The sequence below is a fragment of the Mycobacterium sp. E2733 genome, assembly GCF_001667585.1.
Classification (GTDB): Bacteria; Actinomycetota; Actinomycetes; order Mycobacteriales; family Mycobacteriaceae; genus Mycobacterium.
Window position 1 is genome coordinate 1 of record NZ_LZJZ01000135.1, and the last position, 56,730, is coordinate 56,730.

The 56,730-nt window shown below is 65.6% G+C and carries 52 protein-coding genes and 3 pseudogenes (1 of these 55 only partly in view); 24 read left to right on the forward strand and 31 right to left on the reverse strand.

Annotation, left to right across the window (positions count from 1 at the left end):
* The 8 genes and pseudogenes from A5678_RS24500 to A5678_RS24535 all read right to left on the reverse strand — a co-directional run.
* Positions 1–193 (reverse strand): annotated as a pseudogene (locus A5678_RS24500) (mammalian cell entry protein); the annotation flags it as partial.
* Positions 190–1,230 (reverse strand): virulence factor Mce family protein, encoded by a 1,041-nt coding sequence (locus A5678_RS24505; RefSeq protein WP_068048224.1) that lies wholly within the window; start codon positions 1,228–1,230, stop codon positions 190–192. The gene A5678_RS24505 and the pseudogene A5678_RS24500, both read right to left, overlap by 4 nt.
* Positions 1,227–2,534, reverse strand: a complete 1,308-nt coding sequence (locus tag A5678_RS24510) for an MCE family protein (protein WP_068048229.1) — start codon at positions 2,532–2,534, stop codon at positions 1,227–1,229. The genes A5678_RS24505 and A5678_RS24510 overlap by 4 nt, the downstream gene beginning before the upstream one ends.
* Positions 2,535–2,539: 5 nt before the next feature.
* The gene (locus A5678_RS24515) at positions 2,540–3,409 is read right to left on the reverse strand and encodes an ABC transporter permease (protein WP_068048232.1); all 870 of its coding nucleotides are present in this window, start codon (positions 3,407–3,409) and stop codon (positions 2,540–2,542) included.
* Between the two features lies 1 nt (position 3,410).
* Complete coding sequence (locus tag A5678_RS24520) at positions 3,411–4,205, reverse strand: ABC transporter permease (protein WP_068048235.1); 795 nt, start codon at positions 4,203–4,205, stop codon at positions 3,411–3,413.
* Positions 4,206–4,884: 679 nt separating this feature from the next.
* Positions 4,885–5,553 (reverse strand): TetR/AcrR family transcriptional regulator, encoded by a 669-nt coding sequence (locus tag A5678_RS24525; RefSeq protein ID WP_068048238.1) that lies wholly within the window; start codon positions 5,551–5,553, stop codon positions 4,885–4,887.
* Positions 5,554–5,746: 193 nt separating this feature from the next.
* Positions 5,747–6,052 (reverse strand): hypothetical protein, encoded by a 306-nt coding sequence (locus A5678_RS24530; protein WP_068048241.1) that lies wholly within the window; start codon positions 6,050–6,052, stop codon positions 5,747–5,749.
* A gap of 192 nt (positions 6,053–6,244) precedes the next feature.
* The gene (locus A5678_RS24535) at positions 6,245–7,579 is read right to left on the reverse strand and encodes an acyltransferase (protein WP_068048244.1); all 1,335 of its coding nucleotides are present in this window, start codon (positions 7,577–7,579) and stop codon (positions 6,245–6,247) included.
* An 83-nt stretch (positions 7,580–7,662) separates the two neighbouring features.
* Here A5678_RS24535 and A5678_RS24540 point away from each other — a divergent pair, with 83 nt between their 5' ends.
* Positions 7,663–8,634 (forward strand): aldo/keto reductase, encoded by a 972-nt coding sequence (locus tag A5678_RS24540; RefSeq protein ID WP_068048247.1) that lies wholly within the window; start codon positions 7,663–7,665, stop codon positions 8,632–8,634.
* A 58-nt stretch (positions 8,635–8,692) separates the two neighbouring features.
* On the opposite strand, the gene A5678_RS24545 is transcribed toward A5678_RS24540, so the two are convergent.
* From A5678_RS24545 to A5678_RS24555, 3 genes are all read right to left on the reverse strand, one after another.
* Positions 8,693–9,802, reverse strand: coding sequence for an NAD(P)-dependent oxidoreductase (locus A5678_RS24545; RefSeq protein WP_068048250.1), 1,110 nt, complete (start codon positions 9,800–9,802; stop codon positions 8,693–8,695).
* A 7-nt stretch (positions 9,803–9,809) separates the two neighbouring features.
* Positions 9,810–10,340, reverse strand: a complete 531-nt coding sequence (locus A5678_RS24550) for a nuclear transport factor 2 family protein (RefSeq protein ID WP_068048252.1) — start codon at positions 10,338–10,340, stop codon at positions 9,810–9,812.
* A 62-nt stretch (positions 10,341–10,402) separates the two neighbouring features.
* On the reverse strand, positions 10,403–11,209 hold the full coding sequence (locus tag A5678_RS24555; protein ID WP_068048255.1) for an acyl-CoA thioesterase II: 807 nt from the start codon (positions 11,207–11,209) through the stop codon (positions 10,403–10,405).
* Between the two features lie 84 nt (positions 11,210–11,293).
* Here A5678_RS24555 and A5678_RS24560 point away from each other — a divergent pair, with 84 nt between their 5' ends.
* The 4 genes from A5678_RS24560 (at position 11,294) to A5678_RS24575 (ending at position 14,711) form a co-directional block, all read left to right on the forward strand.
* Positions 11,294–11,671: a DUF1801 domain-containing protein gene (locus A5678_RS24560; protein WP_068048258.1), complete on the forward strand. Its 378-nt coding sequence runs from the start codon at positions 11,294–11,296 to the stop codon at positions 11,669–11,671.
* A gap of 80 nt (positions 11,672–11,751) precedes the next feature.
* Positions 11,752–12,981 (forward strand): acyl-CoA dehydrogenase family protein, encoded by a 1,230-nt coding sequence (locus A5678_RS24565; protein ID WP_068048490.1) that lies wholly within the window; start codon positions 11,752–11,754, stop codon positions 12,979–12,981.
* A 12-nt stretch (positions 12,982–12,993) separates the two neighbouring features.
* Entirely contained in the window at positions 12,994–13,860 is an 867-nt protein-coding gene (locus A5678_RS24570) for a hypothetical protein (protein ID WP_068048261.1), read from the forward strand.
* A 68-nt stretch (positions 13,861–13,928) separates the two neighbouring features.
* Positions 13,929–14,711 carry an SDR family oxidoreductase gene (locus A5678_RS24575; protein ID WP_068048264.1) on the forward strand — a complete coding sequence of 261 codons (783 nt, stop codon included), beginning with the start codon at positions 13,929–13,931 and terminating at the stop codon, positions 14,709–14,711.
* Here the strand turns inward: A5678_RS24575 and A5678_RS24580 are convergent.
* From A5678_RS24580 to A5678_RS24595, 4 genes are all read right to left on the reverse strand, one after another.
* On the reverse strand, positions 14,704–17,619 hold the full coding sequence (locus tag A5678_RS24580) for an RND family transporter (RefSeq protein WP_068048267.1): 2,916 nt from the start codon (positions 17,617–17,619) through the stop codon (positions 14,704–14,706). The genes A5678_RS24575 and A5678_RS24580 overlap by 8 nt on opposite strands.
* A complete protein-coding gene (locus tag A5678_RS24585) occupies positions 17,616–18,032 on the reverse strand; it encodes an MmpS family transport accessory protein (RefSeq protein WP_068048493.1) in 417 nt (138 codons plus the stop codon). Before A5678_RS24585 ends, A5678_RS24580 begins: the two co-directional genes overlap by 4 nt.
* A 310-nt stretch (positions 18,033–18,342) precedes the next feature.
* On the reverse strand, positions 18,343–18,951 hold the full coding sequence (locus A5678_RS24590; protein ID WP_068048271.1) for a TetR/AcrR family transcriptional regulator: 609 nt from the start codon (positions 18,949–18,951) through the stop codon (positions 18,343–18,345).
* A gap of 193 nt (positions 18,952–19,144) precedes the next feature.
* Complete coding sequence (locus A5678_RS24595; RefSeq protein WP_068048274.1) at positions 19,145–20,074, reverse strand: alpha/beta hydrolase; 930 nt, start codon at positions 20,072–20,074, stop codon at positions 19,145–19,147.
* Between the two features lie 163 nt (positions 20,075–20,237).
* Here A5678_RS24595 and A5678_RS24600 point away from each other — a divergent pair, with 163 nt between their 5' ends.
* The gene (locus A5678_RS24600) at positions 20,238–21,581 is read left to right on the forward strand and encodes an aldehyde dehydrogenase (RefSeq protein ID WP_068048502.1); all 1,344 of its coding nucleotides are present in this window, start codon (positions 20,238–20,240) and stop codon (positions 21,579–21,581) included.
* Positions 21,582–22,401: 820 nt separating this feature from the next.
* Here the strand turns inward: A5678_RS24600 and A5678_RS24605 are convergent.
* Complete coding sequence (locus A5678_RS24605; RefSeq protein ID WP_068048276.1) at positions 22,402–22,647, reverse strand: hypothetical protein; 246 nt, start codon at positions 22,645–22,647, stop codon at positions 22,402–22,404.
* Between the two features lie 301 nt (positions 22,648–22,948).
* Between A5678_RS24605 and A5678_RS26810 the strand changes: the two genes are divergently transcribed.
* Positions 22,949–23,293, forward strand: coding sequence for a hypothetical protein (locus A5678_RS26810; RefSeq protein WP_231983756.1), 345 nt, complete (start codon positions 22,949–22,951; stop codon positions 23,291–23,293).
* Positions 23,294–23,316: 23 nt separating this feature from the next.
* Positions 23,317–23,473 (forward strand): annotated as a pseudogene (locus tag A5678_RS28110) (alpha/beta hydrolase); the annotation flags it as partial.
* A 153-nt stretch (positions 23,474–23,626) separates the two neighbouring features.
* Here the strand turns inward: A5678_RS28110 and A5678_RS24615 are convergent.
* Together A5678_RS24615 and A5678_RS28370 are read right to left on the reverse strand one after the other, a co-directional pair.
* Positions 23,627–25,861, reverse strand: coding sequence for a bifunctional diguanylate cyclase/phosphodiesterase (locus A5678_RS24615; protein WP_231983757.1), 2,235 nt, complete (start codon positions 25,859–25,861; stop codon positions 23,627–23,629).
* A gap of 455 nt (positions 25,862–26,316) precedes the next feature.
* Positions 26,317–26,496, reverse strand: a complete 180-nt coding sequence (locus A5678_RS28370; protein WP_368664904.1) for a hypothetical protein — start codon at positions 26,494–26,496, stop codon at positions 26,317–26,319.
* Between A5678_RS28370 and A5678_RS28115 the strand changes: the two genes are divergently transcribed.
* Positions 26,444–26,776 (forward strand): hypothetical protein, encoded by a 333-nt coding sequence (locus A5678_RS28115; protein WP_231983758.1) that lies wholly within the window; start codon positions 26,444–26,446, stop codon positions 26,774–26,776. The genes A5678_RS28370 and A5678_RS28115 overlap by 53 nt on opposite strands.
* 527 nt (positions 26,777–27,303) lie before the next feature.
* On the opposite strand, the pseudogene A5678_RS28120 reads toward A5678_RS28115, so the two are convergent.
* Positions 27,304–27,882 (reverse strand): annotated as a pseudogene (locus A5678_RS28120) (PPE family protein); the annotation flags it as partial.
* Positions 27,883–28,023: 141 nt separating this feature from the next.
* Between A5678_RS28120 and A5678_RS24630 the strand changes: the two are divergent.
* Positions 28,024–28,659 (forward strand): TetR family transcriptional regulator, encoded by a 636-nt coding sequence (locus tag A5678_RS24630; protein WP_068048289.1) that lies wholly within the window; start codon positions 28,024–28,026, stop codon positions 28,657–28,659.
* 38 nt (positions 28,660–28,697) lie between these two features.
* On the opposite strand, the gene A5678_RS24635 is transcribed toward A5678_RS24630, so the two are convergent.
* The gene (locus A5678_RS24635) at positions 28,698–29,783 is read right to left on the reverse strand and encodes a methyltransferase (RefSeq protein WP_068048292.1); all 1,086 of its coding nucleotides are present in this window, start codon (positions 29,781–29,783) and stop codon (positions 28,698–28,700) included.
* Between the two features lie 517 nt (positions 29,784–30,300).
* Between A5678_RS24635 and A5678_RS28125 the strand changes: the two genes are divergently transcribed.
* Positions 30,301–30,600 (forward strand): hypothetical protein, encoded by a 300-nt coding sequence (locus A5678_RS28125; protein ID WP_082945733.1) that lies wholly within the window; start codon positions 30,301–30,303, stop codon positions 30,598–30,600.
* Between the two features lie 218 nt (positions 30,601–30,818).
* On the opposite strand, the gene A5678_RS24645 is transcribed toward A5678_RS28125, so the two are convergent.
* Positions 30,819–31,199 (reverse strand): DUF4267 domain-containing protein, encoded by a 381-nt coding sequence (locus tag A5678_RS24645; RefSeq protein ID WP_068048506.1) that lies wholly within the window; start codon positions 31,197–31,199, stop codon positions 30,819–30,821.
* A gap of 76 nt (positions 31,200–31,275) precedes the next feature.
* Positions 31,276–31,752, reverse strand: a complete 477-nt coding sequence (locus A5678_RS24650; protein ID WP_068048297.1) for a DUF1772 domain-containing protein — start codon at positions 31,750–31,752, stop codon at positions 31,276–31,278.
* Positions 31,753–32,968: 1,216 nt separating this feature from the next.
* Here A5678_RS24650 and A5678_RS24655 point away from each other — a divergent pair.
* The gene (locus A5678_RS24655) at positions 32,969–33,673 is read left to right on the forward strand and encodes a DUF899 family protein (protein ID WP_068048509.1); all 705 of its coding nucleotides are present in this window, start codon (positions 32,969–32,971) and stop codon (positions 33,671–33,673) included.
* On the forward strand, positions 33,670–34,146 hold the full coding sequence (locus tag A5678_RS24660) for an ATPase (RefSeq protein WP_068048300.1): 477 nt from the start codon (positions 33,670–33,672) through the stop codon (positions 34,144–34,146). Before A5678_RS24655 ends, A5678_RS24660 begins: the two co-directional genes overlap by 4 nt.
* A gap of 37 nt (positions 34,147–34,183) precedes the next feature.
* Here the strand turns inward: A5678_RS24660 and A5678_RS24665 are convergent, their stop codons facing one another.
* Complete coding sequence (locus A5678_RS24665) at positions 34,184–36,577, reverse strand: bifunctional diguanylate cyclase/phosphodiesterase (protein ID WP_082945734.1); 2,394 nt, start codon at positions 36,575–36,577, stop codon at positions 34,184–34,186.
* Between the two features lie 280 nt (positions 36,578–36,857).
* Here A5678_RS24665 and A5678_RS24670 point away from each other — a divergent pair, with 280 nt between their 5' ends.
* On the forward strand, positions 36,858–37,169 hold the full coding sequence (locus tag A5678_RS24670) for a DUF732 domain-containing protein (protein ID WP_082945736.1): 312 nt from the start codon (positions 36,858–36,860) through the stop codon (positions 37,167–37,169).
* 49 nt (positions 37,170–37,218) lie between these two features.
* A complete protein-coding gene (locus A5678_RS24675) occupies positions 37,219–37,779 on the forward strand; it encodes an FKBP-type peptidyl-prolyl cis-trans isomerase (RefSeq protein ID WP_231983759.1) in 561 nt (186 codons plus the stop codon).
* A 24-nt stretch (positions 37,780–37,803) separates the two neighbouring features.
* Here the strand turns inward: A5678_RS24675 and A5678_RS24680 are convergent, their stop codons facing one another.
* Positions 37,804–38,268, reverse strand: coding sequence for a limonene-1,2-epoxide hydrolase family protein (locus tag A5678_RS24680; RefSeq protein ID WP_231983760.1), 465 nt, complete (start codon positions 38,266–38,268; stop codon positions 37,804–37,806).
* Positions 38,269–38,557: 289 nt separating this feature from the next.
* On the opposite strand from A5678_RS24680, the gene A5678_RS24685 reads away from it, so the two are divergent.
* Complete coding sequence (locus tag A5678_RS24685) at positions 38,558–39,205, forward strand: heme oxygenase (biliverdin-producing) (protein ID WP_068048311.1); 648 nt, start codon at positions 38,558–38,560, stop codon at positions 39,203–39,205.
* Positions 39,206–39,557: 352 nt separating this feature from the next.
* Here the strand turns inward: A5678_RS24685 and A5678_RS24690 are convergent, their stop codons facing one another.
* Positions 39,558–40,991, reverse strand: coding sequence for an FAD-binding oxidoreductase (locus tag A5678_RS24690; RefSeq protein ID WP_068048314.1), 1,434 nt, complete (start codon positions 40,989–40,991; stop codon positions 39,558–39,560).
* 243 nt (positions 40,992–41,234) lie between these two features.
* On the opposite strand from A5678_RS24690, the gene A5678_RS24695 reads away from it, so the two are divergent.
* Positions 41,235–41,918, forward strand: a complete 684-nt coding sequence (locus A5678_RS24695; protein ID WP_068048316.1) for a GAP family protein — start codon at positions 41,235–41,237, stop codon at positions 41,916–41,918.
* Between the two features lie 52 nt (positions 41,919–41,970).
* On the forward strand, positions 41,971–42,744 hold the full coding sequence (locus A5678_RS24700) for a class I SAM-dependent methyltransferase (protein WP_068048318.1): 774 nt from the start codon (positions 41,971–41,973) through the stop codon (positions 42,742–42,744).
* A gap of 11 nt (positions 42,745–42,755) precedes the next feature.
* Here A5678_RS24700 and A5678_RS24705 read toward each other — a convergent pair whose 3' ends face one another.
* On the reverse strand, positions 42,756–43,991 hold the full coding sequence (locus tag A5678_RS24705) for an osmoprotectant NAGGN system M42 family peptidase (RefSeq protein ID WP_156747073.1): 1,236 nt from the start codon (positions 43,989–43,991) through the stop codon (positions 42,756–42,758).
* A gap of 202 nt (positions 43,992–44,193) precedes the next feature.
* A complete protein-coding gene (locus A5678_RS27375) occupies positions 44,194–44,622 on the reverse strand; it encodes a hypothetical protein (RefSeq protein ID WP_156747074.1) in 429 nt (142 codons plus the stop codon).
* A 408-nt stretch (positions 44,623–45,030) separates the two neighbouring features.
* Between A5678_RS27375 and A5678_RS24720 the strand changes: the two genes are divergently transcribed.
* Positions 45,031–45,774 (forward strand): sensor domain-containing protein, encoded by a 744-nt coding sequence (locus tag A5678_RS24720; protein ID WP_068048513.1) that lies wholly within the window; start codon positions 45,031–45,033, stop codon positions 45,772–45,774.
* A gap of 10 nt (positions 45,775–45,784) precedes the next feature.
* Here the strand turns inward: A5678_RS24720 and A5678_RS24725 are convergent, their stop codons facing one another.
* Positions 45,785–46,666: a CoA ester lyase gene (locus tag A5678_RS24725; RefSeq protein ID WP_068048329.1), complete on the reverse strand. Its 882-nt coding sequence runs from the start codon at positions 46,664–46,666 to the stop codon at positions 45,785–45,787.
* Positions 46,667–46,827: 161 nt separating this feature from the next.
* Here A5678_RS24725 and A5678_RS24730 point away from each other — a divergent pair, with 161 nt between their 5' ends.
* Complete coding sequence (locus A5678_RS24730; RefSeq protein ID WP_068048331.1) at positions 46,828–47,751, forward strand: class I SAM-dependent methyltransferase; 924 nt, start codon at positions 46,828–46,830, stop codon at positions 47,749–47,751.
* Positions 47,752–47,760: 9 nt separating this feature from the next.
* On the opposite strand, the gene zwf is transcribed toward A5678_RS24730, so the two are convergent.
* Positions 47,761–49,266: a glucose-6-phosphate dehydrogenase gene (zwf, locus tag A5678_RS24735; RefSeq protein ID WP_068048333.1), complete on the reverse strand. Its 1,506-nt coding sequence runs from the start codon at positions 49,264–49,266 to the stop codon at positions 47,761–47,763.
* Between the two features lie 157 nt (positions 49,267–49,423).
* Here zwf and A5678_RS24740 point away from each other — a divergent pair, with 157 nt between their 5' ends.
* Positions 49,424–49,606, forward strand: a complete 183-nt coding sequence (locus A5678_RS24740) for a hypothetical protein (protein WP_068048336.1) — start codon at positions 49,424–49,426, stop codon at positions 49,604–49,606.
* Positions 49,607–49,609: 3 nt separating this feature from the next.
* On the opposite strand, the gene A5678_RS24745 is transcribed toward A5678_RS24740, so the two are convergent.
* Both A5678_RS24745 and hrpA read right to left on the reverse strand, forming a co-directional pair.
* Entirely contained in the window at positions 49,610–51,103 is a 1,494-nt protein-coding gene (locus A5678_RS24745; protein ID WP_068048342.1) for an FAD-dependent monooxygenase, read from the reverse strand.
* A gap of 114 nt (positions 51,104–51,217) precedes the next feature.
* Entirely contained in the window at positions 51,218–55,141 is a 3,924-nt protein-coding gene (gene hrpA / locus A5678_RS24750; protein ID WP_068048517.1) for an ATP-dependent RNA helicase HrpA, read from the reverse strand.
* Positions 55,142–55,224: 83 nt separating this feature from the next.
* On the opposite strand from hrpA, the gene A5678_RS24755 reads away from it, so the two are divergent.
* The 3 genes from A5678_RS24755 to A5678_RS24765 all read left to right on the forward strand — a co-directional run.
* Positions 55,225–55,998, forward strand: a complete 774-nt coding sequence (locus tag A5678_RS24755; protein ID WP_068048346.1) for an enoyl-CoA hydratase/isomerase family protein — start codon at positions 55,225–55,227, stop codon at positions 55,996–55,998.
* 39 nt (positions 55,999–56,037) lie between these two features.
* The gene (locus tag A5678_RS24760) at positions 56,038–56,379 is read left to right on the forward strand and encodes a DUF3253 domain-containing protein (RefSeq protein ID WP_082945737.1); all 342 of its coding nucleotides are present in this window, start codon (positions 56,038–56,040) and stop codon (positions 56,377–56,379) included.
* Between the two features lie 105 nt (positions 56,380–56,484).
* Positions 56,485–56,730, forward strand: the beginning of a protein-coding gene (locus tag A5678_RS24765) for a cutinase family protein (RefSeq protein WP_068048349.1). Its footprint extends 432 nt past the window's final position; only the first 246 of its 678 coding nucleotides appear in the window; it begins with the start codon at positions 56,485–56,487; its stop codon lies off the right edge, out of view.

The window sequence follows — 56,730 nt, forward strand, 5'->3', positions numbered from 1 at the left end:
CATTCACGCCGGAGATGCGCACCTTGTCGCCCTTGTTGAGCTGACCGGTGTCGGTGAACTGCCCGTAGTAGCTCGGGCTGGCGAACATCATCGGGATACTGGTGAAGCTTTGGCCGACCGCGACCACGAGCACCAGCACGGTGATACCCATCAACCCCACCCGGTTGCGGTTGAATTCCGTCAGCGTTCTCATTGCGGCGTGCACCTACCGGTGGGTTGCTGCCAGATCCGAACCGTGCGTACCGGACCGCCGGCCTGCAGTCCGTTCCACTTGATGGTGAGGTCGCAGACGTAGAAGTTCACCCAGTCTCCGTAGAGCCCGATGCTGCGGCCGATCAGGTTGAGCGCGGTCGGCGTCTTGTGGATCAGATCGCCGAGCTGATCGCGTTGGTCGACGAGCGGCTGCTGAAGTGCCTGCAGGTAGTTGATCGTCTTGTGCAGCAGAGCGCGGTTGTCGGCGAGTAGGTCGGACACCGTTCCGGCGGCGTTGCTGATGTTCGCGGTGCCGGCGGCCAGCGGGTCGGCGTGGTGTTCCAACCCGGTGATCAATCTCTCGAAGTTGTCGATCGTCTGGTCGAATTCCTTGCGATGCCGAACCGTGGTGTCCAGCACCGTGTTCAGGTTCTTGATCACCTCGCCGATCGCCTGGTCGCGTTCGGCGATGTGGGCGGTCGCCTGCGCGGTCTGGTCGAGGATGTCGTTGATGGTGCCGCCCTGACCCTGGAACACGGTGATGATGGCCGACGCGATGGTGTTGACCTTCTCCGGATCGAGCGCCCGGAATAGTGGCTTGAAGCCACCGATCAGGGCGTCGAGATCCAGCGCCGGTGAAGTTCGCGCCAGCGGGATGAAGCCGCCCGGCGGCAGGACCCGGTCGTAGCCGTCGCCCTCGCCGCGCTTGAGCTCCAGGTAGCGGTTGGCGAACAGGTTGAGATAGCGGATCTGCGCGGTCGTCGACTGGTAGAGCGGTACCGAGCGGTCGACATCGAAGTCCACAATTACCCGCCGGCCGCCGTCGATCAGCCGCACCGCCTTGACCTTGCCGATCTCCACTCCCGCGGCGCGGACGAACTGGCCGTCTTTCAGCCCAGTGGCATTCCCGAACTCCGCGTGATAGCTGTTGGTGCTGTTGAAGCGCACCTGAGCGAACACCACCACGATTGACACGGTGATCAGCAGCAGCACCAGCGAGACGATGCCGAGCTTGATAGCGGAGCCGGTGATTTTCATGGGTTGATCGTGTTGTCCCCGACTTGACGGCCCCAGACGTACTCGATTGCGTACGGTGAGCCCGTGTCCAAATGGTTGTAGGGCGCGAGACTGGCGCCGGTGTCCACCACCAGGCTCGGCGCCGGCCACAAATCATGCGTCACGGCCTGCCAGCACCCCGGGGCACCGCCTGGCCCGCCGCGGGCGTTCACCCGCGGCAGATTGTCCGGATACACAAAGGGATTCGGCGCCCCGCCGACCAACCCGGCGAGCCCGAGGAGCCCCATGGTGGCCGCCGTGCCGGCTAAACCCGGGAGCGTGAGGATGCCTCCCAAGCCTGACGTCAGCTCGGTCATGGTTCTCAGCGCGTAGCCGTTGCCGCCGCCGGTGGTCGCATAGGCGGCGGGTTCTTCGTCGTAGTAGTTGCGGATGGTGCAGAAGATCTCGGGGCTGTAGGTGTCGAGTAGCTGGGCGGTGGGCAGCAGATCGGCGGCCCCCCGCTGAAAGTAGGGCCCCCCGCGGGCGAAGATGTCTGCGCCGGTGTTGCCCAACCCGGCCGCGGCCAACAACGCGGCATCGAGGTCGGCTTCGTGCCGGTGCAGCGTGCGCGCCGTGACCACCGCGTTGTTGAGGGAGTTCAACAGGTCGGGTGCGGCGTTGGCGTACACGTCGCCCAAAGCCGCCAGCCCTTGGATGTCGTGCCGGATCTGCGGCATCTGCGGATTGATGTCGTCGAGGATGGCGTTGGCGTTGACGATCGATTGCCCGAACTTGTCGCCCAAGCCGGTCAACGCCTGCGCGGCTGCGGCCAGTGTCAGATTGACCTTGACCGGATCCAGTTTCTCGGTGATGGAGGTCAGGGTCTCGAACAGAGTGTTGAACTCGGTTGTCACCGACCTCGCATCAATCACGTGTTGGGGTGTGATGCGTTGCGACGTCGGATTTTTCGGCGATGTCAACGACACGTACTTGTTTCCGAACACCGTGGTCGCCTTGATGTTGGCGTCCACGTTGGCCGGAATCAGCTCGATGTACTTCGGATTCACGTTCAAGTCGAACTTGGCCGCCGGTATGCCGTCCCGCTCGACCTCCGAAATGCTGGCCACCCGGCCGACTTCCACGCCGTTGTAAGTGACCTTCGAACCCGGATCCATCACCAAACCGGACCGGGGAGCCAACATCGTCAAGCGTGTCGTCGGCGATAGCCGGCCCCGGAACTGCAGCCAGACGACCCCCAGCACCACCGCGAAGACCATCAAGAACACCACCGCGGCCGTCCTGTACGGCGGAATGCGTTGCGGGTTCTCCTTCACCGGGGTCGTCATGGCGGCTACACGGTGAGGTTGAAGTTCGGGGTCTTGCCGTAGACCGCCATCGCGGTCAGTACGACGACCACAACGATCGTGATCAACGACAGCCGCATCGACCGGCCGACCGCTTCACCGACGCCGACCGGCCCGCCGGTGGCGGTGTAACCGTAGTAGCAGTGGGTGGTCATCACGACCACCGCAACCAGGATCACCTCCGCGAACGACCAACCGACGTCGTTGAGGCGCAGGAATGTGTGGAAGTAGTGGTTATACGTGCCGATCGACTGTCCGTAGAGCACAACGGTGGTGACCTGCTGGGACAGGAAAGCCATGGTCATCGCCAACCCGTAGAGCGGGATGATGACGATCAGACCCGCCACCACCCGGGTGGAGGCCAGGTATGCGACCGATCGGATGCTCATCACTTCGAGCGCGTCGATCTCCTCGCTGATGCGCATAGCGCCCAGTTCGGCGGTGGCGCCGGCGCCGACCGTGGCGGCCAGCGCCTGACCGGCGGCGACCGGCGCGACAAACCGCACATTGACCAGTGCGGCCAAAAAGCCGGTGAATGCCTCGACACCGATGTTGCCCAGCGTCGCGTAGCCCTGGATGGCGACCAGCGAGCCCGCGGACAGGGTGATGAAGCCGACGATGGCCGCGGTGCCACCGACCACAGCCATCGCGCCGGTGCCCATCCCCATCTGGGCCACCATCCGCAGCAGCTCTCTGCGGTAGCGGTGCATGGCGAAGGGGATCTGCCCGATTGCTGTCAGTGCGAACCAGACCATCTGCCCGATCTCGAGCAGTGGCCGGGATGGGGCGTCGCCGTAGCGAACGACCAGTGCGGATGTCCGCGGGAAGCGGACGCGTAGTGCTGCAACCGTGGCCATCTCAGCGGCCCGTCCCGAACCGGACGCCGATGGTGGTCAGCGCCGCATTGACCGCGAAGAGGGCGATGAAGCACAGCACCACCGTCTCGTTGACGGCAGTGCCCAGACCTTTGGACCCGCCCCGCACGATCAGCCCCCGATAACAGCCGACCAGGCCGGCGATCAGCCCGAACGTCGCGGCCTTGATGAACGCGATTACCACCTCGGGCAGGCCGGTGAGCGCCGTCAGGGTGGAGAGGTAGGCGCCGCTCGAGACGTTCTGCAGGTACACGCTGAACAGGTAGCCGCCTCCCAGGCCGACGGCGACCACCAGGCCGTTGAGCAGCACCGCGACGATTGTGGAGGCGACGACGCGGGGCACCACCAGCCGGTGGATCGGGTCGATGCCGAGCACCTCGAGCGCATCGATTTCCTCGCGGATGGTGCGCGCGCCGAGGTCGGCGCAGATAGCAGTGCCCCCGGCGCCGGCGACGACCAGCACCGTCACGATCGGGCCGAGCTGGGTGACCGCGCCGATCGCGGCACCGGCACCGGAGACGTCGGCGGCGCCGATCTCGGCCAGCAGGAGGTTCAGCGTGAAGATGAGGAGCACGGTTTCCGGGATTGACACCGCGATGGTGGGTAGCAGCGACACGCGCATCAGAAACCAGCCGTTCCAGATGAACTCGCGCCACTCGAACGGCTGCCGCAGGGCTTTTCCGGTCAGTACGCACATGCGGAAGAATCCGCCGGCCACTTCCGTGCCCGGCCGAATCCTGCTGCCGACTTTGCTGGCAACCGAGTGCGAGGTGGTCATCCGCGCCGCCTTTGACGTGACGACGCAACCAGCCGCGATCCCTCCACCGCTTCTTCGACCGGGCGGCACCTCGTCGTGGGCTGGGGATCGTGATGGTGTTGGTGATCGCGATCAACACGCCGATTCGTCGAGCGGCCGTACAGCGAAAGGCTCTTGACTACAGGGTCTTTCGAACGAAACGGGATAGCCGGAGCATTCTGGCTTCTCTCATCGAACCCTTGGTGCAATGCCGCGGGGTGCCACTGTTGGCGGGGCGCATCACTCGATTCTCGGCGCCAGTCGACTTGGTGCTCCTCCCGATCGGCACTCTGAGACCCCACCCTTCGGCTCCATGCCGCCCTAGTTTGCGCCACGCATCACTATGGCATTAGACCGTACGGTCAGTCAACAACCGGCTGCGGCCCGCTGCGCTGCCCGACGAACGCGTTTGTCAGGGCATTGCGCGCTATTTGGACTATTTTGGCGATTACCAGTGTGTTTGGGCATTAATCGCCCGCCTACCGCTCGATCCACACCGCGGTGGACAAGAGGAGTCGCAGCACGAAAACCGACCGCGCGTACAGTGATAGCAATTCGTGCGTCTTTCGCTCGCCGATCGCCGGCACAGGACGGCTGGGCACGTCAAAGGGGAAGCGGTGCGCCAATCCCCACGGCGCGCAAGGTATCCGCGGCTACTCGGTCAGTGAGTCGGACTCGTGACCGCGGTAAGACATTCGCGCACCACCGAGACGACGTCCGCGGACGGGTTGGTCCATTTGCTGAGCGCCAGGCGGTCGAGTAGCAGTCCGCCGAGGAACACATCGACGAAAGCGGCCCCAACTTGTTCGGGTGTCCGGGAATCGGCGGGATCGAACCACACCCACATCCACTGCAGTGATCCCCACAGCTGCAGTGCCGCGAGTTCGACGTCGACGGTACGGAACACGCCGCTCTCTATTCCGCTGCGGATCTCGTCAGTCGCTAGGGTTTGCAACTGATGACGCAGCTTGCGGACCTGCTGCATCGCCGGATCGCGGGACAGCTGTACCACCTCGCGCTGGCTTGCCACCGTCGCGTCGCGGGCAACCACTTGGAGGAGTGCGGAGGTGTAAATGATCGCGGCGATGCGTTCGTGCGGTGCGGCAAGTCGGGCCCATGCCATCTGTAGCGCATCGAGTTGACGTGCGAGGTGGGTCTCTTCAAGCTCCCGCAACATCTGTGCTTTGGTTCCGAAGTGGTGAACGATGGTGCCCTTCGACATGCCAAGTTCGTCGGCGATGTCGCCCATATTCGTTCTCTCATAGCCGCGTTCGGCGACGTAACGGACAAACGCGTCGAAAATCTCACCACGCCTACCAGGTCGGGGCATCGACCACCCTTCGGCTCAAACTAACCGTACGAACGGTCTATCATAAGCGCCGCGATGTCAAGATCCCACGCGCCGCGGGGCCTCAGACATCCTTGGGCGCAGCCGAACCCGTCATGCCGTCTGGCGCCCCGGCGATCAGGTCGATGAATCTTGCAACCCGTTACCAAGGGCGGCGCTACAGAACCGCGCGGGTCTACAGCGCTCGGGGGCCGCCGAACCTATCCGGGGCCGTCACGACATACGTGTTGGCCTTCGCCGTTGGTTTGATCTCACCGGCGGTGTACACAGTCATCAGCTCTCTGCCATCGCTGTCGACGACACAGACGTAGGTGTCCGTCTCGGCGTCGTAGTCGAAGCTGTCCCAGGCCAGCAGGAATGCCAAGCAGTTGCCGTCGCGGTCGGCGACGACAAGCTTGTGTACTCCAGATTCCCGTAATAGCTCGGCATCCTGTGCGAGCTGCTGAGGGACCTGGCCGGTGTGGAGTGTGGCGTGTGACATCTGTGTACTCCCTTAGCGAGGGTGTCTCGTTCTAGCCTAGGCTCAACTGCTCAAGTAATCCGAGCCTTGCGGGAAAAGGTTTCTCCCCGGAATGCCACTCCGACCAGGGCACTACGGCCCGTCTCCAGGGGCCGTAAGTCGCTTGCCCGAAGAAGCCGGGGTCCGAGGGCATGTCGTGTTGCCGGCCCACCGTTAAGCGCTCGGGCACCCCCGCGCGCTGTGGCCGGTTACGGGGGACGGGGTTTTGGGGCGCACCGCCACCAATACCACCCCGGCCCCGAACACAGCGGCGGTCGGCCACGAGAAATGTCCGTCCGGTGCGAAGCCGCCCTGCGCCAACAAGTGCAATCCGACGGCGGCCAGGACTGCGCCGGTCAGCATGATCGTCTCGGCCCAGCGATCGCCGAGCGGCAGGCCGAACGTGGGCAGCGGGACCGCGAAGAATCGCCGCTGCCACCAGAGGAGCAGCATTACCGCCGCCGTCACGACGCTGAGGATGGTGACCCACTCGAGCCGGACCAGCCACCACGCCACCGAACCCTCGTGCGGTTGCGGTATCAACCCGGCTGGATAAGCGACGATGGCGACGATGACGACCGGAATCATGTGCCACAGGTAGAGGGCCATCACGTTGGCATTGGCGGTGGACAACACGCGCTGCACCGGGCGGTGGTGCAGGACCCGGTCGAGGGTCGCCGCGACTGCCATGGCCAGCCCCGCTTGCGTGCAAGCGAACGCCATCATCGCCACTGTCGGCGGCGAGGTGTTCTCGATCGCCTCGCCCGGAACGCCGATCATGCTGACCGGATACGGGCCCACCCGGATCAGCAGCGCCAGCACGACGGCCGAACCGGCGGCCAGCAGCACCGGTCGGCGGCCGCCCAACAGCCCACCGTGCCAAGCGATTCCGAGCTGGTAGAGCAGGCCCCAGCACAGCAGGTAGTTCAACCAGCCGACATAGGGGATGTGGCCCGCCAGCGAGATGGCGTCGATCAGCACCACCCCCGCGGCCAGTGCCGCCGACACCCTGAGACCCCAACGCCTATGCGCGGCAACGGCAATCGGTGTCAGTGACACGACCAGCACATACACGGCGAGAAACCACAGGTGCATGGCGACGGCCCAACCCGCGTATTCCATCACCGTGCCAGGCACATGCCGAACCTGCAGGACCACCACGACCACCGAGACCAGCGCGACATAGACCGTCGTCGGGCCCAGCACCCGAGCAAGTCGGTGCCGGATCCAGTCCTGGCGCGAGAAACTATGGGCGTCGCGGCGGTGCGACCACGACACCGCGCCGGCGTAACCTGCCACGAAGAAGAACACCGGGACCGCCTGGAAGATCCAGGTCAGCCACTGCGTCCACGGCATGTCGAGCAGCGGGTTCTCGCGACCGAATTGCCCGTCGTGATAGGTCACCGAACCGGCCAGCCAATGGCCCAGCACAATGAGAACCACCCCCGACGCGCGGTAGAAGTCCACCGCCAGATTGCGGGCCGGTCGCCCGGTTTCTACGTCGTCCATCGGATCGGGGCAAGGTCGATACGGTGCACTCGCGCAACGGTACCCGCCCCTTGGCGTGAAGTCGCTGCGCGCACAATGATTCCATGAAGCAAGCTCGCCTCGCCGACCTGGAGGTAGGCCGCCTAGGGCTGGGCGCGATGGGTATGTCCGTCGCCTACTCGGGTGCGGGCAGTGATGACGCCGAGTCGATCCGCACCGTTCATCGCGCCATCGATCTGGGTGTCACGTTGATCGATACCGCCGAGGTGTACGGCCCGTACATCAACGAAGAACTGCTCGCTCGAGCCCTCCAGGGTCGCCGCGATCAGGTGGTGCTGGCCACCAAGTTCGGCCTGATCTCCCACACGGGCCGCAGCGGGCCGGACAGCAGCCCGGCCAACATTCGCACCGCGGTGGAGGGTTCGTTGCGAAGGCTGGGCACCGATCACATCGATCTCTACTATCAGCACCGCCTCGACCGCGAGACCCCCATCGAGGACACGGTTGGTGCCCTGGCGGAGTTGGTCGCTGCCGGAAAGATCCGGCACATCGGCCTCTCGGAGGTCGGCGTGAACACCATCCGGCGCGCCCACGAGGTGCATCCCATCACCGCCGTGCAATCCGAATATTCGCTGTGGACCCGCGATCAAGAACAGGCGATATTGCCGCTGCTGCGCGAACTGGGGATCGGGTTCGTCGCCTACGCACCGTTGGGCCGCGGCTTCCTCACCGGTGCCATTCGCTCCACCGAGGGCCTGCCCGATACCGACTACCGCAAGACCAATCCGCGGTTCTTCGACGAAAACTTCCAGCACAACCTGAAGAGCGCGGACGAACTGCGGAGCATCAGCGCTGACGTCGGCGCCAGTCCCGCTCAGGTCGCGCTGGCCTGGCTGTTGGCGAAAGGCCCCGACATCGTGCCGATTCCGGGGACCAAGCGCGTGACGCGACTCGAGGAAAATGTCGGTGCCGACGCCGTCGAATTGACGCCCGACCAGCTGTCCCGGCTCGACCGACTCACCCCGCCCAAGGGCGGCCACCACGCCGAAGCGCAGATGGGCTGGATCGACCGGTGATGGTCGCCAACGTGCCGGTGATGTTGTGGCGCAGCCGCTCTCGGCAATAGTCGACTTTCTAGTCGACGCTGGCCAGCGCCGCAGTGCCGTAGTGCTTTTCGATCAGCGTCCATGGGTCGGCGTATGGGCCGCGTCCCTCGAACCGGCGCTGCACCATCAGGACCGCACGCAGAGCCGGCCGCAATATGGGGCTCAGCAGCCGCACCACGGTCCGCATCCGGCCTTGCGTTTCGGCGATCCAGGCCAGGGTCTGGGACCAGTCGTGCTCCTGGAACTCGAGGAGAGCCTGCGCTTCGGTGGTGTCGTACCAGCCGGTGAAGCTCCAGCCGCGGTCGTCGCCGGGGTCCCCCGGCAGGCTGGCGGAGGGGCCGAGCCCACCCAGGCCGAGGGCGTCCATCAGGCCGTCCTCGAGCTCGCGTTGGGTGAGCACATACGATTCGTTGCCGCCGATGAGCAGCACCTTGCCGGCGATGGTTTCTTTCCGATCGACGGCGTTGGCGAACGCCAGCGCCACATCACGAGCGTCCACCGCGTGCATCCGGTTGTCGCCGGGGATCGATCGCATCAGGAGCAGCGAGTCACCGTTGACCGTCGTGTGCGTATCCGGCGAGATGACCCCGCCCAATCGGAAGAGCGCGTACGGCAGGCCGCTGGCGCGGATCGCCGCCTCGGCGAGCACCTTGTCCTGACCGTACTGATCGATGGGGTTTACCGCAGTGTCCGGCGTAATCCGCTCCGGCTGGCGGTACGGGTTGCGCGATCCGTACACCGCGGCGCTGGACGCCATCAGGAACAACGGCGGGCGGGGGAGCGCGGCACACGCCGCCAAGAGGTTCTCGGTACCGCCCACGTTGACTTTGCGGGCCAAGCCGGGTTTGCGATACGACAGCGGCGACACGATCGCGGCGAGGTGAACGACCGCTTCGGGCCGATGGGCCGCGACGAGATCCCGGACCGCCTCGGCGTCCAGAAGATCGGTATAGGCCGGAATCAGCGTCCCGGGGTGGCGGCCGGCGGCCAGTTCTTTTTCGACGCCGGCGGTGTTGTCGTTGCGCAGGTCCATCGCGACGACCGTGCGCCCCCGGTCAAGCAGGATCTGCGTGCAACGCTTGCCGACCTGTCCGAAGGCGCCGGTGACCAAAACGGTGGAGGCAGTGGAAGAGGTCATGGCCGCGTCATGGTCCCATCAACCCGTTGGCGACCCGGCCGATCGCCCGGCGGATTCGGTCGGAGACATAGACAGAAAACACGGGAGTGACGATATCCTCTCGCAGTCGAGTTAGCTTGGAGCTCTTGATGAACCACTGTCCGCCGATCTTCTCGTAGGTCTCGTGGTAATGCCCGTAGCCCACCAACGTCACCCCGGGCCCGAACCGGACGACGTCTTGCAGGGCCCAAACCCCGCGCGCGGTCGTCGCCGACGTGAGCGCGATCTCGGGGGCATGCACCTGGTGCACGGTCGCCTGCGCCGGCCGCCCGAGCGCCTTGCGTGTGAACGCCACGAAGTCGTCCGCACCCTCGATCACCTTGCCGCCGGCGTCGGCCGTGTCGCTGAGGAAGTCATCGGTGAAGACGGTGCGCCACGCCGCCCAGTCCTTGGTGTCGAGATTTCGGCAATAGCGGGCCTTGAGCTGCTTGAGGGATTCGATGGCCAGCAGCGTGGCGGTGTCCGCGTCCGCGATGGTGCCCTCCACGCGCTCTGTCATTGCGGCTCGATTCTGTCCCTCAGGGTCGCGGCGTGACGTTTCACTGGCGAAGTGTAAACCTCTCAACCTTTGAAGTAGACAACCTGATGGGTGGTGGCCAGCAGCACGCCGTCGCGTGCCCACACCTGTGCGCTCTGGTCGAAGTAGCCGCGGGCGAAGCGGTTGGCGTGGGCGGTGCACAGGACGAACTCGGTCCCCAGGCCGTCGAGTTGGTGTTGATCGGCATGGAAATACGTCGTCAGCGAGATCGTCCCCGACGGGACGAAGCCGCCGCGTCGCAGGAACACCCGCGGGTAGAAGATGTCGCTCAGTGCGGCCAGTGCCGGATAGTCGACGGGGCGTTGCGCGGCGTCGCGCACCCACAAGGTGGTCTTCGACGACGGGCTCGGTTGCCCGTCTTTGCCGGGCATGGAGCCTTCGGCGAAGCGCATGTCGTAAAGGCTCGTCCATCGAACGAGGCCCGGATCGGTAGCGGGCAGCTGCTCCGGGTCGGGCGCGCGCGGCGGGCGGCTTTCGGTATCGGCCCAGCCGTCACGGCGGACTGCGAACAGCGCCGTCGCGGTCGTCTTGACCTCTCCGTCCTGGCTGAGTTCGACGATCCAGTGCTGGTTGGTGCGGTTGGTGCGTGCCGCCCGCAGTGAGATGTCGAAGTCGCCGTCGGCGATGGGGGCGGCGTAATTGACCGTCAACGCCAGCGGCTCGCCGATGCGATCGGAGTGCGACTCGACGGCGCGCAGCATGACGGCGGCCGTGATCCCGCCGAACGGCCCCACCATGTTGGCCCATTCCGGATGGGTCCGGCCGCGCCTGACGTGTGTGCTGATCGCGTCGAGGCGGATGGCGTCGTCGAAGGGATGTGTATCGGTCATGCTGAGTACTGCAGACTACGGGCCTCCGACCCATCTGCCGGACACGGGGCGGTTGGACGACAAGATTCCGAAAGGCGAGCCAGGATGGGCAACTCTCAGGACAAATCTCCCGCTGAGCTGATCGACGCCAGGATCAAGGAGCTAGGGGATTGGCGCGGCGAGATGCTCGCCCGCATCAGAGAACTCATCAAGGACGCAGATCCCGACGTCGTCGAGGAATGGAAGTGGCGAGGTGTTCCGGTCTGGTATCACGACGGGATGATCTGCACCGGCGAGACCTACAAGGACGTGGTGAAGATGACCTTCGCCAAGGGCGCCGCGCTGAAGGATCCCTCGAGCCTGTTCAATTCCAGCCTTGACGGCAACACCCGGCGCGCAATCGATTTTCGCGAGGGCGACACGGTCGATGAGAAGGCATTGAAAGCGCTGATCCGCGCCGCCGTGGAGCTGAACCGATCTTAAGGCGCCAACCTGTACAGCCGTGGGAGCGGTGCTGTACAGTCGCCCAGCACAAGGTCGACGCTCGAATGGGAGGCCATCCGGTGACGTCCGAGTCGGTCGAAGACTTCCGGCGCCGGGCCAACGCCTGGCTGGCGGACAACCTCCCGCGGCTGGATTCCGGCGACGCGATGGTCCTGCAGCGCGACGAACTGACCTCGTGGCAGCGCGCCCGTGAACTGCAAAAGAAGCTGTACGACGGCGGATTCGCCGGCATCTGCTTCCCGCGCGAATACGGCGGCCTCGGGTTGGGCTACGCGTACAAGAAGGCGTTTGACGCCGAGGCCCTGGCCTACGAGACGCCGCTCATGCTCAACGTCCCGTCGTTCGCAATCTGCTGCGCGACGATCCTCGACATGGGCAGCGAGGAGCAGAAGCGAACGCACATCGCGGCGGCGCTGCGCGGAGACGAAGTGTTGGTGCAGCTGCTGTCGGAACCCAGCGGGGGATCGGACTTGGCGGGCGTCCTCACCCGCGCCGAACGGAGGGACGGGCGGTGGATCATCAACGGCGCCAAGACGTGGAGCACGTGGGCATTCGCCGCCGACTACGGCCTGTGCCTGGCCCGGACCGATTGGAGTGTGCCCAAACACCAAGGGCTGACGATGTTCCTGGTGCCGCTTCGGCACCCCGGCGTCACCATCAACCGCATCAAGCAGGTCAACGGCTCGGTCGAGTTCTGCGAGGAGTTCTTCGACGACGTCGACGTCGGTGACGACGCCGTGGTGGGGGAGCCGGGGAAAGGATGGGACGTCGCGTCACGCCAGCTCTACCACGAGCGCCGCAGCATGGGCGACGGATCGGAGTACACCAGCGGGCCGGGAATCACCGAGGCTGAAGACATTTCGGTCGACCTGCTGTCCCTGGTCGAGAAGACGAACCAGGGCGGCAGTAAACGAGTCCGCGAGATGGTGGGCCGGGCCCTGGTCCATCGGGCCGTGCACGGGCAACTCAGCGAACACGTCTTTCACGCCGTGGCCAACGGATCCCTGCCGCCCGCCGCTGGATCGATCATCCGTCTGTACATGGCCGAGGTGCACGACGTCGAAATCGACACCGCCATGGCCGTCGCCGGGCCGGCGGCCGTGGTCGACGATCAGGCGGGGCTGCTCGATATCGGCACCCGCTACCTGGGCCGGCAGATCGCCCACATCGGCGGGGGGACCACGGAGATGGCGCGCAACGTGATCGGCGAGCGGGTGCTGAACTTCCCACGCGAATACGCCGCCGACCGCGGCGTGCCGTTCAACCAGGTGCGACACGGAAAATCCTGAGGGAGGCCGGAATTGAGCGACCGACTTCGTGACATCCGGGAGTTGGCGGGAGACTCCGAAGCTTACCGGGACGAACTGTACCGGCGCTGGACGGGTCTGCTCAGTTACCGCTACATCGGCCGCAAGCACTCCTCGATGGACCTCGGCGAGGTCGACGACACCGTCACCATTCGCCGGGACATGCGCAACGAGGCCGGGGGAATCATGGTGGCGCCGTTGGCCATTTCCTCCCCGGAGGGGTGCCAGACCGACATGGTCGCGGTGCCCAACCCGGTCATCGCGTCGGTGCAGATCGTCGACCCCGGCTACGACGTCAGGCGGGTCGAGATCGTCGGCTCCGGCATCGTGCACCAGGGCCGCACCATGGGGTACGGGCGGTGCAAGATCGTCGACGCCGACAACCCGGATCGGGTGATCGCCTTCAACGAGGGGCAGGGAGCGATCATCGGCATCCCGCCCGAAGGCCTTGACCGGATGGATGTTTCGGGCACGGAGCTGGTGATCGAGGACTCGCCGGACCTGCCGCCGCTGTGGCAGGCCTTCGGGGCCAGCAGGCGCGGCGACGGCCATTGGGTGCTGCCCGAGCTCAGCACCGAATTGGCTTCTCCGGACGCCGCACTGCATATCGGACCGCAACACGTCGTCCTCGAAACTGCAGCGATCGACCTTGCCGCCGACGTCGCCGGCACCCGAAGGCTGCAGGTGGTGAGCTGGCACGTCATGTTCATGTCGCGCGGCAAGGTGGGTCCGTTCCGCGTCGAGGGCACCGCGCATCCGGGCGAGTCAGGGCGAGTCGGCGTGCGCATGTTGCTGCACGACGAGGGGAACGCGGACAAGGCCGTCACCTCCGCCGCGGCGATCTTCGACGTCGTGAGCTGAATCAACCCTGGTCATACATCTGCCCGCGTCTGTATGGTGCTAAAGACTCGACACGACAGGAGATCGCGGTGGCAGAACGGCTGGCCGGTAAGGTCGCGCTCATCAGTGGGGGCGCGCGGGGAATGGGCGCGTCGCACGTCCGCACACTGGCTGCCGAGGGCGCCAAGGTGGTGTTCGGTGACATCCTCGACGACGAAGGCAAGGCCGTCGCCGCCGAGGTCGGAGACGCGACCCGCTACGTGCACCTCGACGTGACGAAGTCCGAGGATTGGGACGCGGCGGTGGCCACCGCGCTGGGTGAGTTCGGCGGCATCGACATCCTCGTCAACAACGCGGGCATCATCAACATCGGCACCTTCGAGGACTACGCGCTCTCGGAGTGGCAGCGCATCCTCGACATCAACCTGACCGGTGTGTTCCTCGGCATCCGCGCCGTGGTGAAGCCCATGAAGGAAGCCGGGCGGGGATCGATCATCAACATCTCCTCCATCGAGGGGATCGCCGGCACCATCGCCTGCCACGGGTACACCGCCACCAAGTTCGCCGTCCGGGGCTTGACCAAGTCGGCGGCACTCGAACTCGGGCCCAGTGGGATCCGGGTGAACTCGATCCACCCCGGGCTCATCAAGACGCCGATGACCGAGTGGGTGCCCGAGGACATTTTCCAGACCGCGCTGGGCCGGATCGCCCAGCCCAAGGAAGTCTCCAACCTCGTCGTCTACCTGGCCAGCGACGAGTCCAGCTATTCGACCGGCTCGGAGTTCGTCGTCGACGGCGGCACCACCGCCGGCCTGGGCCACAAGGACTTCTCCGCGGTCGACACCGCCGGGCAGCCCGACTGGGTTACCTAGCGGGAACTAGGGATTCGGCTTCCTGGGGCGCCTTCTCGTCGCTTGGCTTGGGCCAGGGCGACGGCACCGGGCGCTGCCGCACTCGTTGCGGCCACCAGAACCACTTGCCCAGCAGCGCCGCAATCGACGGCGTCATCAGCGACCGGACGATCAGGGTGTCGAACAGCAGACCCAGTCCGATGGTGGTACCGACCTGACCGATGACCGTCAGCTCACTGACCGCCATCGTCATCATCGTGAAGGCGAACACCAGGCCCGCCGAGGTGACGACCGAACCGGTACCGCCCATCGAACGGATGATCCCGGTGTTCAGGCCGGCGTAGATCTCCTCCTTGAACCGCGCAACCAACAACAGGTTGTAGTCGGCGCCCACGGCAAGCAGGATGATCACCGACATCGCGAGCACCATCCAGTGCAACTCGATGCCGATCAGGTGCTGCCAGATCAACACCGACAGGCCGAAAGACGCGCCCAGCGAGAGCAAGACGGTGCCCACGATGACCGCCGACGCCACGACGCCCCTCGTGATGAGCAGCATGATGATGAAAATCAAGCACAGCGAAGAAATCCCGGCGATCAACAGGTCGTAGGTGTTGCCGTCGCTGAGGTCTTTATAGATCGACGCGGTGCCCGCCAGGTAGATCTTCGAGCCCTCCAGCGGCGTGCCCTTGAGCGCTTCGTACGCCGCCTTCTTGATGGCGCCGATGTGCGAAATGCCTTCCTGCGACATCGGATCCCCGTCATGGCTGATGATGAATCGCACGGCATGGCCGTCCGGGGAGATGAAGTTCTTCATACCCTTCTTGAACTCGGCGTTGTTGAAGGTCTCCGGCGGCAGGTAGAACGAGTCGTCGTTCTTCGACGCATCGAACGCCTTGCCCATGGCGTTGGAATTCTTCTGCGCCTCGTTCTGCTGATCCTGCAGACCCTTTTGGGTCGAATACATGGTCAGCATGGTGGTTTTCATCGCCTTCATGTTTTCGATCATTGAAGGCATCAGCGCCACCATTTGGGGCATCAACGTGTCGAGATGGTCCATGATGGGCAGCAGGCTCTGGATGTCGTCGGTCATCGTGTCGATGCCGTCCAGGCTGTCGAAGACCGACCGCAGCGACCAGCACACCGGGATGTCGTAGCAGTGCCGTTCCCAGTAGAGGTAGCTGCGAATGGGCCGGAAGAAGTCCTCGAAATCGGCCATGTGCTGCCGTAATTCGTTGATGTCGATGGTCATGTCGTGCATCTTCTTGACCATCTGATGCATGTCCTCGGCCATCTGCACGGTGATGCGCTGCATCTTGGTCATGCTGTCGATGGTCGTCTGCATCATGTCGGCCTGATGCAGCATATCGGCCATCTGGTCTTCCTGATACTTCTGGTTCATCTGCTGGGTGACGCCCTGCATGCTGATCTGGAACGGGATCGACGTGTGCTCGATCGGCGTGCCCTGCGGCCGGGTGATCGCCTGCACGCGACCGATTCCCGGCACCCGGAAGACCGTCTTGGCAATCTTGTCGATCACCAAAAAGTCCGCGGAGTTGCGCAGGTCGTGGTCGCTTTCGATCATCAGCACTTCGGGATTCATCCGCGCCTGCGAGAAGTGCCGATCGGCGGCCGCGTAACCCTCGTTGGCGGGTAGGTCGGTGGGCAGATAGTTGCGGTCGTTGTAGTTGGTGCGGTATCCGGGCAGGGTCAGCAAGCCGATGAGCGCGATCCCAATCGTCACGACTAGGATCGGTCCGGGCCAGCGGACCACGAGAGCGCCGACCTTGCGCCAGCCGCGAATGCGTTGCGTCCGCCTGGGTTCGAGCGTCCTACGGAAGCGGGTCACCACCGAAATGACCGCGGGCCCAAGCGTGAGCGCCGCCGCCACGACGACCACCATTCCGATGGCCAACGGGATGCCCAGCGTCTGGAAGTAGGGCAGGTTGGTGAAGTGCAGGCAGAAGGTCGCGCCGGCGATCGTCAGACCCGACCCGAGAACGACGTGTGCGGTGCCCTTGTACATGGTGTAATACGCGTCTTCGCGCGACTCGCCGACGGCGCGGGCTTCCTGATATCGGCCGATCAGGAAGATCGCATAGTCGGTGGCGGCCGCGATTCCCAACGTGACCAACAGGTTCGTGGCGAACGTCGAAAGCCCGATGAGCTTGAAGTAGCCCAGGAAAGCGACCATTCCACGCGCGGCCGACAACTCGAGCACCACCATCACCAGCGTGAGCAACACGGTGATCACCGACCGGTAGACCAACAGCAGCATGCCGATGATCACGGTGAACGTGGCCGCCGTGATGAGCTGCAGGCTGCGGTCGCCGGCCTCATGCTGGTCCGCCGATAGCGCCGCGGGCCCCGTGACGTAGGCCTTAACCCCTTTGGGCGGGGGGACGCTCTTGACGATGCTCTGCACCGACTCGACGGATTCGTTGGCCAGGGCTTCGCCCTGGTTACCCGCCAGGTAGACCTGGACGTAGGCGGCCTTACCGTCGTTGCTCTGAGCGCCCGCCCCGGTCAGCGGATCGCTCCACATATCCTGAACGTGCTCAACGTGTTTGGTGTCCGCGTCGAGCTTCCTGACGATCTGGTCGTAGTAGGCGTGGGCGTCGGCGCCGAGGGGATTCTGCCCCTCGAGGACGATCATGACCGAGCTGTTGGACTTGTATTCGTTGAAGATCGCGCCCATGCGCTTGGTCGCGACGACCGATTGCGCGTCGTCGGGGGCCATGGACACCGAGCGCATCTTGCCGACCTCGTCCAACTGGGGAACGACGACGTTGAGCACCGCGATGAGTGCGATCCAGCCCAGGATGATGGGCACGGCGAAGGTTCGGATGATCCGCGGGATCTTCTCCCGCACCGGTTCGTCGGCGACGGGAATGGTGTCGGTGCGGGCGTCATCGAAGTGTGCGCTCATGCGGATTTCACCAAGCAGAAGGTCAAGGCGTGCACGCCGTTGGTTTGGTTCTCGGCCTTGACTTCGTCGTCGATGGTGATGCGACAACCGAGGGAATTACCGTCGCTTTGGGCCGAGAGATTCGGGAAGACCGAGGGGGCGGTCGTGCTGAGCACGAGCGTCCAAGGCAAGGGTGCGCCGTCGACCCGCTTCGGGTCGGCGGACAGGTCCAAGTAATTCACGTTGGCCGTGCTGGCCGTGCCGAAGACCTCGTACTTGACGACTTTCGGCTTGAACGGCTTGGAATCGTCCAGCCGCGGGCTCGTCATGACGCCCGTGTCGTGGGCGCCGAAGAACGACTTGACCCGGGTCACGGCGAAGCCGCCGACCACCAGGACCGCGACGATCAGCAGGGGCAGCCACGCGTTGCGCACAAGCTTCACGTCAGGTGATTCCCTTCCCCATCAGGCCGCCGTCATCGGTCAGCGTCAGTGTGACCTGTGCACCAGCTCATGGGCAGGGAAGCACCACCACGACTTACGTTGCACCGCAATGGTTCTCGCCGATGACTATGATGCATGTGCGCTCGATCGCCCGATGCGGGAACGGTCGCCCAAGCGCACCGACGCTCGCCCCCAGTACCGACACCTACTTCATGAAGCGTCTTCGGATACCGCCTGATGAGCATAGTACATAATGTGCAGACCTTGCACACCATGCAACAATTGCTCGCGGTGTTTCAGATCACTTCGTAAAGATGCTGTTGACCAACGCGGCGGCCCGCTCGACATAGGGCATGGGCGTGTCGTCGGCGGCGCCGGCTTCCCCGCTTGACCAGCGCTCGATGCCCGAACGTACGGCCGTCAACGCGAGTGCGGCGATCAGCGCAACTATCTCGTCGTCGGCTCGCATGCCTTGGCGACGCGCGACGACATCGGTCAGGTGATTCTGGAACCTTTCCAAGTCGGCGAGGAATGCCGCCAGCACCGCGGGGGAGGTTTTGGCGAGTTCCAGCATGCCGGCCGCCTGTTCGCGTTTCGGGGGCACGTCGCGCAGATGGTGCGCCGCCAGCGTGATCAGCTCTTCCAGCACCACCGAATAGGGGGCGGGCCCGGCCGCGACGAAATCGGCTACCAGCTCCGGGGGTATGTCCGAAGGGCCATACGCGATCGCGGACTCTTTATTCGGGAAGTAGTTGAAGAAGGTGCGCGTCGACACGCCCGCATCGGCGCAGATCTCCTCGATGGTCACCTTGTCGAATCCCCGTTCCAGCGCCAGGCGCACAGCGGCGTCGCGGATGTCTGCGCTCGTCTGGCGCCGACGACGCTCGCGCAGACCCACCGGGTTGGACATAGCACCATAGTTGCACGTTCTGCACAATTTGCAGTCGAAAGGAGGCGGATTTTGGTCTCACTGCCGTTCGGCCCGTGGGCGGGGTCGCGTGCCGCGGGGGCTGCCTCATGGGCGCCGGTAAACGCTACACCCGCCGCCGATTCCCTCGAAATCACTTGTTGCACAAGGGAACCAACCCGACCGGCACGCGCGGTTAAGCGCGGGGCGCGACGAGGGCGTTCCGAAGGTGTTCGCACTGACTGGCGAAGAAGTTCACCGACACCGGCGCCTTGTCCGCGATCTGGTCGAAGGCGTGAAAGGCGCCGGGGGCAATCTCCTCGTGCACGGGAACACCCGACTCGCGCAGGCGCCGGGCGTACTGCAGGCACTCCTCATAGAAGAGGTCCAATGTCCCGACACCGATCCACGCCGGCGGCAGGCCGGACAGATCCTCCCGACGAGCCGGAGCCGCCTGCTTGGGGTCGGCATCGTTGAGGTACCAGCGCCATGCCAGTTGGTTGTCGGTTTCGTTCCACACGAGGCGCTTGGGACCGTCGGGTCTGGCGCCGGTGCGATCGTCCAACATGGGATACACCAGCATCTGGTAGGCGAGTTTGACGTCATCGCGATCGCGGGCCAGGTGGGCCAGCGCCGCCGCGAAAAGCCCACCGGCACTGGCCCCGGCGATGCCCATCCGATCCGGGTCCACCCACGGCTGGCGCGCGAGCCACAGCAGCGCCGCGTAACAGTCCTCAACCGGAATCGGATACGGGTGCTCGGGCGCCAACCGGTGCTCCACCGCTGCGATCGCGACGCCCGTCCGGCGCGACATCTTGCGAAGGTATTTGTCGTCCTGGGCGGCGTGACCCATGATTGTCCCGCCGCCGTGCACCCAGAGCAGTGCCGGTGCCCGGTGGGGACCGTTGGTCGGACGATGCAGGCGAACGGTGACGTGCTCATCGACCGTGGCGACCGGTACGTCCCGCAACCGCCCCGTGCTGCTGAAGAGGTTCATGATCGCCCGCTGGACCTTGAGACCGCGGTGCAGGGCGTATCCGCGAGGCAGAAATCGGGCCACCTTGCGCAGACCGGGATTTACCGCGTGCCGTGAGGTGAAGGCATTGTCGCCGAATCCGTTTGCCATCCGATGCCTCTACTCCTCGCGCTGGCGGACAGGCTGAACATACCGGATCGGCATTCTGTCCCGACGCATCTTCAACGCGCTGACCAGGGACGCATCCGGACGCCCGATTGGTCGGACCGGGGACAGGGTATCCGCTGTCGTGGCCTCGACCCTTACCAAGATCATCAGCGTTCTGGATCCGCGCACCGGTGACACCGTCACGCAGCTGCCGATCACCGGGCCCGCCGACTGTGACGGCGCGATCGCACGTGCCGCGGCCGCGGCCGACGCGTGGGCGCGCACCCCGCCGGCCGAAAGGGCCGCCGCGATAGCGGCCGCTGCGGGCGACGTCGGCGCGGCCGCCGACGAACTCGCCGAACTGAACGAGCGGGAAACCGGCAAGCTGCGCTCCGACGCGCGCGGCGGCGTGGACGCCGGAATCGACACCCTGCTGCAGTACGCGCAACTCGGGCCGCTCCATCGCGGGCACGCTCTGCAGGGCGGGTGGGCCGCAACCGACCTGATGGTTCCCCAGCCCCGGGGCGTGGTCGCCGTCATCACGCCGTGGAACGATCCCGTCGCGGTGGCTGCAGGGCTGCTGGGCGCGGCCCTCGTGGCCGGAAACACCGTGGTACACAAGCCCAGCGAGCGCTGCCCGCAGACCGGCCGGCGGTTCGCCGAAATGCTGGCCACCCGGCTGCCCGATGGTGTGCTCGAGATTGTGGACGGCGACGGGACCGTCGGGGAACGCTTGGCGGCTTCGGAACTGGTCGACGTTGTCGCGCATGTGGGCAGCAGCGCAACGGGCCGGGAAATCGCGCGCGCCTGTGCCGAACGCGGCGCCAAGGCGCTACTGGAGAATGGCGGAAACGACGCGTTGATCGTCGACGCCGACGTGGATCCGGCGTGGGCGGCCGGCCAAACCGCCCAGGGTGCCTTCGCCAACGCCGGACAGATCTGCGTCTCGGTGGAGCGAATCTATGTTGTGCAATCGATCGCCGACGCTTTCCTCAACGCACTGATTGATGAGGCGATCTCGTGGGCCGACCGCATCGGACCGCTGGTCGACGAGCGTCATCGTGAACACGTGCATGCGCACGTCGTAGACGCGACGCGTGCCGGGGCTCACCTTCTGGTCGGCGGCGAGCCGCAGCCCGGGCCGGGCTCGTTCTATCCGCCCACGGTGTTGAGTGACTGCACACCCGAGATGTTGATCATGCGCGAGGAAACGTTCGGTCCGATCGCGCCGGTGCGGGTGGTTCCGGACTTCGCTGCCGCGCTGACCGAAGCCGCCAATGACCGCTACGGCCTGGCCGCCACGGTGCTGACCGGGAACATGGCGCATGCCCAGGAGGCGTGGCGGAGCCTTCCGGTGGGCACCGTGAAGATCAACGCCGTCTTCGGCGGTGCGCCCGGCGGAGCTTCGGAACCCCGCCGGGCCAGCGGCACGGGCTTCGGCTTCGGGCCCGAACTGCTCGAAGAGATGACCGCCACGAAGGTGGTGCACTGGTCGGCGCCCGGCGGCTGACCGGGCGCGCGGAGTGCTTGAGGCGCTGAATTCGGTTGGGGTGATGTGCAATTCGTCACAGTGACGAATTGGAGCTAAGTACGTGGAAGTGGGGCCGTAGCATGACCGGGCCCAATTCTGGATGATGCTTGGGGCGCGTAGGTCGTAACCCGGATCGTTGAGCAGGGTGGTCACGTCATCAAGGCCGGCACCAGGGGGACGGGGCACGGAAGATGCACCAGAGCGTCCTGGGCGTGCGCGGGCGGCCGGTGACCGAGTTGTGTGGATCGCGCCGTTCATCCGTGGCCCGTAGTGATGATCGGCGTCGAGTCGGCGCGGTTCGCTGGTGAGCGATCGCATCCGTGTCGCCAGTACCGCTCGGGCGGCGGTGCACAATTCGTCACCGTGACGAATTGTGGCCATGCACGCGGGAGGGGGGCTGGGGGGCATCGCCGGCTTCGCCAACCGCCCGATCATCGTGTCGTGGCCGGCGTCGGTCCCTTATCCGACCAGGCAGGTTTCAGGGGTCCCGCGTCAGAGCCGGACGGGTGGCGATTGCGCGCGAGCGCGCCCGCGTGTCTCGGCGGACTCGTCCCAACGTCGTCGAGAGTGCCACCTTCGTGCGATGACCGGGTAACCCGTTGTGCCGATAAGCGACATTATGTCAAGTCAGCGACGCGACCTTCAATCGGATGAATATGCCTTCCCCTACCCGTATAGCCGAGCCGCGGCGGCTCAGGTGTTCACCGGTTGTCGGTAGCGTTTCAGGGCTGTGCTGATGACATACGATCTCTGATCGAATCCGCTCGCGCGGTCATAAGTCTCCGCGCCTTATCCGCTACTAGCCCATTGTCAAGATCGCGATCGCGGCGACACCGATCACCGCGACGAGGGCTGCCAATATCACCGTGATCGCCGCGCGCACGATCTCTTCTTCCGTGGGCCGCCAGCGCGGCTTCAATTCGGCGAGAATGGTGTCCCCTTGCCAGGCGACAGCGTTGACTCTCGCTACCGCCGAAGCGAAATCGTCGTGCGCGTCGGACGTGTATTTCTCGAATAACTCGTGCGCGGCGATTGCGGTTGTCATATCAGCCCCCCAGGCTTGCGGATGCCGATCCGCGTTATTTGAGCGGAACGCTTCGGGATTCTCGTAGATCCGATGATACGAGTGCGGAAATCACGATTCCGGTAACGATCCTTAACGGTCACAGCACAGAGTCGTGCTCCGCGCCGACCCTGCTCGGCTGAAGGCGCCCCTACCTCGCTGTAGGGGCGGTATGGGCGGCTCCAATGTGCAGGCCAAGTTTGGGATCGGTAGCGATCGGCGCGTTGTCTACTCCAACTCGAAAGCTGCCCACCACGGGCCGCCACCCGATGGAATAGGAATCATGATGCGACGAATCGTGCGGTTTGCGACCACCGCCCTAGTGGCCGGCGGTTTGGGCGTCGCAGGTCTCGGGCTCGCCGCGGGCACCGCCAACGCCGATGGCGGCCCGCACCGCTGGTGCCCAGGGGAACCTCTGCCGCCGACCGGTAACCACGTCACCAATCCCGTCATTTGGGACAACAACATCTGCCACACCTACTATTACGTCTACTTCGGGCAGGGCAATGTCGCCCAGAACATTTGGGACGGCGACAACCCGCCGGCACCGCCGCCCCCGCCTCCGCCGGGGCTCATCAATAAGGACAACTGCCAACAGATCCTTGGCATCTTCTGCCCCCACGCGTGACGGGACAGCGCCCGCTGGCTACGGTCGAGCCGTCCGAGGTGGTCATCGCGAACTGGTGGCGACAGGGCATGTCCGGCAGCGGCGGGTGCGTTGAAGGCCTATGCCGGTTACCCGCACGGCATGCCGACTACGCACGCCGATGTCCTCAACCCCGATCTGCTCTCGTTCATCGCGTCCTGATCGGCAACGTCGGACCAGGTGGACACGACCATCGCCCGAGGGACGATGCTGGCCACTATCGAAATGCCCCACTCAACAACCAGATTGAACGGACCCCGAGGTTGAGTACCTCGTCGTTGTTGCGCTGGTCGGTGACGTGGATTGTTCCCCTTGCTAGTTGGCGGTGGAGGGTATGGCGATATCGACGAGATCGGATGCTGCCCCGAATAGGTGACCTTGTGCCAATGCGCACCCGGCTTTGAAAACCGTCTCGGCCTGCTCGACTGCTTCTATGCCTTCGGCAATCACGTTGAGACCGAGCGCCTCGCATAAGCCGATGACCGACCGGTACAACGTCAGGTTTCGGCCCGGCTCGACGCCCACTACGAGGCCGCGGTCGAGTTTCACGATTTGCACGGGCAATTCGTGAAGGTACGTCAGCGAGTTGTAGCCCGCGCCGAAGTCATCCAAGGCGACCCTGATGCCCGATTCGGACAGCCGTCTGATCGCTGCCGCCCCGTCGGGGACGTCAACTACGGGAACCGTCTCGGTGATTTCCAGGACTAGCCGGCGCGGAGATAAGCCGTGTCGCGCGAGCGTGCGGCTGACGACATCTTCGAACTCAACGCTGCCAAGTCGCGCAGCACCGACATTGATGTGGAGATCCAGATCGAGGCCCGCGGCTTGGATCTCCGCGCAGGCCAGATCGAGCACCATGGCATCGAGTTGTGCCCCCATGCCATTCGCTTCGGCCAGGGAGACGAATGTCTGGGGAGGAATCTGTATCCCGCTCGGTGTTGTCCACCGGGCGAGCGCCTCTACCGCGACGGGAACGCCCTGTGGGAGGGACACCACGGGCTGATACTTCAGCCGAAAGCCGTCCGGAATGCGCCCCTTCGCCTGCCGGAGCGCCGTCGAAAAATCTTCCGACACACTGAATGCCGGGTGGTAAACGACGGCGGTGTCCTTGCCCAGCCGCTTACCGGTGTACATCGAGATGTCGGCCTGCCTGAGCAGGTCGTCAGACGTCGGCGGGAGACCGTCACAACCGGGACTGACCAAGCCCATGCTGGCGCGCACCCGCACCGAACTCCCCTGCACCGAGAACGGACTCCGCAGCGCCACCCGTAGCGTGTCGGCGAAGATCTCGGGTCCTTCGACACCACCTGGGATCAGGATGGCGAACTCGTCTCCCCCAATGCGAGCCAGCGTGTCTCCGGGCCGGAGGCAACGCGCTAGGCGCTCGCTGATCGCGCACAGCAGCTCGTCGCCGGCGGCGTGCCCGAATCGGTCGTTGACCTCTTTGAAGTCGTCGATGTCGACGAAGATCAAAACGAACGGTCCCTCGCGTATCGCGTCATCCAGCCGCTGCGCCAACAACAATCGATTCGGTAGTCCGGTCAATGCATCGTGGTGGGCCTGGTGTGCAAGCCGGCGCTTGGCGTCCACGAGCTGTCCGGTCAACATCCGCTGCACGCGCATTGCCACCACGTAGCGGGTCGCGACCAGCAGTGCCATCGCCAGATAAGTGCTGACGAAGATCGGGTCCACCATTCGGCCGATGAGCACGTGGAACGCGAGGAGAGCGGTGCTGCCCATGAAGCCCACGTAGGGCAGGGTCAGCTGCGCCCAGTTCGTGGGTTGTTCCATCTCGTCGTGGGGTGGTCGGGGTCGGGGCGGCAGTTCAAGCAGGCTCCACGCGATCAACACCGGAGCGATGACGAATCCAGTGCCGACCCAAAGGTCCAACGTCGTCACTCCGACGCTCCGGAAGTAGGCCAGCAGCCTGTCCGAGGAGGTGAGGGTAATCACCGCGGCTGCAAGCAGCATGTAGTTCGCCCGGCCCGGCCGATACGGCGGGTACCACATCGCAATGAGAACTGCGGCCACCACCACGACGAGCTCAACAGCGGCAATTCCGATGACGACCGCGGAATTCGTCGACCGCGGCAGCGCGGCGCCGTCCATGGCACCCAGATGGGCGACGTACACCAAGTGGCAAAATGCCAGGGCCACCAGCGAGCCATCGAGGACGGTGGTGATGACCCCCGGCCAAATTCGCACCCATGCTCTGTTGTCGAGATGGTTCCCGGCACGCACGAGAAGCACCATTGCGGTGGCGAACAACAGTCCTGCGAGAAAGTAGCCGATGACGGCTGGTTGCGGCGCGGTTGCCCCGCGGTCCTCGGCGCGGCCCAGCCACGAGAAAAACTCGGCGGTCAAAAAGGTAACGATCGCCACGAGGAGCGCAACCCGCCACCACCGCCACAGGCCGGTCACCCGGCGCGTGACGACAAGCCCAGCGAGTAACGCGCCGAAACAGATCGTTGCTTCGAGGACAAACTGCACACGTTGCGCCGCCGCGACTCCCCACAGCCCGAGCGCGTTGAACCCCGCCGCGGCGACCACGACCGCAGATAGCCCGCGATACAGGCGACGACTCCCAAACGGCAACGCGCCCCCTCCAGCCTGCGGCGTTGACGCTCAATATCCTGACAGAAGAGTCTGACGGCCGGACCGTTATTGCACGATCACTGCGCGCGGTTTCAACCGCACATTTTGCGAGACCGGCGAGCCGAATGATCGCAGGTCGCAGCAGTCCTGTTACGACCCGTCCATCTCTACCCGCCGACGCGACGCGCCGACCGTAAAGTCCGGGAAACGCGACGGAAGCGGAGACGGTGAGCGCTAGCAAGGCTTACCCGATTGCGCACAAACAGGTTTCGGGTGCCGATTATCGGGCGGGTCATTCGGACCAATGATTCGAGGTTGAGGATCAGGTTGAAATGACCACGGGTAGAGCGGATCTGTGCTTTCGAGGCTTGCCGGCTACGCCGCAGATCCGCCACCATCTCCGGGCGCCGTCATCCTCGCAGTGAGGCGTCGCATCTGCTCACCATTGCCATCAGCGTCTGCTGGAAGGTGTGACCCGGCAATCTTTCTGGAATAACCGGCCGGTCGGCGGCACGGGTCCTGGAAACCATTGCGGGCGTGGTGGATCCGACCACCGAGGTGATCGGCGCCCAGGCCGGCGGAACCGACAGCGGCCCAAGCGCGACCGCCTTCCCTGCTTCCGCTGACGGCGCACCAACACCGGACGAGGGATGGAACGGCCAACCCACACGGGTGTTGGCAGGTTCCTCCATGCCGCCGCCTAGCACGGCTTTCCTGCCCTCAACCGGCACCCGCCAGGGCGCCGGCCTGGTCAGCACCGGAGACGGTGTGAGCCCATTCCAACAGCTCATCCACGTTGAGTTGAGGCTGAATTCCTGCGGTACCCGCGAGGCCTGGCGACGCCAGCCCGCCCAACGCGGGAACCCCTAAGACGCTCGGCGAACTAGGGATCGGCGTGACGGCGGCGACGGTGACGGTGCCGAACACGTTGGTGATGGACGCGCCAGCGGGGCCGGCGATGGCGGTTGCGGTGTTTGCGAACGTCTGGACGGCGACCTGTTCAGTGCCGACAACGGCGAGTGTGGCGGAGCCGTTGACGAGGCTGACCAGAACCTCCTGGAACGATCCGGGGGCAAGGACTATGGGACTCGAGCCAGCGGTGACGTCGACGCCCTCGGGATCAAAACACCGCCCTCGGAGCAGTCGATAATCGTGTGAATTGTGCTGCCAGGGTTGACGATAACGGTGCCGAAGCTGATGAGGTTGGTGCCGGAGCCGGTGATCGTGATCGAGCCGCTGTTGACGTACATGCCGGTGTTGGCGCCGACGGCGATGGTGTCTCCCGGCGCGACGGTGACAGTTTGGCCCGGAGCGAGGGGCCCGACGGTGTCGGCGGTGGTGGAGCTGAGGGTATGCATCGTCGCGTTGGTCGAGGCCAGCTGCTGTGTAGTCCCGGTGGCATTGCCGGCGGCCTGTGCCAAACTCTGGGCCTGGGCGCCCCGCCCCGCCGGGTTGGTCGTCTGCGGCGGCTCGTCGAACGGGGCCAAGGTGCTCGCCGTCTCGGCGGCGGCGGCATAGCCATACATCGCCGTGGCGTCTTGCACCCACATCTCCGTGTACTGGGCTTCAGTCGCCGCGATCGCCGCGGTGTTCTGCCCGAAGAAATTCGTCGCGATGAACACCATCAACTGCGCGCGATTGGTTGCGATCACCGGTGGGGGCACCGTCATTGCGAACGCCGCCTCGTAGGCCGCCGCCGCTCCGTAGGCTTGCGCGGCGGTCTGCGCGGCCTGAGCGGCGGCGGCGGACAGCCACTCCACATAGGGCGTGGCCGCGGCGGTCATCAGCACCGACGAGGGGCCGGACCATGCCTGGCCGGTCAATCCGGCCAGCTCGGCCGCGTAGCCGCTGGCGGTCGACTCCAGCTGGGCGGCCAACGCGTCCCAACCCGCCGCGGCCGCCAGCATCGGCCCCGACCCCGGGCCGGCATACATCAGTCCGGAGTTGACCTCCGGAGGCAGCGACGCGAAGTCCATGTCGTCAGTCCTCTCCGCGGACGGCGCTGGCCAGTTCAAGAGCGACCCAGGATTTTTCAATATCCATAGAATTACTCCCATGCGGAGCGTACAACCGCTGTGCGGTCTTTTCAACGACGATTGAAATGATAGGGTTCGCCCATGCCGCCACCTGGGAAGATGATGAAGCGCCGCGGTAGACGCCAAGGCGAGCCGGTATCGCGCGACACGGTTTTGCGCGCGGCCAAGCGGCAGTTCGCTATGCACGGCTATGACAAGACGACGCTGCGTGCCATTGCCGACGATGCGCGAGTAGATCCGTCGATGGTCCTCTATCTCTTCGGCTCGAAGGCCGCATTGTTTCGCGAGGCGATGAAATTGGTGCTGCCGTCTGACCTGCTCACGACTGAGCTCACCCGAAAGGACGACGACCTAGGCTGCCGCGTGGTGCGGGCCTACCTTGGTCTCTGGGAGCAACCCGATACGGCCGCGAGCATGGCGTCGATGGTGCAGTCCGCGACGACGAACAGCGATGCGAACGATGCATTTCGCGGTTTCCTGCACGACTACCTGTTCACTGCGGTGTCCGGCACTTTGGGCGGTGGTGAAGAAGCGCGACTCCGTGCGATGCTGGCCGCGACCAACCTCGTCGGCACCGCGATGCTGCGGTACATCATGCGTGTGCCGCCCCTGTCGACGCTTGGGGTTGATGAGGTGGTCGGGTTCGTGGGGCCTGCAGTGCACCGGTTCTTGACCGTCCCCGTCGACGAGCTCGGTCTGGACCTGCCGTCGCAGTAAGCCGGCCAAGCGCGCCGACACGGCGGTGAATGGCTCGACTACACCGCGGTCGCCTCGATGATGCTGAGCGGCGACACGGTGTCGACTATGCGATCTAACCGGAAACCGGCTTGGCCGAACAGGTGGCCGTATTCGTGCGCGGTGCGCTCGCGCGCGCCGGCGACGACGAGCATCTCGATGTCCACCCACTTGCCGTGGAAGTCGCGGTCATGGTCGGGAATGACGAACTCGCAGAGCAACAGTCGCGCGCCGGTGCGGGCCGCGGCGCGGATGTTCTTCAGAATGCGAACCGCGTCGTCCTCGGCCCAGTCGTGAATGACGTTCTTGAGCACATACGCGTCGCCGCCCTCCGGTACGGATTCGAAGAACGAGCCCTCCTCGATCCGGACGCGGTCGTCGACACCGTACTTGCGAAACAACTCGGGGGCGCCGGCTACGACCTCCGAAAGGTCGAACAGCACGCCGCGCGAATTCGGAGCCGTCTCCAGGATCGCCGCCAACAGCCGACCTTGCCCGCCGCCGACATCGACGATCGTGCCGAACGCACCGAAGTCGTAGGCCGCGGTCAAGGGCACGGTCGCGAACTCGGACACATTGGTCATGGCCGAGTTGAAGATTCCCCCCAGCTCAACTTCGTCAGCCAGGTACTCGAAGGCCGGCTTGCCGCGAAGCTCGGGAAGCACCGCATTTCCGGTCCGGATGGCGCCGGTCAGGTGGCTCCAGTGCTCGCGATGTTGAGGCGACCCAACCCATCGCGCCATCCCCGCCATTGACACGGGCGCGTCGGTGCGCAGAGTGTCCGCGAGCGGGGTGAGTGCGTAACACCCGTCGTTGCACTGGCGGAAAATCCCGATGCCGATCAGCGCGCGCATGAGTCGCGTCAGGGCGTCGGCGTCCGCGCCGACTCGTTCCGCCAGCTGCTCGCCGGATAGCGGGCCGTCCGCCAGGGCGTCCGCCACACCGAGATCCGCAGCGGACGTAATCGCTTGAGCAACCCACGCATTCAGGATCAACTCCATCATCACCGCCGCTCGCGGAGCGAAGCGTTGGCGTAACCGCGACAGTTGGTGGCGGACCTGTTCAACGGCTCGCGCGACCTTGACCGGCGGGACCTTGGTCGTCAAGTGACTCCCCTTCTCGTTCGTATTCGCCACGATGGGCGCGTTCCGCGGCTGAATTCTCTTAGGAATGATGCCTGCAAGCAACTCCTATTTCAATCACTATTGAAATTAGTCTCCCTTCCCTCTACAGTTCGGACAGGGGCCGGATGAACGGAGTGTCATGTCACGTTTAACCGCAAAGCTCGTCGTTACCGCGATCCTCGCGTTGACAGCCGTAACAGCAACCGGATGCGTCCCCACGGCCAGTGTGGGACCACCCCTCGGCGTTGCAGCGGGGTGAAGGTGCATCGCGCGAACGGCTTGGCGGCACTTCGTGAAGCAGTCAGGCACGGCCCGGGCGCCAGTGATGTCTCCCCTCTCGTCTGACGCCAAATGCCAAGGCGGCTAGACGTTGCGGCCGGTCATCGGGCATAGAAACTGTGGCCATTGTCTGGCGTCCAGCTTGAGTACGGGGCTACAGTGGGGGTCTCGGTCGCACACGTAGCGCGAATCCAAGTTCGGTACGGGCGGTGATGAAACAATGACCGGCACACTGCACAACGAGCATCTTCGGCACGACCATGTACATGGCTCCGGATGCGGTCACGTCGCGATCCCGCACGGTGACCACGTCGACTACGTCCATGACGGTCATGTCCATCGGCAGCACGAGAACCACTACGACGAGTGTGAGCCAGCGGGCCACACGGTGCACGAGCAACACGATCATCAGCACGGCGACGGGTGTGGCCACGTCGCGATCCCCCACGGTGACCACGTCGACTACGTGCATGACGGCTGTCGGCATGCCGCGCACGACGGACATTACGACGAGCATTGACGCCCAAGCGTTAAACGGAATTCAAGCCTCGCTGGCGTGCACTGTTCCGGTGTCCGCCGTGAGCTTCGTGCGCGGGATCAACGGCATACCGGTCCCGCGCCCCAAATCGATCGTCCACTAGCGTCGGCTCCTGCACGGCGGCATTCTGTGCTTCTCTCCCCCGCGCCTTCTGTTCGCCAAGTTCTCGCGAGGGTGTGAAACAACGCGGGCCCTGCACCTTAGGAGACGAGCAGGAGCGCGGAGGTGACGAACATGACGGCGGCCGTGACGCCGTGGACTCCCCAGGCGATCGCCTTGGATCCGCCCTGACGCAGCACGATCGCGGCGTCGGCGAGCGGAATGACCGTGGCGGCCAGCATCACCCAGCCGACCAGGTGGGTCGTGCTGGCAATCATCAGGATGATTACGAACAGCCCCGTGGCGATGTCGCGCACGCCCTTGACGCTCAGGTAGGCGCCCGCACCAGGCTGGTCCAGGTCGGGTAGCACGCCGTAGCCGGCGGCGGCGACACGCGGCGCGACGATGAACCGTGCGCCGATGAAGACGATGCCCGCGGCCAGGAGTCCGGCGAGCGTGTAGCCGATGTTGGTAGCGGTCATGTCGAGCACCCCTCGGGTTCGTCAGTGAATCGGCGAAAACGGCGTCGAAGTGGGCCGGCGGGGATCCAGGGCCGCGTCAGATCATCAGCACCACGCATAAGGCGGTCACGGCCAGACCCTGCAGCAGCGCTCGAGCGCCGATGATCGAGTCCCACTTTGCTTGCAGCGCACGTCCATTCGGCACCGGCTGGCTAGCGTCCGCCGCCGCTGTCAGTCGCCGATTGATGGGTGCGCTCACCTTCACGTACAGCGCAAGCCAGACCAACAGCAGGATCAGAGCGACGCCCGCCGCGATCGCCTCCGCCCCGTGCGCGGCCACCGTGGCCAGCACCGCACTCGTCGCAGTGGCCACCACCCCGACCGCCCCGGGCACAGGCATCCGCCGGTCTCCGTATTGGTGCACGCGTCCCGTGACCACAACCAAGGCATCGTCGTCGACCGACGCCAAGGCAGGTTGCAGCACGATCGCGCAGAACACGTCGGTGCCGTAGACGACTGCGGTACCAAGCACCGCGATCAGTGCAGCGGCACGGGCGATGACGTCCAAAACCATGTCGTAACTCCGCTCATGTTCGTACCTGCTAGCAACGCTAACCCCAGAGCCCGGTCGTGTCAATAGCAGTGCTAGAAGTCCTATCGACGCTACCAACGGACATGTTTGGACGTCGGCTTGGCGGCCGCCTTTGGGATCGGTAGCCAGCCAAAAGCGCCACAATATCGCGGTTACGGCGTTAGATACTTGCCTGACGACAGCGAAAGGACACTACCGTGGGTACAACCCCGATTTTCTTGAAAGCCGTTGCCGCGGCGGTGTTGTCGAGTGGCGTCGCGGTAGCCGGAATCGGGCTGGCCCTAGGTAGCGCGCAAGCCCAACCCGGCTCTGTGCTGCCGACGCATGGCTCCTCGCTGGAAGACGGGCCAGTACCACCGGGCGCAAGCGGCCCATATACGTGTTGTCCGGAAGATCAGAAAACCGGGCTTCATCCACAGACGGGACGCGGATGTCCGGGGACGGAAGTTCACTGGGATGCGAGTCAGTGCCATACCTGGTACGGCGTGGTCTGGGGGCACGGAAACGTCGCCCCCGGTATCTGGGAGGGCGCGGGTCCACCCCCGCCCGAGGCGACGCAGAAGCCGTGGTGTGGCTTTCCTTTCATGTGTTCGGGAACGCCGTGAGCTGCGCCTCGAATGCCCTTGCCCCCTAGTTCGGCGCCGGCCTATTGGTTCGGCCGAACGCGACGGGCCGTCGCTGGCGCCGCTGCCTCGCCTGCTGTTCGCTCTGGTGGTGCGCCCACCACGCACGCAGCGTCAGGACATCGATGGGCTCAGTGGGGTCGTCAAAAGGCGACGGTGCGGTATACAACATGGCGCCTTCGTTCGCTGAAAATTGTAGACGTCTACGTCCACTATCCATTCAGCCTACTTTACCTGACACGAGATCGCTACGTCCGAGAATCGGTTCGTCGCAAGCCATGTGCGCGCGTGAGCCGGCCAGCGACCGGCACACGTTGGCACCCGGGTCCCGTGTCCCACCACTCACCCCTCGACCCGAACGCCACCATAACGGCGGGACCAAGACGGCGAACGAACGTTTTGATTGACGGCCTCCCCTCGTCGTCTATGCATTATCGAACCGAGCCCCGGACTCAGGTCAAGACCATCGCGGCAAGTTGCAGATACGTTCGCCGCGGCGAGGGTCTCCGATGAATTTCGGACACTTCCGCAGTCAGACCTTTCGAGACGGAGAAATCGAAGCAAAGGTGTATCGCATGTCAACCAAGAACACGGCCCTGCCGCCAGTCGTTGATCAACAAACGTGGCGCGCCGCGCTCGACGAATTGCGCACAAGGGAGAAGGCCGCCACTCGCGAATTGGACGCGGTCGCCGCCCAGCGCCGGCGTCTGCCGATGGTCGCACTGGCGGACTACACACTGATCGGGGCTGACGGCCCGATCCGCGTGGTCGACGTGTTCGCCGGCCGCTCGCAGCTCATCGTGTACCACCACATGTGGTCGGACGGCGCGGAGTGGCAGTGCGGCGGCTGCACGGGTTTCACATCGCAGTTCACCCGACTGGAGTTCCTCGACAACTACGACGCCAGGTTCGTCATCGTCACCAACGGACCGATTGAGGAAGCCCTCCTCTATAAGCGGAAGGTGGGCAACCGGATGGAGTGGTACTCGTCATCGCAGAGTCCCTTCGCCGCCGACATGGATGCTCCGCCCGGCGGCGGTTTCGGGGTCAACGTGTTCCTACGCGACGGAGACCGCGTGTACCGGACCTGGCATACCAATGGGCGAGGCACCGAGCAGCTCAGTCACGCGTTCGGCTTGATCGACATCCTGCCTTGGGGCCGGCAGGAGGAATGGCTCGATTCACCCGAAGGATGGCCCTCTCGCCCCACCTACTCGGGTTGGCTTGGCTCCCCCGATATTGCAGCCGCCTACGGACCCGGTAGCGAGAACAACGAATGAGCGCCACCGCCGAACGTTACGTCGTCACCCGCACCATCGCGGCGACCCCGGCCGAGATCTTCGCCGTCCTCGTCGACCCATCCCGCCACCAGAACACCGAGCCCACTGATTGGGTCCGTGACGCGGTGGACGCTGCGCCCATCACCGGCGCGGGACAGATGTTCGCGATGAACATGTACCTCACACAAGCAGGCGGCGACTACGTCACCCACAACCTGGTCAATGTCTTCCACAAGGACCGTGCCATCGGGTGGATGCCTGGCGCGCTCGACGAGGCGGGCAATCACAATCCCGGTGGGTGGTTCTGGCGCTACGACCTCGCACCCCATGGGAGTGGCACCGACGTGACGCTCACGTATGACTGGAGCGGCGCACGGCAGGATTTCCGCGACCGAGTGGGCGAAATGCCGATTTTCGGTGAGGACTATCTCGCCGCGTCGCTGGTCGCCCTGGAGCGATCGATCGCGGACTGATCAGTCCGCGGCATCACCGTCAGTTGCGACACGACGACTACTGCGCCGCGAGCGTCGAGATGCCGGAGACTCGCGGGATCTCGGAAGCCGGTAATGGGGGGCAGAAGAAGTTCCCTTGCACGGCGTCGCAACCGTAATCCTTGAGTCGTTGGGCCGTTGCGAGGTCTTCGACGCCTTCCGCAACGGTGGCGATGCCGAAAGCAGATGCCAATTCGATGACCGAGTGCGTAATGATTGCGGCGCGGTCGTCGTGCAGGATCGGCGCGATGAATTCACGGCCGAGTTTGACTTCATCGACCGGTAACTCGCGCAGATAGGTCAGAGTGGCGTAGCCGCTGCCGAAGTCGTCGATCGCCACCCGAATGCCGTTCTCGCGCAGACGATCGAGCACCGTGCGGGCCCTCGCCAGGTCGGCCACCACCAAATCCTCGGTGATCTCAATCGTGAGCAAACTGGGAGACATCGCGTATGCGTTGAGCACGGACATGATCCGGTCCGGCAGTGCATCCTTATCCAGGGAGGGTGCGGCGAGGTTGATCGCGACGGGGATCGCGGCGTCGGCCTCGTGCCACGCGGCAGCGTCAGCGACGGCGCGCGACAGCACCAGATCGGTAAGCGCATGCATCAGCCCGTGTTCGCGGACCAGGGGCAAAAACTGGGCGGGCTCCAGCACACCGAAGCGCGGATGCTGCCACCGCACGAGCGCCTCTACCCCGCTCACGGCACCGGTCGTCATGCCGAATTTCGGCTGGTACAGCAGAGTCAGCGAGCCGTTCTCGATGGCGCGTCGCAGTTCGCCAAGCAGCTGCAATCGTGCGATGGCACTGTCGTATGCCGGCGCCTCGCCAAGCTGAGCGTCCATCTCAGGCGTGAACGTCCGCACGTTGGTCGAGCTCGCCAGCATCGCGACGGCGCGTGCCGCATCGGCGCGTTTCAGGAGATCCTCCGGCGTCGGGGCGGCGACCGGTTCCGATCCCGCCGAGGTGACGCCGATACTCACGCGTACGTCTAGGCGTTGATCCTCGATATCGACGGGTTCCTCGAAGGATCGGGCTATCCCGTTGGCAACGTGCAATGCCGCGTCGGGACGGTCTTCGACCAGGATCGCGAATTCGTCCCCACTCATCCGCGCAACGGTGTGGTTGTCATTGACGTTGGCCTGGATCCGCTCGCCAACGCTCCGCAGTAGCTTGTCCCCCACGTCGTAACCGAGCGTGTCGTTGACCAGCTTGAAATCATCTACGCTCACCGTGAGTACGCTGACCGGCACGCTGTGCTGAACGTGTAAGCGCAGCGCATGCGCCAGGCGATCGTCGAAGAGTCGCTGATTTGCCAACCCCGTCAACGGGTCCCGGAGGGCGGCGTCCGACACCGCGACGAGTAGACGTTGCTTTCGCTCGAGCAGCAATACGTGGCGGGCCAAGGTGGTGAGGAACAGCACCACACAAACCGAGAAGATGAACGCCTCTTTTCGGTAGGTGGGCCAAAAGTGCACAGCGCCAACGACAATGGCCAGCAGTACGGGCAGGTATGGCAGCCACAGCGACGCCCTCGACGAGGGCTGCGAAAAGCCGAGGTCGGGTTCCGGTGTCGGCCGGGAAGTGATTCCGGAGAGCGCGATGAAATACATTCCGCTGACCCAGCCGAGGACGACGAGGTCGTTGGGAGCATGGTCGGCGTAATCCATGTAGACGTGGACTATCCCGGCGGCTGCAATGTATCCCCAGCCCACCATCATCAGTGATGGTGAGAGTTTGCGACCGGCCTCGGCCTTCTTCACGACGATGAAGGTCGTGGCGACGAGCCCCACATATACGCCCGCGGCGGTGGCCAACAGGATCCGTGGAACGTTGACCGTCTGGGATGGGTGCCCAGGGCGACTCAGCGGCAGAATGACGAGAACCACCAACAGCGACGCGGTGACGAGGACGCCGTCAATTAGGAGGCCGATTCCGAATCGGGAGTCGTCGCGGCTGGGAATCGTAATTGCGATGGCCAACGCGCACAGCGGCAAGATCAGGTAACCCAAGTTGGCGGCCGAGAGATCCGCGGCCGGAGGATTGCCACCCACAGCGACGTAACACCACACTGCCTGGCCGACGGTCCAGCCGAACAATCCGGTCGCCATGACGGTCCACGCAAGGCGTTGGCGGCCTCGAGAACCGCGCGCGGCACTGGCTGAACATGCGAGTGCGAAGACGCCCGCAATGACAGAGCCGGCCGGGGCGAGTAACCAGCGGCCCGGGGCGCCGTTCGCGCCGAACAACATCGCCGCGAACACGAGGAGCCCGATAGTCGCCAACACGACCACCACAAGGCGGCTTCGTGTCAGTGACAACATTCCCCTCAATCTGCCGGGTGCGGTTCGCAAGCAGGATAAGACACACCGCAAAAGTAGTTCTGCAAATTTGCCTACCTGTTTCTCGGCCATTACGGCAATGAACGGTAGCCGGACACCACACCAGCTCCACTGGCTATGGGAGGCCTCCTTTGGGCGGGTGGGCGTATGAACGAGACCCGAAACGCCTACTCACTAAAGAACGCGATCGCGACAGAGCGTGAGAACGCGGACCCGCCTTCGGGAATTTTCGTTATTGTCCATACCTGAGCAGCTTTGAAGCGGCACAGTTTTGGCGGCCACGCTGACGCAAAGAATGGAAGGTAATCGGATGCCCTCACGTCGTTGGCTGGCCGTACTCGCCATACCCATGATGTCGGGCGCTGCCCTGGCCGGCAGTGCTGCGCTTGCGGCCGCCACCCCGCAGGATGACGCATACCTCGCACAACTGCGTGCCGTCGGACTCACGTGGCCGCCCCGAACGGAAGAGGCGCTCATCGGGGAGGCCCACCTCATCTGCTACGACCTCACGTGGGGTTGGACGCCACAACAGATTGCCGACGACGTTCACGCTCATTTGAACGCGAGGGGCGTGACGCTGTTGGACGTCGGCACCATGGTCGACGCCGCGCACTCCACCTACTGCCCCGGCAATGTGTGCGACGCGCCCAGCCTCTGCACATGACAGCCCCGGCGCCGGGCTACCGCCAACGGACGCGATGCCTGGCTGTAGCGTGGCGGCCGTGAAATCCTCCCTGGTTTATTCCGCCATCGCGGCCTGTGCCATCTCAACCGTTCTGACGCTCGCCGGATCGGGCACGGCAACCGCGGCCGGCTCCTGCCCCACGGCACCCCCGCAGAATGGCGGAACGCCCGACTGGACACTGGCCGGAAGCACCGGCAGCGTCGCGGTCACCGGGTCCACGGACACGACGGCACCGCGCGTGGACGTGACGACCCCGTTCAGCGTGACCCAAACTCAGGTCCATACGCTGCACGCGGGAGACGGGCCCGTGGTCCCCGCCGCCGCCAGGGTTTCCGTCTGCTACATGGGCGTCAACGGACGTGACGGGTCGGTGTTCGACAACAGCTACGAACGGGGCGCCCCGGTTGACTTCCCGCTCAACGGAGTCGTGCCGGGCTTCCAGAAGGCCATCGCGGGACAAAAGGTCGGGTCCACGGTAGGCGTCGCGATGACTTCCGCGGATGGTTACCCCAACGGCCAACCCAGCGCTGGAATCCGGCCGGGCGACTCGCTCGTGTTCGCGATCAAGATCCTCGGCGCATCCAGCTAGCGCGGCGCGCTAATCCCCCGTGGCTCAACTCTTTAGCGGCACGAACATGAGCGCGGGATCTATGCCCAGTTGCTGGGCGACGTGTGTGGTGTCCCAATACTCTCGCCAGGAAGTGATCGAACCGTCGCGGACACCGAAGAACGCGGTGACGTAGAACGTTACGGCGACACCGTTCATGGCGTTGACATCGACGCGCTCGACGACAACGGTGGCACCGTCGGACACGATGGTGTGGATCTCGCTGCCCTCGACCATTCCCGTCGAAAGTGTGTTGTGCTTCTCGAGTTCCGCACGAGCGGCGTCACGTCCGCGAACGACCGGGGAAAGAGGCACGTGAAGTTGCCACACCAAGTCGTCGGCCATGAGCGCGGTCATCCCGTCGATGTCCATTTTCTCGCCGTAAGCGGCGTGTATAAAATCGACCACGATTTTCTCGTTGTCATTTTTAGGCGCAACGCTTTTCGCCATCTCGATTTCTTCGGACGTCATTGGCACTATTCGCTGAACTGTAGATGCCGACAGTCGTTTGCGTTTGACTTCGGCCGAGGCTGATGATGGTGACGTGGTGTTCGAAGTGGCCCGACACCTGTCGTCGATCGCCTCGCCACGACGCTCCACCAGGCCGTCGGAGTGCGGGCAGAGGTCGCTGAGCTGGTCCAGCGCCGCGGCGGACGGGGCCCCGCGGCTCCCCCGTTTTCACCTGTGTCGATTGAAGCCTAGGGTTGCGATTTTTGCCGTCACCTCGTTGCCCGCAGTCGCCAATGTAATCTGACAGGACATGCGCCCGATCAACATTCCTACACGTGGCCGCTTGTCGATCGCGATGAAAGAGGGGTCGGCGGCGGAACATATCGCCGCCGAACGGAGCGCATTCATCTCCGAACTGCTTGCGGGCCGGGTGGCCGCTCGCGGATATTCCGAATACCTGCTTCGGTTACGCGTGGTCTACGCCGCCCTCGAGGACGCCATGCGGGCCCACCGCAAGGACCCCATGGTGGCCGCCGTGTACGACCCGGCGTTAGAGCGCCTTCCGGCCATCGACGCCGATCTGCGGCACTGGCGCGCCGACGGCGCCCGCGCGGTCGAGTCCCCCGCGGCGACGGCCTACAGCGAGCGGGTCGCCACGCTTACTTGGGGTGGCTCGTTGGTGGCCCACCACTACACGCGCTATCTCGGAGACCTCTCGGGAGGCCGGGTCCTTTACAAAGCCCTCGAACGCACATTTGATCTTCGCGGCCTCGGGCTCGCGTTCTACGAATTCCCGGTGCGACCCAAGCGGTACAAAGACGCCTATCGTGCCCGCCTTGATGCGCTCCGCCCCAATGCAGATGACATCGGGCGCATCGTCGACGAGGTCAAATTGGCCTTCGGCTTGAATCACGCCTTGCTCGACGAGCTCGCCGACCATATTCCGAGCCGGCGTTGACGCTTCTTCACAAGCGCAGCCGGCCTACATGGGTCCGCGAAACTCGCCGAGGTCTGAGAGTTCGTCGTGGACGGAGCCGATAGCCGCGCGGTACTGCTCCTCGGTCAGCGTTTTGTTGTAGTAGCGGTTCATGCGTAGCTGTTATTGCCAATCCCGCAATCGCCTGATGCGGTTCAGCGTCGCGATGTCGCCTGGCGAGAACCTCAATTGCTCAGCCATGATCTGCCCGGCCGTGACTTGTTCGATCGGTGCGAGCCGGTAGCCGCAGCCGGCGAGGTATCCGAAGTAGGGCTTGCTATAGGGCCGTCCGCCGGCTTGCCAGCTGTGGCGGTGCAGACGCTCACGCCATTCACTAAAAGTTGAGCCCCGAGAACATGATTCGGCTGGGATCGTACTTCTGGCGCACGGCGGTCAGCCGGGACAGGTTCGAGCTGAAGTACCGCGAGGCCGGTTGGTTCGCCTCGATGTAATTCACGTAGCCGCCGACCGAGTACGGCTGCACGGCTTGGTGTGCGGTGTTGAGCCAGTTGGTCGCCGCCGCCGGATCGCCGGTTTCGACGTACCACTGAACCAGCGCGTACTGGCGACGCCACGGGAAGGCGGTCGCCCCCGGCGCCACATCGGCGAGGGCGCCGTCCAGCGCATGCATGATGGCCAGCATGCGGCCCGCTCCACGCGGAAAGGCGTCGACCGCCTTGGCGATCCCCTGGGCGGTGGCCGCGTTGACGACGGGCAGCACGTCGGACCCGCCGACATATCCGAGCGGTGACGGGTTGAGGTTCCCGACGGCCAGATAGCGCACCAGGTCCAGATAGTTGAACGTGTGGTTCTCGGTCCCGGTCGGTTGCACGCCAACCGCTTTGGTGATGGCCGCCCCCACGGCGCCCCCCGAGCCGACCGGGCACGTCGCCATGATGCGGCAATGCGTCCCCATTCCGTCGACGGTGGCGTCCGCCAGCGCCCAGCTGTTCCGGTCGGCGGAGCGCAGCCAGTTCTGCCACCCGACCAGTACTTGCGCCAACGCCTCGGGCGGGAAATTGAGGTTCACCACGTCCAGATCCGTCGTGGGAAAGGTGGCGAAGGTCAGCGAGGTGGTCACGCCGAAGTTGCCGCCGCCGCCACCGCGCAACGCCCAGAACAGATCGGGGTTGCTGGCGTTGGACGCGGTCACGGCCTGACCGCCTGGCAGGACCACCGACGCCGATAACAGTTGGTCACAGAGCAGCCCCGCGTGGCGGGAACTGGCGCCCAGACCCCCGCCCAGGGCGTGACCGGAGGCACCGACCGACGGGCAGGTCCCCGTCGGGATGCCCCGGCCGGCGCCGGCCAACGTCTCGTGCATCGCGTACAAGCTCGTCGCGGGCGTCACCGTGACGTTCCCGGTGCCGGCGTCGTAATTGACTCCCCCCGGCAGTTGACGCAGGTCGAGCACCATGACGCCGTTTGCGGTGGAGGCGCCGGTGTAGGAATGGCCTCCGCTGCGCGGCGCCACCTTTAGATTGTGGGCGGCGGCGAACGCCATGGCCTTTTGCACGTCCGCCGGCGACGTCGGGGTGACGATCGCGGCGGGTGTCGAGCCGTTGTAGTTGGTGTTGAACACCTGCTTGGCCGAGCCGAAAGCGCCATTGTCGGGCAGCAGGACTTGTCCACCGATGGCGGTGGACAGACTCTCCCACCCGGTGGGATTGGGAGCGGCGGTGGCCCGGGCGGAGCCGAAAACCGCACCGGCGGCCAACGCTCCGGCGGTACCCCGCAGGAACGTCTGGCGGGATATTTCACCCGCCACCGACGGGCTCCCGCGTCTGCCTCATGCCCTGCATTCTCGAACGCGTGACAACGAAAGCCGCGGCGCCCCATGCCGTGTGACCGGATCGAGACCGATACGAGCCACCTCGGTGATGTGCCCGCCGAGCCCGGCGGGCGCCGCCTCGAACAGACACGCCGCTTGTCGACTCGTATTGTCTGCAGCATGATCGCCGCTTCGATGTTCACGCCCGAGCAGTTCACTCGATAAGCGGGTTTCAGGCGCGTGGGTCCTCTTGTGCTGGCGCTTGCCGGTCTGGCGTTTCTCGATTCGTTGAACGTCCTCAATCTCGGGGTGGTCTCGGCGGTCATCTTCGACAGCCGGTTGAATCGCCGGTCGCCGATTCCGGGCGCCCTGAGCTTCATCACGGGCGTGTTCGCCATGACAACCACGTTCGGGCTGTGCATGGTACTGGGACTGAGCTTCGTGACTCACGTCGTCGGCTTCCACGTGACACCGGCCATCCGTTTTCGCGGCGAGTTGGTGCTCGGCCTCTTGCTGACCGGCCTGGCTTACTTCCCGTTGACCGCCCAATCATCGGCGCCCGGTTGGGCTTTGGCTGCGATGCGCGAGCGTCCGTGGCTGCTCGGGTTCCTCGGATTGGCGGTCGGTAGCGGGCAGGCGCCAACCGCTATCCCCTATCTCACCGGGCTGGCCATGCTCGCCGCCCTGCACCCGAGGCCGCCCTTCTGGCCGTTGGTCATCATCGTCTACTGGGCGATCGCCCTTTCCCCACCGCTGCTGATCCTTGCGCTCTCGATGAGACGAACCATGCGCGCCAAGCGCATTCAGCGCAGGCTCGTCCGCGCCCTGACCCGCTACGGACCAATATCGGTACGGCTTTTGTTCCTGGTTTTCGGAATAGGACTGGTGGCGGATGCGCTCGTAAATCACAGCGCCCTGTGGTGACGCGGCACCCTTTCTCATCTCTTGCATAGCGAGCTGCCATACCTTGTTGCGTGTGACTGATCGTCAAGAGCGCGCGACGTCCTTCGGCTCGATCGCCGAGGACTACGACGGCTTGCGTCCACAACCACCGCAGCTAGTCGTGGACTGGCTGGTGCCACCCCATTGCGGGGTGGCCGTCGACTTGGGCGCGGGCACGGGGCTGTTCACCCGCACACTCGTGCACAGGGCGGCGGAGGTCGTCGCCGTCGAGCCGGATGCGCGCATGCGGGCGGTACTCACCGAGCGCTCCCCCGAGGTTCGTGTCGTCGAAGGCACTGGGGAGGCGGTTCCGCTTCCCGACCAATCCGCGGACGCAGTGTTTGTCTCGTCGGCGTGGCACTGGATGGATCCCCAACGGGCCGTTCCGGAGATCGGGCGGGTGCTCCGCGACGGCGGGCGATTCGGTCTGATCTGGACCAGTCGGGATCGTGACGTGGACTGGCTGCGCGACCTCGACCTGCTGCCGGGCGAGGACACACCCGAGGCCGAATCGCCCGACCGCTTTCGCCGGCGCCACGAAAACGTCGTGCTGCCGTATCCGCAGATCTTTCGCAACGTCGCCCGCGAGACATTCACGTTCGTGCGGACGATGAGCATCGACGACATCGTCGCGATGGTGGGCACCTACAGCCGCGTGATCATCGCGGCTCCCGATGAACGAGCGCAGCGACTCGCCAATGCCCGCGCCGCCCTGAATGAGCGCTTCCCGCAAGCCGAAGCGGTCGACGTCCCCATGAAGTCGCGGTGCTGGCGCGCCGACCGGATCCCCCGCGGCGCCGAACGCTAGGCGCTAACGCCTCAGGCCTGGGGGCCCTCCGACGGTGGCCAAACCGAACCCGGCGATGCCTCGCCGGGGGAATCGTGTTCCCCACGGGCCAGCGGCACCCACCGCTCGCTCGGGGCGGGCTGCTCGGACGACGGGAAGTCCCGTAGCTTGCCCGACGGCTTGGCATCCCATTTGGCGAAGGTCAGCGGCGTCTGCAGCCAGCTGTGCAGCAGGCAGTACACCGCCTGCAGCGAATCCAGATGGGTGCGCTCCCAGCCGTGGCTGCCGTCGAGCCCGAAACCGACGAGCGCTGCGCGGGTGCCCGCGCCCGCCTCGATCGCCGCGGCGGCGTCGGAGCGGTAAAAGCGGAAGACGTCCCGCGCACACGGGATGTCCTGCTCATCGGCGAGCCGGCACAGCTTCCGCGTCAGGTGATAGTCGAACGGACCGTGCAGATCGGCCATCGGAATCGTCACGCCGTCTTCGATGGAATGCTGGCCGGGCGCGCACACCGCGTTGTCCACCGAGACCAATTCGGCCACATCCGGGGGCAACCCGTGGCTCGCTCCGTGGCCGACCTCTTCGGTGATGGTGATCATGACCATCGTGCGATGCGGCAGCACCATCTTGTTCTCGGCGAAATTCTTGGCCAGCGCGAGCGCGATCGCGACCCCCGCCTTGCCATCGAGGTGGCGAGAAACGATGTAGCCGTCGGCGGTCAGTTCGGGGCTGGCGATCAGCGCGACGAAGTCGCCGATCTGCAGGCCGAGACGAACCAGGTCCTCCCGCGAGGACACCTTCCGGTCCACGCGGACCTCGACGTGTTCCCAGTCGGTCGGCTGCAGGTCGATCTCGTCACCGAAGGCGTGCCCGCTGGCCTTGAGCGGCATGACCGTGCCGGTGATGAATTCGTCGGGATCGTCGGAGAATATCCGCACCCGGGCGCCGGCGGCGAACCGAGCCGAGAAGGTGCCGACCGGAATCACCTCGAGACGGCCGTTGTCCTTGAGTCGCCGCACCATGCAGCCGATCGTGTCGGCGTGAACTACGAGCGCGCGGTCGACAGTGGCCGATGCCCCGGGAAGCTCGGCGGTCAGCGCGCCGCGCCGGGTCAGGGAGAACGGCACGCCGAAGTCATCGAAGATGTCGCCGATGTGCTGCATCACCGCGTCCGTCCGCCCCGCCGGACTGGGTGTCTGCAGCAGCGCGAGCAGCGTGTCAACCATCCACGTGCGGTCGGCCTCGGCCATGGCCGCGCTGTGACGCACGGTGTCTCCTCTCGAGTCGTCCGGAACCGCGTTCAACCTACCGCGTGATCAACGTCGACTCACCGGTCCGGGCACGCACCCGCGCCGCAATTAGGCGCCCCCTGCCCCCCGCTGCCATCACGGTAGAGCACGTCGCGCCCGGACGCCCGTTGGCGCAACTGGATTGGCTCACTCAAAGGTGACCGGCCTGGCTGATCAAGTGTCACGGGTTCACGTTGGGACACACTTGCTTGATCCAGGCGGTAAGTGCCTCCCTGTTGGCGTTCAGGTCAGTATCGTTGGGCTGCGCGCCGACGGTCGTGACGAAGTGCTCGATCGCAACCTTTACCGGTTCGGGTGGGCCGTACTTTTCCAGCGTGTCGGCGAACTTGCGCGCATCCTCGGGTTTCTGCGCCACCATCAAATTGTCTTTCGCGAAGGAAATGTCCAGGCAGGTGGATTGATCGAGGGGGCCGCCTGGCGTGGGGGGCGAGGGTGGCGTCGTCGTCGGCGGCGACGAACTGGGCGCCTGCGAACTCGAGGTCGCCGATTGGCCGGATGACGAGGCCGACGGTGACGTTTCGTTCGAGCACCCCGTTGCGACGATCGCGATGGCGACCACGCCCGCGATCTTGGTTCGGTCCAGCCGCATCGGAGGCTCCTCCGTTCCCGAAGCGGTGTTTGCTGCATGCACCTTACCGGTAACTGGCATCGCCCGGCGCGATTTTGAATTGGTATTTGAGTCGGAGGAGCCCCGCTGTACCTAGGCAGGTGGGTCCCCACCGCGCGGTTTTATTGACCTAGGAAACCCTTGATCTGCGAACCTTTTCCGCCTGCGGGGTGCCGAGCGGACCCGATCCGCCGGTCCTGGGTCACTCGGTGCGTCACCCGATCAACATGAACCGCCAGGCTCGAAAGACGATTCACGGAACATTTTCCGATGAATCACGCAATTTGCTGTCGAAGCGGTTATGCTCCGTCCACCTCTCAGCTTGCCAGCGGATGCGATGCCCGCGCGGAAGCCTGAGCGCTCAACGTGACCGTGAAGGGTGAGCAATTCATGCGCCAACTGTCAGCCGCGATCTCCGTCGCGGCCATCGGGATTTTGATTGCCGGGTGCGGCGGTAGCAACGAGCGCGGCTCCGGCTCATCCACGACGACCTCCACCCGGCCCCCGGTCGCGCAGGCCGCGCTGCCGGGCTTCCTGCTCACCTCGGCGGACCTCGACAGCGCCCTGGGCGCCACCGGATCGAAGAGCAAGGAAAAGAACGACAAGCTGAAGGACGACGCCGCGAACCAGCCGTGGCCCGCGGGCTGGAAATTCCCCGATGACTGCGTCTACGCCATCGGCCCCGGTCAAGCTCCCGTTTATGCCGGCAGCGGCTACACCGCCGTCAGCGGCGACGACGAAGTTGCGTCCCTTCCGAATTCCAACGAACCTGACCCCGAGGTGGAACAGGTGCTGGTGTTGTTCCCGACCGCAAAGGAGGCCAACGCCTTCTTCACCACATCGGTGCAGCGTTGGCCGGCCTGCGCGAACCGCCAATTCACCACCCCGGCCGGGCAGGACACCCCCGAGACGGGTTGGGAGGTGGGACCGGTCTCCAATGCCAACGGGACGTTGAGCACCACCCTGACGATGACAGCGCGCGACAACGGCAACGTCCTGCTGACCATGACGTGTCAGCGGGCGCTGACCGTGCGCAACAACGTGGCAATCGACGTCAGCGCGGTCCGCAAGGACCCGGCGGGCTTGGCCGTCAAGCTGGCCGGTCAGATCTCCGGCAGAGTCGACAAGCAATAACCCGGTACGCCTACGAGGCGGACGCCAGGTCGGCGATCAGATCCGCCAGGGCGAGGATCCGCTCGGCGTTGCGGACGTGCAGGCTCTCGATCATGCGGCCGTCCACCGTGATGACACTGGTCCCCGCGGCGCGCGCCTCCTCGTAGGCGGCGACAACCTTGCGGGCGTCGGCGACTTCCTGCTGTGACGGACCGAACAGGTCGTTGGCCGGGCCGATCTGGGACGGATGGATCAAAGTCTTACCGTCGAAACCCATTTCGCGGCCTTGCCGGGCCTCGGCACGAAATCCCTCTTCGTCGGTGATGTCGTTGAACACGCCGTCCAGGATCACCTTTCCGGCTGCCCGGGCTCCCAGCACGGCCAGCGACAACGCAGGCACGACCGGCGCCCGCCCGGGCACGTGCAATGCGTGCAGGTCGTTCACCAGGTCGTTGGTGCCGATCACCAGCGCGGCCAATCGGCCGCTGGCCGAGGCGATCTCCTCCACCTTCAGGAAGGATCGCGGGGTTTCGATCATCACCCACAGCTGCAACGACTCCGGTGCGTCAAGCTCGACCAGCGTTGCGGCCAGCGCCCGCACCTGCTCGCCCGACTCGATCTTGGGCACCAGCACCCCGTGGGCGGCCGAACCGGCTACCGCCGCCAGGTCCTCGCGGTGCCACTCGGTGTCCAAGCCGTTGATGCGCACCACCACCTCCCGCGACCCGTAGCTGCCTGGCGAGATCGCGCCGCACACCGTGGCCCTCGAATCGGCTTTGGCGTCGGGTCCGACGGCGTCCTCGAGGTCGAAGATGAGCACGTCCGCGAGCAGCGATTTCCCCTTCTCCAATGCGCGGGGCTTGTTGCCGGGCAGGTATAACGCCGAGCGGCGCGGGCGCAGGGTCGGTGCCATCCAGTGATTCGCTTCCTGTCGTCGGGCTCAGCGGGTGTGTGGTGAGCGCGGCATAGGCAGAAAGTACCCTTCGATCTCAGGTGGTGTAGTCGCGCAGCCGGTGGGCGGCGAACACCCGAAACCTTGCCGCCGCGGCGGCCGAATCCGGGAGGGAGCGACGAGTGTCATCACTTGGTTCGGCGCGCACCGAGGGCGACAGCTGGGATCTGGCTTCCAGCGTCGGGGCGACCGCGACGATGGTCGCCGCGTCCCGAGCGCTGGCCTCCCGCGAGCCGGATCAGCTGCTGGACGACCGGTTCGCCGAGCCGTTGGTGCGCGCGGTCGGGCACCCCTTCTTCGTCCGCATGCTCGACGGCGAAATTCCGCTCGACAACGACGACATGCCCCTGACTTTGCAGCAGCGTCGCGAGCAGATCGCCGTGCGAACCAAGTTTTTCGATGATTTCCTCACAACGGCGTCCAGCGCCGGGATACGCCAGGCCGTGATCTTGGCCGCCGGACTGGACTCCCGGGCCTATCGGTTGGCCTGGACGGCGGGCACGGTGGTTTACGAGGTTGACCAGCCCGAGGTCATCGCCTTCAAGAGCGACACGCTGGCCCGAATCGGTGCCGAACCGGCCGCCGAACGCCGCACCGTAGGTATCGACCTGCGTGACGACTGGCCAACCGCGCTGCGCGCCAATGGCTTTGACACGACGGCGCCCACGGCCTGGATCGCCGAAGGCCTGCTCCCCTACCTGCCGCCGCAGGCGCAGGACCGGCTCCTGGACAGCATCACCGCGCTCAGCGCACCGGGCAGCCGGCTGGCCACCGAGAACATCACCGACATGGGCGTGTTCACCGACGAGCGTGCGCGTGCGATGCGCAGCACCTGGCGTAAGCACGGACTGGACATCGACGTCGCCGAGCTGGTGTGGGAGGGGGCGCGCCAACCCGCTGGGGAGCACCTGGCCGCCACGGGCTGGGTCGTCACCCCGCACCCCACCGAGCAGCTATACGCCCACTACGGCTTCGTCGCTCCCGACAACGAGGTGCTCAAGGAATTCCGGCACGCCATCACCTACATCAGCGCCGAACTGGGCTGAACGCGCCGCCTAGGAGTCAGGCCTGGCGTCGCGCCACTCCCGCTCGAACGGCAACCGCCACGCATTGGGTGCGATCAATTGGTGAATGGCATTGGGACCCCAGGTGCCCGGCTGATACATCTTCGCCGGCGGAGGGTCATCGAGCAGCTCTTGCGAACGCTCCCACAACGATTCGATGCCCTCCGCGGTGTTGAACAGCGTGTGGTCGCCCCGCATCGCGTCGAGGATGAGCCGTTCGTACGCCTCCAGCACGTCCACGACGGTGTCGATCTCCTGCGAGGAGAACTGCATGGACAACTTGTCCAGCTTCATACCGGGGCCCGGCCGCTTGCCGTAGAAGGACAGCGAAACCTTCGAGTTGTCGGCGAGGTCGAACGTCAGGTGGTCGGGCCCCTGAGTCCCAACCCCCGAACCGGGCGGAAACATCGTCCGGGGCGCCTCTCTGAATGCAATCGAGATGATGCGGATGCCCTCGGCCATCTTCTTGCCGGTGCGCAGATAGATGGGCACGCCCGCCCAACGCCAGTTGTCGATGCCGACCTTGAGGGCGATGAACGTCTCGGTGTCGGAATCCTTTGCCACGCCATCCTCGTCGCGGTATCCGTTGTACTGGCCGCGCACCACATTGGAAGGCTTGACCGGCAGCATCGAGCGGAACACCTTGTTCTTTTCTTCGCTGATGGCGAAAGGTTCGAGCGCCGTGGGCGGCTCCATGACGACGAACGCCATCACCTGGAACAGGTGGGTCACAACCATGTCCTTATAGGCGCCGGTCTCCTCATAGAAGTTCGCCCGCTGGTCCAGGCCGAGGGCCTCGGGGATGTCGATCTGGATGTGGTCGATGAAGTTGCGGTTCCAGATCGGCTCGAACAGCCCGTTGGCGAAGCGGAACGCCAGAATGTTCTGTGCGGCCTCCTTGCCGAGGAAGTGGTCGATGCGGAAGATCTGGGATTCCTCGAACGTTTCATGCACGAAATCGTTGAGCGCCACCGCGCTGGCCAGATCGGTTCCGAACGGCTTCTCCATCACCACCCGCGAGCGCTCGACGAGCTTGGCGTCACTCAGCATGGTGATGACGTCCTGCGCGGCTTTGGGCGGCACCGACAGGTAATGCAGCCGCCTGACGTTGGGACCCAGCTCGGCTTCGGCTTCGGCGACCGCCGCCGCCAGCGCTTCCGGTCCCTTCCCCTGCGGGACGTAGGTGATGATCTTCGCGAAGTTCGCCCACTGTTCGGACGTGAGCTTGTGCGTGCCGAACGAGTCGATCGCATCTTTGGCGATCTCGCGGAATTCGTCGTCGCTGAGGTCTTCCAGCGAGGTCGCGACGATCTGAATGTCGGGCGCAAGCTCGGACTGGTCCAGGTAGGCGAGGCCGGGGATCAGCTTGCGTTTCGCCAGATCGCCCGTCGCCCCAAACAGAACGATGACGTGGGGATCCAGCGGCTCGGTTTCGTGGCGGCGCGGACGCCTGTCGGCCGCCGGGTACGAGATGGTCTGCGGTTTCTTATCGGCCACCCTTGCGATACTTCCACCGCCGCGGCGTAATGTCGCGTCCGTCACTCCTAGCTCGGCCAACGCGGCCTTTGCCGCCATGAACCGAGGATCACAGTCGCCGCCCGGTTATCGGCCGGCGGACTGGGTACTGGATACCGACGGTGCCCGACCACAGTCGATGGAAAGCGATATGACGAAACCCGACAAAGACCTGCGGGGTCACTCTCAGGAGCTGGAAGACATCGTCGACCGGCTCGAGGAGAAGGTCGCCGACGACCGGGAGGCCGAAGGTGTTGCCGGCAAGCCCAGCGACCGGGAAAGCGCGCCCACCCTGGGTTCGGGCGATGAACCGCCGGATTAGACCCTAAGCGCCGGGCGGGGCGCCGAACCAGGCCGTGAGCGCGTCGCTCAAGCCGTCACTCGTGCCGTGTCCGACCCAGGCAACGTGCCCGTCCGGACGGATCAGCACCGCGTCGGGAGCCGCGACCGTGCCGATGGCCGGAAGCTCCCAGTTACCGGCATATTTCGCGTCGATCAGTCGGACTCCGTCCGGCCGCGGGGTGACGTTGAATCGGCCCGGTTCCCCGAGGTTGAGCAGCGCCGGTCGGGCCCGGTGCAACAGCGTGAAAACCCGCAGCGGGCCATCGGCGCTGACCAGGTCGAGATCGGGCATACGTCGCCCGAGCAGGGGGTGCGCGTCGCCCAGGTCGTAGCGGACGTCCAGGCCGGACATCATGGCGGCGAACCGTTTGCGAGGCTCGTCCATGGCCAGCAGGTCGGACACGGTGTCGCGCAACGCCTTCGTTCGGTCGTCGGGGCGAAGAAGCGCCATCTGCGCGATCGCGTTGCGCAGCACGCGCGCGGCGACCGGGTGCCGTTCGGCGTGGTATGTGTCGAGCAGGTCGTCGGGCGAGGTGCCGTTGACCACCTGTCCCAGCTTCCACCCCAGATTGACCGCATCCTGCAAGCCGGTGTTCAGACCCTGTCCGCCCACCGGGTGGTGGACATGTGCGGCGTCACCGGCCAGCAGGACGCGCCGGCCGCGATACGTCGCGGCTTGCCGCGCCATGTCGGTGAACCTGGAAAGCCAAGCGGGACTGTGTATTCCGTAGTCCGATCCGTATACGGCGATCAGCGCCTCGCTCAGGTCGCGCAATGTTGGTTCGCCGTTGGGCTCGAGGCGCCGCTCGGTGACCATGAGACGCACCGGCCCGCCCTCCTCCGAGGCGGCAAGGGAATGCACGCCGAGCGCGTCGTGGCGGATGCCCCACACCGGCGGATCGCCTGTCCCAAAATCCATCTGAACCTCGCCCAGTAGGTAGCTGGCCGTCGGATCCCACCCCGGAAAATCGATACCGGCGGCTTTGCGGACCACGCTGCGTCCGCCGTCGCAGCCGACGAGGTACGTCCCGCGCAGGGATCGGCCATCGGCCAACGCGACGTCGACGCCACTGCGGTCTTGGGCGATGCCCGTCACCTCATGCCCCCGATAGAACCGCACACCCAGCTCACTCACCCAGTCAGCGAGTGCGCGTTCGATCTCGTTCTGCCACAGCGCAAGGCCGTAGGGATGCCGGGTGGGAAAGTCGCTGATGTCCAGGCGAATCTGGGAGAACCCGGCGACCTGGGCGACCTGTCCCCGGGCAAGGAATCGATCGGCAATGCCCCGCTGATCGAGGACTTCGATGGAGCGCGCATGCAGACCTCCGGCGCGCGCACCGATGAGGTCTTGGTCGGCGCGCCGCTCGACGACCGCCACATCGACGCCCGCCAACGCCAGTTCGCCGGCCAGCATCAGGCCCGTCGGGCCTCCTCCGGCGACCAGAACGGCATGGTCAGCGTTCTCCTGCGACGACATTCCCAACCCCCTGACACAGCGAAAATCGGCTTCGGCCAGCGATTGTGCGGCATCACCCGGCCCTTGCCGCAAGCCCCCGGGTGCGCTATAGGTTGAAGCTGGAAGGGCAATAATTCACGTGGGATCGCGCAGCGCGTCGATGGCTCGGTAGATCCGTTGCTCGCTCACCGGCCGCGGGGTGCCCAGCTGCTGGGCCCACAGGCTCACCCGCAGTTCTTCGATCTGCCGTCCAACGTCGCGGACGTCGTCCGCCGCCCGCCGCGCGGGGGGCAGCGACTGTGTCAATTCGTCATAGGCGCGCTGCGCGGCGTGCACCCGCCGCATCCGTTCCCGGTCCGCGTCGATTCCGTGCGGCAGCTTCTCGAGTCGCCGGCGGATTGCGGTCAGGTAGCGGGTGAGATCGGCCAGGTGGGTGCGTCCGGTGGCGGTGACGAACCCCGGCGCCAAGAGTCGATCCAGCTGAGCGCGGACGTCGGCGATCGCGTGGGTCTGCGTCGGCGGCGGCTGCCCGCGCAGGAGTAGTTGCACCTCGTGCGCGGCGGCCAATACCTGCTCAACGCGGTCCACCAGGTCGGCCGTTGTCGGCACCAGCGCCTTGCTCACCCGATCGCGCAGCGCGGCGAACTCGTCGCGCGCCCACACCGGCCCGGGTACCAGCGCGTCCGCTGCGGCGTCGGCGCAGTCCTCGGCCAGCTCGGTCAGTGAGCCATCCGGGTTCGCGCCGAGTGCCAGGCGGGTTCGTGGGCTCAGTTGACGCTCAACCGCTTTGACCGGCGACGCCACGCTCAGCCGCACCAATCGGCGCAGGCCCGGCCGCAGGGCGTTGTCCCGCTCCACCGGCGTTGTAAAGACCCGCAGGTCGACCGCGCTGCCCGCGTCGACGAAACCGGGAAAGCCTCGCACGGCGCGGCCGTCGACCGTTCGCTCGACGACGCGCGGGAGCGCGTCCAGGTCGTCCGGCCAGGTGCGCAGGCCCGTGCGTTCCAGCTCGCCGGCGACCGCCTCGGCCACGGCCTGGCGGGCGGGCGCGGCCAGTCGTCGTTGCAACGCGTCGAGGTCCTTTCCGCGGGCGACCTCGGTGCCGTCGGGAGACTCGACGGCGAAGGTCACCCGCAGATGCGCCGGTAACTTGTCGAGGTCGAACGCGTCGACGGGCACCAAAACACCGGTGCGACGGCGCAATTCGCGCTGCAATGCCGCCAACAACGGCTCCCCCGCCTGGTCGATCCCCGCAAGCACGGCACGGGCGGTGTCAGGGGCGGGAACGAAGTTGCGGCGCAGGTCTTTTGGCAGTGAGCGGATGAGCGCGGTGACCAGCTCCTCGCGCAGTGCCGGCACCTGCCAGGCGAACTCGTCACCGCCCAACCGCGCCAGCACATCGATCGGCACGCGCACCGTGACGCCGTCGTCGGCGGCGCCCGGCTCGAACCGGTAGGTCAGGGGCAGCGTGACATCGCCCGAATGCCAGGCGGTCGGCCGCTCGGCGTCGGCGGTGTCGCCCGTGCGCAACAGGTCGTCACGAGTCAAGGTCAGCAGCTCTGGCGTCTTGTGTCGCTGCTTCTTCCACCACGCATCGAAATGCCGCGCGGAGACGATTTCGGCCGGGATGCGGGCGTCGTAGAGCGCGTGGACCTCGTCGTCACCGACGAGCAGGTCGCGGCGGCGGGCGCGCTCCTCCAGCTCCTCGAGCTCGGCGCGCAGTTGCGCGTTGTCGCGAAAGAAGTGATGGCGGGTGTGCCAGTCGCCCTCCACCAGCGCGTGCCGGATGAACAATTCCCGCGCCACCCCCGGCTCGACGCGGGCGTAGCCGACTCGGCGGCGGGCAACCAGCGGCAGCCCATACAGCGTCACCCGCTCGTAGGCCATCACCTCGCCACGCTTTGCGTCCCAATGCGGTTCGCTGTGGGTGCGCTGCACCAGGTCGCCCGCGACCCGCTCGACCACCTCGGGCTGGATGCGCGCGGCGGTGCGCCCGAACAGGCGGCTGGTTTCAACCAGCTCCGCCACGACGACCCATCGGGGCGGCCGCTTGGTGAGCGCGGAGCCCGGCGCGAGAACGAAGTGCGAGTTGCGCGCCCCCAGGTACTCGCGCCCATCCTCCCTGCGCATGCCCACGTGCGACAGCAACCCCGCCAGCAGCGCCGCGTGGACGCGGGCCGGATCGGCCGGTTCGTCGGACTCGGCCCCAGACTCGTTAAGGCCCAGGTCGCGGGCGATGCTGCGCAGCTGTCCCACCAGATCCTGCCACTCACGGATGCGCAGATAGTGCAGGAACTCATCGCGGCAGAGGCGGCGAAACTGGTTGCCGGACAATTTCTTTCGCTGCTCGCGCAGGTAGCGCCACAGGTTCAGGTAGGACAGGAAGTCGGAGTTCTCGTCGGTGAAGCGGGCATGCTTCTGGCGGGCGGCCTCCTCGCGGTCGGCGGGTCGCTCCCGCGGGTCGTGGATGGTCAGCGCCGCGGCCAACACGAGCACTTCCCGCACGCATCCCTCAGCGTCGGCCTGCAGGATCATCCGGCCCAGTCGGGGGTCGACCGGCAGCCGCGCCAGGCGGCGGCCGAGGTCGGTGATCGCGCCCTGGGCGTCGAACGCTCCCAACTCCTGCAGCAGTTGCACACCATCGCGGATACTGCGCCGGTCCGGCGGGTCGAGAAACGGGAAGTTCTCCACATACCCGGGTGGGGGGCCGAGCCGCAGCGCCGCCATCTGCAACAGCACCGCGGCGAGGTTGGTCCGCAGGATCTCGGGCTCGGTATAGCGCGGGCGGGCCGCGAAGTCGTCCTCGGAGTACAGGCGGATGCACACCCCGGCCGCGACCCGGCCGCAGCGGCCGGCCCGTTGGGCGGCCGAGGCCTGCGAGATCGGCTCTATCGGCAACCGCTGCACCTTCAAGCGGCGGCTGTAGCGCGAGATGCGGGCGTTGCCGGGATCGACGACGTAGCGGATACCCGGCACCGTCAGCGACGTCTCGGCGACGTTGGTCGCCAGGACGACGCGGCGCCCCGTGTGGGGCGCAAACACCTTCTGCTGCTCGGCGGTCGGGAGCCGGGCGTACAGCGGAAGCACTTCGGTGTTCTTCAGCCCGCCCAATGCCTCTGCGGTATCCCGGATTTCGCGTTCACCCGACAGAAAAACCAGGACGTCCCCGGGTGGCTCGGCCTCGAGTTCACCGATGGCATCGACGATCGCCTCCACCTCGTCACGCGTCTTGGTGCGCACGATCTCGTGGTCTGGGTCATCGGGATCATCGTTGAGACCGCTCGACACGGGAACTTCCAGCGGCCGGTAGCGAATCTCTACCGGGTAGGTCCGCCCGGACACCTCGAGGATCGGCGCCCCACCGAAGTGATCCGCGAACCGTTGCGGGTCGATGGTCGCCGAGGTGATGATCACTTTCAGGTCCGGCCGGCGCGGCAGCAGCTCACGCAGGTAACCCAGCAGGAAGTCGATGTTCAGGCTGCGCTCGTGGGCCTCGTCGAGGATCAGCGTGTCGTAGCGCAGCAGCCGGCGGTCCCGCTGAATCTCGGAGAGCAGGATGCCGTCGGTCATCAGCTTCACCAGGGTGCGGTCGCTGACCTGATCGGTGAACCGGACGGTGTAGCCGACCGTATCGCCGAGCGCGCTGCCCAATTCGTCGGCGATGCGCTGCGCGACCGTGCGGGCGGCCAGCCGCCGGGGCTGGGTGTGCCCGATGGTTCCGCGGACGCCCCGGCCGGCGTCGAGACAGATTTTGGGCAGTTGGGTGGTCTTCCCCGAACCGGTTTCACCGGCGACGACGACGACCTGGTTCGCCCGGATCGCGTCGGCGATCTCCTGCCGCCGCGCGCTGACCGGGAGATCGGGATACCCGATGTCCGGCACGGCGGCTCGCCGCGTGGCGACGAGCGCTTCGGCCTGCGCCAGCTGCTCGGCAAGCCGCCGTAGCTGGTCGGGTTTGGCCCCGCGCAGATTCTTCAGGCGCCGTCCGAGGCGCGCGGCATCGCGGGTGGTCAGGCCGTCAAGGCGGGTGTGCAGTTCCGCGACGGACAGTTCGGGCACTTTGGCCAGGGTAGGCGTGCGGCCGACGCCGTCCGCCACCGAGCGTGGGGCTTTGGCGAACGAATTCGCCCTAGGGTGAACCCATGAGTCTCGTCACGTATGAGCTGGACGACCACATCGCCACCATCACACTCAACCGCCCCGAGGCTCGCAACGCCATCAACGGGCCACTTCGCCAGGACTTGAACGCGGCGTGGGAGCGGTTCCGCGATGACCTGGACGCGTGGGTCGCGATTCTGACGGCCAACGGCAGTGTTTACTGCGCCGGCGGCGACCTCAAGGACGGCGAGGGCTCGGTGGGCACCTTCGGCGGCACGTTCTGGGAGAAGCCGACCATCAACTCCTTCGAGTCCGGGATGGAGTTGTTCAAGCCGACCATCGCCGCCGTGCACGGGCCCTGCATCGGCTACGGAGTGACCGGTGTGCTGTTCTGCGACTTCGTCATCGCCAGCACCGAGGCCACGTTCTGCTTTCCCGAGGTGTCGATCGGCGTGCCCACCATCGTCGGCGCCATCCGGCTGCCCCAGCGGGTCGGCTGGGCCAACGCCATGGAGCTGCTCCTGACCGGCAAGCCCATGAGCGCGGAGCGGGCCAAGGAGATCGGCCTGGTGTGGAAGCTCGTGGAGCCGGACGCCTTGCAGGCCGAGGCCCGGGCCTGGGCCCGGACCCTGACCGAGGCCGCTCCCCTGGCCCAACGGGCGACCAAGGAGGTGGCGTGGCGAACGGCGGACATGGGCTGGATCGAGGCCGTCCGCTTCGGGGAGACCATGCGCAAGGTGGCCGGGGCGACCGAGGACGTCGCCGAGGGGCTTCGGGCATGGGCCGAGAAGCGCAAACCCCAGTGGCGTGGCCGCTAGGCAGTGGCGACCACCGGCGCGTTGGCCTTGACTGATCGGGTGGGTGAGCGATTGCGGGACGAGTTGGGCCGAGTCGTTGACGGCGGTGGTCCCGGCGCCGACCATGCCGAGATCGCCCTCGGGGACGGGCCGGTCAGGCGGCGACTGGAATCCTCCATCCGCGCGCTGGCCCAGCATCGCGGCCCGCGGAGCAGCATCTGCCCATCGGACGCCGCCCGGGCCGTGGGTGGCGAGAACTGGCGCGACCTGATGCCCGAGGCGCGCGACGTCGCGCGGCAGCTGGCCAAATCGGGCGACGTGCAGATCACGCAGCGCGGCACCGTCCTCGATCCCGAGGGCGACTGGACCGGCCCCATTCGGATCCAGAGCACCGCCGGCTGACAGCATCGGTTGCGCCGCAATCTGATTCGACTGCCTGCGCTCGCTTCTCGGGCCCAGCGCCGGCCGCCGGAACCGCCGTGGCCGGTGATGTGACAGGATTTCGGCATGAGTGCACGCAGATTTGCCCGCATAGTTGGTGTCTCGGTGGCGACGGCCTGGGCTGCGCTGAGCAGCCCCGTCTGGCAATCATCAGCCCTGCCCACCGCTGCCGCCGATGCATGCTCGGACGTCTCGGTTGTCTTCGCCCGCGGCACTCATCAAGAGCCCGGCGTGGGCAACATCGGGCAGGCGTTCGTGGACTCGCTCACCTCGCAGCTCGGCGGGAAGTCCGTGGACGTCTATGCGGTCAAC

What these genes read in the sequence shown, in the direction of transcription:
- A5678_RS24720 (WP_068048513.1), top strand. Translation starts at nt 45,031, where the DNA reads ATGCGCCAACTGTCAGCCGCGATCTCCGTCGCGGCCATCGGGATTTTG.
- A5678_RS24520 (WP_068048235.1), bottom strand. Translation starts at nt 4,205, where the DNA reads ATGACCACCTCGCACTCGGTTGCCAGCAAAGTCGGCAGCAGGATTCGG.
- A5678_RS26810 (WP_231983756.1), top strand. Translation starts at nt 22,949, where the DNA reads ATGATGCGACGAATCGTGCGGTTTGCGACCACCGCCCTAGTGGCCGGC.
- A5678_RS24560 (WP_068048258.1), top strand. Translation starts at nt 11,294, where the DNA reads ATGGGCAACTCTCAGGACAAATCTCCCGCTGAGCTGATCGACGCCAGG.
- A5678_RS24660 (WP_068048300.1), top strand. Translation starts at nt 33,670, where the DNA reads ATGAGCGCCACCGCCGAACGTTACGTCGTCACCCGCACCATCGCGGCG.
- A5678_RS24630 (WP_068048289.1), top strand. Translation starts at nt 28,024, where the DNA reads ATGCCGCCACCTGGGAAGATGATGAAGCGCCGCGGTAGACGCCAAGGC.
- A5678_RS24655 (WP_068048509.1), top strand. Translation starts at nt 32,969, where the DNA reads ATGTCAACCAAGAACACGGCCCTGCCGCCAGTCGTTGATCAACAAACG.
- A5678_RS24685 (WP_068048311.1), top strand. Translation starts at nt 38,558, where the DNA reads ATGCGCCCGATCAACATTCCTACACGTGGCCGCTTGTCGATCGCGATG.
- A5678_RS24650 (WP_068048297.1), bottom strand. Translation starts at nt 31,752, where the DNA reads ATGGTTTTGGACGTCATCGCCCGTGCCGCTGCACTGATCGCGGTGCTT.
- A5678_RS24580 (WP_068048267.1), bottom strand. Translation starts at nt 17,619, where the DNA reads ATGAGCGCACACTTCGATGACGCCCGCACCGACACCATTCCCGTCGCC.
- A5678_RS24535 (WP_068048244.1), bottom strand. Translation starts at nt 7,579, where the DNA reads ATGGACGACGTAGAAACCGGGCGACCGGCCCGCAATCTGGCGGTGGAC.
- A5678_RS24670 (WP_082945736.1), top strand. Translation starts at nt 36,858, where the DNA reads ATGTCGGGCGCTGCCCTGGCCGGCAGTGCTGCGCTTGCGGCCGCCACC.
- A5678_RS24530 (WP_068048241.1), bottom strand. Translation starts at nt 6,052, where the DNA reads ATGTCACACGCCACACTCCACACCGGCCAGGTCCCTCAGCAGCTCGCA.
- A5678_RS24590 (WP_068048271.1), bottom strand. Translation starts at nt 18,951, where the DNA reads ATGTCCAACCCGGTGGGTCTGCGCGAGCGTCGTCGGCGCCAGACGAGC.
- A5678_RS24510 (WP_068048229.1), bottom strand. Translation starts at nt 2,534, where the DNA reads ATGACGACCCCGGTGAAGGAGAACCCGCAACGCATTCCGCCGTACAGG.
- A5678_RS24550 (WP_068048252.1), bottom strand. Translation starts at nt 10,340, where the DNA reads ATGACAGAGCGCGTGGAGGGCACCATCGCGGACGCGGACACCGCCACG.
- A5678_RS24540 (WP_068048247.1), top strand. Translation starts at nt 7,663, where the DNA reads ATGAAGCAAGCTCGCCTCGCCGACCTGGAGGTAGGCCGCCTAGGGCTG.
- A5678_RS28125 (WP_082945733.1), top strand. Translation starts at nt 30,301, where the DNA reads ATGACCGGCACACTGCACAACGAGCATCTTCGGCACGACCATGTACAT.
- A5678_RS24745 (WP_068048342.1), bottom strand. Translation starts at nt 51,103, where the DNA reads ATGTCGTCGCAGGAGAACGCTGACCATGCCGTTCTGGTCGCCGGAGGA.
- A5678_RS24545 (WP_068048250.1), bottom strand. Translation starts at nt 9,802, where the DNA reads ATGACCTCTTCCACTGCCTCCACCGTTTTGGTCACCGGCGCCTTCGGA.
- A5678_RS24605 (WP_068048276.1), bottom strand. Translation starts at nt 22,647, where the DNA reads ATGACAACCGCAATCGCCGCGCACGAGTTATTCGAGAAATACACGTCC.
- A5678_RS24505 (WP_068048224.1), bottom strand. Translation starts at nt 1,230, where the DNA reads ATGAAAATCACCGGCTCCGCTATCAAGCTCGGCATCGTCTCGCTGGTG.
- A5678_RS27375 (WP_156747074.1), bottom strand. Translation starts at nt 44,622, where the DNA reads ATGCGGCTGGACCGAACCAAGATCGCGGGCGTGGTCGCCATCGCGATC.
- A5678_RS24555 (WP_068048255.1), bottom strand. Translation starts at nt 11,209, where the DNA reads ATGACCGATACACATCCCTTCGACGACGCCATCCGCCTCGACGCGATC.
- A5678_RS24680 (WP_231983760.1), bottom strand. Translation starts at nt 38,268, where the DNA reads ATGACGTCCGAAGAAATCGAGATGGCGAAAAGCGTTGCGCCTAAAAAT.
- A5678_RS24525 (WP_068048238.1), bottom strand. Translation starts at nt 5,553, where the DNA reads ATGCCCCGACCTGGTAGGCGTGGTGAGATTTTCGACGCGTTTGTCCGT.
- A5678_RS24740 (WP_068048336.1), top strand. Translation starts at nt 49,424, where the DNA reads ATGGAAAGCGATATGACGAAACCCGACAAAGACCTGCGGGGTCACTCT.
- A5678_RS24725 (WP_068048329.1), bottom strand. Translation starts at nt 46,666, where the DNA reads ATGGCACCGACCCTGCGCCCGCGCCGCTCGGCGTTATACCTGCCCGGC.
- A5678_RS24515 (WP_068048232.1), bottom strand. Translation starts at nt 3,409, where the DNA reads ATGGCCACGGTTGCAGCACTACGCGTCCGCTTCCCGCGGACATCCGCA.
- A5678_RS24755 (WP_068048346.1), top strand. Translation starts at nt 55,225, where the DNA reads ATGAGTCTCGTCACGTATGAGCTGGACGACCACATCGCCACCATCACA.
- A5678_RS24665 (WP_082945734.1), bottom strand. Translation starts at nt 36,577, where the DNA reads ATGGCCGAGAAACAGGTAGGCAAATTTGCAGAACTACTTTTGCGGTGT.
- A5678_RS24645 (WP_068048506.1), bottom strand. Translation starts at nt 31,199, where the DNA reads ATGACCGCTACCAACATCGGCTACACGCTCGCCGGACTCCTGGCCGCG.
- A5678_RS24595 (WP_068048274.1), bottom strand. Translation starts at nt 20,074, where the DNA reads ATGGCAAACGGATTCGGCGACAATGCCTTCACCTCACGGCACGCGGTA.